Source organism: Novimethylophilus kurashikiensis, assembly GCF_003112435.1.
Classification (GTDB): Bacteria; Pseudomonadota; Gammaproteobacteria; order Burkholderiales; family Methylophilaceae; genus Novimethylophilus; species Novimethylophilus kurashikiensis.
The window spans coordinates 1-57,671 of record NZ_BDOQ01000001.1; the positions used below are offsets into that span (position 1 = coordinate 1).

Annotated in this window: 51 protein-coding genes and 1 riboswitch (1 of these 52 running past the window's edge); of the genes, 28 read left to right on the top strand and 23 right to left on the bottom strand. The window is 58.2% G+C overall.

Translation table 11 applies throughout. The features are described 5' to 3' along the window. The 4 genes from NMK_RS18930 to NMK_RS00020 all read left to right on the top strand — a co-directional run. The coding region (locus tag NMK_RS18930) for a VCBS domain-containing protein (RefSeq protein WP_146187104.1) at positions 1–1,892 on the top strand (1,892 nt) is incomplete at its 5' end. A gap of 258 nt (positions 1,893–2,150) precedes the next feature. After that, the gene (locus NMK_RS00010; RefSeq protein ID WP_109013711.1) at positions 2,151–3,596 is read left to right on the top strand and encodes a TolC family outer membrane protein; all 1,446 of its coding nucleotides are present in this window, start codon (positions 2,151–2,153) and stop codon (positions 3,594–3,596) included. Between the two features lie 170 nt (positions 3,597–3,766). Then, positions 3,767–4,432: a transglutaminase-like cysteine peptidase gene (locus NMK_RS00015; RefSeq protein ID WP_109013712.1), complete on the top strand. Its 666-nt coding sequence runs from the start codon at positions 3,767–3,769 to the stop codon at positions 4,430–4,432. A gap of 25 nt (positions 4,433–4,457) precedes the next feature. Further along, on the top strand, positions 4,458–6,413 hold the full coding sequence (locus NMK_RS00020; RefSeq protein ID WP_109013713.1) for a bifunctional diguanylate cyclase/phosphodiesterase: 1,956 nt from the start codon (positions 4,458–4,460) through the stop codon (positions 6,411–6,413). Between the two features lie 428 nt (positions 6,414–6,841). Here NMK_RS00020 and xseA read toward each other — a convergent pair whose 3' ends face one another. After that, positions 6,842–8,131: an exodeoxyribonuclease VII large subunit gene (gene xseA / locus NMK_RS00025; protein WP_181376120.1), complete on the bottom strand. Its 1,290-nt coding sequence runs from the start codon at positions 8,129–8,131 to the stop codon at positions 6,842–6,844. 76 nt (positions 8,132–8,207) lie between these two features. Here xseA and ybiB point away from each other — a divergent pair, with 76 nt between their 5' ends. Beyond that, entirely contained in the window at positions 8,208–9,167 is a 960-nt protein-coding gene (gene ybiB, locus NMK_RS00030) for a DNA-binding protein YbiB (protein ID WP_109013714.1), read from the top strand. A 35-nt stretch (positions 9,168–9,202) separates the two neighbouring features. Here the strand turns inward: ybiB and mfd are convergent, their stop codons facing one another. Continuing rightward, positions 9,203–12,604, bottom strand: a complete 3,402-nt coding sequence (gene mfd / locus NMK_RS00035; protein WP_109013715.1) for a transcription-repair coupling factor — start codon at positions 12,602–12,604, stop codon at positions 9,203–9,205. A 303-nt stretch (positions 12,605–12,907) separates the two neighbouring features. Here mfd and NMK_RS00040 point away from each other — a divergent pair, with 303 nt between their 5' ends. Further along, a complete protein-coding gene (locus NMK_RS00040; RefSeq protein ID WP_109013716.1) occupies positions 12,908–13,111 on the top strand; it encodes a cold-shock protein in 204 nt (67 codons plus the stop codon). Positions 13,112–13,243: 132 nt separating this feature from the next. On the opposite strand, the gene ahpF is transcribed toward NMK_RS00040, so the two are convergent. Beyond that, the gene (gene ahpF / locus NMK_RS00045) at positions 13,244–14,788 is read right to left on the bottom strand and encodes an alkyl hydroperoxide reductase subunit F (protein ID WP_109013717.1); all 1,545 of its coding nucleotides are present in this window, start codon (positions 14,786–14,788) and stop codon (positions 13,244–13,246) included. A 182-nt stretch (positions 14,789–14,970) separates the two neighbouring features. Further along, positions 14,971–15,540 (bottom strand): alkyl hydroperoxide reductase subunit C, encoded by a 570-nt coding sequence (gene ahpC, locus NMK_RS00050; protein ID WP_109013718.1) that lies wholly within the window; start codon positions 15,538–15,540, stop codon positions 14,971–14,973. A 288-nt stretch (positions 15,541–15,828) separates the two neighbouring features. Between ahpC and NMK_RS00055 the strand changes: the two genes are divergently transcribed. Then, a complete protein-coding gene (locus NMK_RS00055; RefSeq protein ID WP_109013719.1) occupies positions 15,829–16,029 on the top strand; it encodes a hypothetical protein in 201 nt (66 codons plus the stop codon). A 15-nt stretch (positions 16,030–16,044) separates the two neighbouring features. Here NMK_RS00055 and NMK_RS00060 read toward each other — a convergent pair whose 3' ends face one another. From NMK_RS00060 to NMK_RS00075, 4 genes are all read right to left on the bottom strand, one after another. Further along, on the bottom strand, positions 16,045–18,759 hold the full coding sequence (locus tag NMK_RS00060; protein WP_109013720.1) for a DUF2339 domain-containing protein: 2,715 nt from the start codon (positions 18,757–18,759) through the stop codon (positions 16,045–16,047). A gap of 123 nt (positions 18,760–18,882) precedes the next feature. Continuing rightward, the gene (gene lplT, locus NMK_RS00065; RefSeq protein ID WP_109013721.1) at positions 18,883–20,064 is read right to left on the bottom strand and encodes a lysophospholipid transporter LplT; all 1,182 of its coding nucleotides are present in this window, start codon (positions 20,062–20,064) and stop codon (positions 18,883–18,885) included. A 46-nt stretch (positions 20,065–20,110) separates the two neighbouring features. Then, on the bottom strand, positions 20,111–22,231 hold the full coding sequence (gene aas, locus NMK_RS00070; protein WP_109013722.1) for a bifunctional acyl-ACP--phospholipid O-acyltransferase/long-chain-fatty-acid--ACP ligase: 2,121 nt from the start codon (positions 22,229–22,231) through the stop codon (positions 20,111–20,113). Between the two features lie 51 nt (positions 22,232–22,282). After that, the gene (locus tag NMK_RS00075) at positions 22,283–22,594 is read right to left on the bottom strand and encodes an ArsR/SmtB family transcription factor (protein WP_109013723.1); all 312 of its coding nucleotides are present in this window, start codon (positions 22,592–22,594) and stop codon (positions 22,283–22,285) included. Between the two features lie 179 nt (positions 22,595–22,773). Here NMK_RS00075 and NMK_RS00080 point away from each other — a divergent pair, with 179 nt between their 5' ends. After that, positions 22,774–23,973: a BaiN/RdsA family NAD(P)/FAD-dependent oxidoreductase gene (locus NMK_RS00080; protein ID WP_109013724.1), complete on the top strand. Its 1,200-nt coding sequence runs from the start codon at positions 22,774–22,776 to the stop codon at positions 23,971–23,973. Positions 23,974–23,975: 2 nt separating this feature from the next. Here the strand turns inward: NMK_RS00080 and NMK_RS00085 are convergent, their stop codons facing one another. After that, positions 23,976–24,866, bottom strand: coding sequence for an SDR family oxidoreductase (locus NMK_RS00085; protein ID WP_109013725.1), 891 nt, complete (start codon positions 24,864–24,866; stop codon positions 23,976–23,978). Between the two features lie 137 nt (positions 24,867–25,003). Between NMK_RS00085 and NMK_RS00090 the strand changes: the two genes are divergently transcribed. From NMK_RS00090 to NMK_RS00145, 12 genes are all read left to right on the top strand, one after another. Further along, on the top strand, positions 25,004–25,534 hold the full coding sequence (locus tag NMK_RS00090; protein WP_109013726.1) for a hypothetical protein: 531 nt from the start codon (positions 25,004–25,006) through the stop codon (positions 25,532–25,534). 203 nt (positions 25,535–25,737) lie between these two features. Next, positions 25,738–25,920 carry a hemin uptake protein HemP gene (gene hemP, locus NMK_RS00095; RefSeq protein WP_109013727.1) on the top strand — a complete coding sequence of 61 codons (183 nt, stop codon included), beginning with the start codon at positions 25,738–25,740 and terminating at the stop codon, positions 25,918–25,920. A gap of 104 nt (positions 25,921–26,024) precedes the next feature. Beyond that, a complete protein-coding gene (locus NMK_RS00100; RefSeq protein WP_146187105.1) occupies positions 26,025–26,264 on the top strand; it encodes a hypothetical protein in 240 nt (79 codons plus the stop codon). Continuing rightward, positions 26,254–26,970 (top strand): energy transducer TonB, encoded by a 717-nt coding sequence (locus NMK_RS00105; RefSeq protein ID WP_227871272.1) that lies wholly within the window; start codon positions 26,254–26,256, stop codon positions 26,968–26,970. The genes NMK_RS00100 and NMK_RS00105 overlap by 11 nt, the downstream gene beginning before the upstream one ends. 4 nt (positions 26,971–26,974) lie before the next feature. Next, a complete protein-coding gene (locus NMK_RS00110) occupies positions 26,975–27,685 on the top strand; it encodes a MotA/TolQ/ExbB proton channel family protein (RefSeq protein WP_109013729.1) in 711 nt (236 codons plus the stop codon). Beyond that, on the top strand, positions 27,682–28,101 hold the full coding sequence (locus NMK_RS00115; protein WP_109013730.1) for an ExbD/TolR family protein: 420 nt from the start codon (positions 27,682–27,684) through the stop codon (positions 28,099–28,101). The genes NMK_RS00110 and NMK_RS00115 overlap by 4 nt, the downstream gene beginning before the upstream one ends. Positions 28,102–28,179: 78 nt before the next feature. Further along, the gene (locus NMK_RS00120) at positions 28,180–30,321 is read left to right on the top strand and encodes a TonB-dependent receptor (RefSeq protein WP_109013731.1); all 2,142 of its coding nucleotides are present in this window, start codon (positions 28,180–28,182) and stop codon (positions 30,319–30,321) included. Between the two features lie 62 nt (positions 30,322–30,383). Then, positions 30,384–31,025, top strand: coding sequence for a hypothetical protein (locus NMK_RS00125; protein WP_109013732.1), 642 nt, complete (start codon positions 30,384–30,386; stop codon positions 31,023–31,025). Then, on the top strand, positions 31,022–31,654 hold the full coding sequence (locus NMK_RS00130) for a PepSY-associated TM helix domain-containing protein (RefSeq protein WP_109013733.1): 633 nt from the start codon (positions 31,022–31,024) through the stop codon (positions 31,652–31,654). The genes NMK_RS00125 and NMK_RS00130 overlap by 4 nt, the downstream gene beginning before the upstream one ends. A 71-nt stretch (positions 31,655–31,725) precedes the next feature. Next, entirely contained in the window at positions 31,726–32,211 is a 486-nt protein-coding gene (gene bfr, locus NMK_RS00135; RefSeq protein WP_109013734.1) for a bacterioferritin, read from the top strand. A gap of 15 nt (positions 32,212–32,226) precedes the next feature. Next, positions 32,227–32,709, top strand: a complete 483-nt coding sequence (gene bfr / locus NMK_RS00140; protein WP_109013735.1) for a bacterioferritin — start codon at positions 32,227–32,229, stop codon at positions 32,707–32,709. 208 nt (positions 32,710–32,917) lie between these two features. Beyond that, complete coding sequence (locus tag NMK_RS00145; RefSeq protein ID WP_109013736.1) at positions 32,918–33,109, top strand: hypothetical protein; 192 nt, start codon at positions 32,918–32,920, stop codon at positions 33,107–33,109. 15 nt (positions 33,110–33,124) lie between these two features. Here NMK_RS00145 and NMK_RS00150 read toward each other — a convergent pair whose 3' ends face one another. After that, positions 33,125–34,204 carry a substrate-binding domain-containing protein gene (locus NMK_RS00150; RefSeq protein WP_109013737.1) on the bottom strand — a complete coding sequence of 360 codons (1,080 nt, stop codon included), beginning with the start codon at positions 34,202–34,204 and terminating at the stop codon, positions 33,125–33,127. A gap of 173 nt (positions 34,205–34,377) precedes the next feature. Here NMK_RS00150 and NMK_RS00155 point away from each other — a divergent pair, with 173 nt between their 5' ends. The 3 genes from NMK_RS00155 (at position 34,378) to NMK_RS18645 (ending at position 37,814) form a co-directional block, all read left to right on the top strand. After that, a complete protein-coding gene (locus NMK_RS00155) occupies positions 34,378–36,726 on the top strand; it encodes an FdhF/YdeP family oxidoreductase (RefSeq protein ID WP_109013738.1) in 2,349 nt (782 codons plus the stop codon). Beyond that, complete coding sequence (locus tag NMK_RS00160; RefSeq protein ID WP_109013739.1) at positions 36,726–37,145, top strand: hypothetical protein; 420 nt, start codon at positions 36,726–36,728, stop codon at positions 37,143–37,145. The genes NMK_RS00155 and NMK_RS00160 overlap by 1 nt, the downstream gene beginning before the upstream one ends. A 117-nt stretch (positions 37,146–37,262) precedes the next feature. Next, entirely contained in the window at positions 37,263–37,814 is a 552-nt protein-coding gene (locus NMK_RS18645) for a hypothetical protein (RefSeq protein ID WP_227871274.1), read from the top strand. A 34-nt stretch (positions 37,815–37,848) separates the two neighbouring features. Here NMK_RS18645 and NMK_RS00170 read toward each other — a convergent pair whose 3' ends face one another. From NMK_RS00170 to NMK_RS00195, 6 genes are read right to left on the bottom strand one after another with little or no spacing between them, the layout of a single operon-like run. Beyond that, the gene (locus NMK_RS00170; RefSeq protein ID WP_109013740.1) at positions 37,849–38,307 is read right to left on the bottom strand and encodes a type IV pilin protein; all 459 of its coding nucleotides are present in this window, start codon (positions 38,305–38,307) and stop codon (positions 37,849–37,851) included. Beyond that, complete coding sequence (locus NMK_RS00175) at positions 38,304–41,783, bottom strand: pilus assembly protein (protein WP_146187106.1); 3,480 nt, start codon at positions 41,781–41,783, stop codon at positions 38,304–38,306. The genes NMK_RS00170 and NMK_RS00175 overlap by 4 nt, the downstream gene beginning before the upstream one ends. Before the next feature lie 8 nt (positions 41,784–41,791). Further along, a complete protein-coding gene (locus tag NMK_RS00180; RefSeq protein WP_109013742.1) occupies positions 41,792–42,277 on the bottom strand; it encodes a pilus assembly PilX family protein in 486 nt (161 codons plus the stop codon). Beyond that, positions 42,274–43,371: a PilW family protein gene (locus NMK_RS00185; RefSeq protein ID WP_109013743.1), complete on the bottom strand. Its 1,098-nt coding sequence runs from the start codon at positions 43,369–43,371 to the stop codon at positions 42,274–42,276. Before NMK_RS00185 ends, NMK_RS00180 begins: the two co-directional genes overlap by 4 nt. 7 nt (positions 43,372–43,378) lie before the next feature. After that, the gene (gene pilV / locus NMK_RS00190) at positions 43,379–43,801 is read right to left on the bottom strand and encodes a type IV pilus modification protein PilV (protein ID WP_181376121.1); all 423 of its coding nucleotides are present in this window, start codon (positions 43,799–43,801) and stop codon (positions 43,379–43,381) included. Continuing rightward, complete coding sequence (locus NMK_RS00195) at positions 43,801–44,337, bottom strand: GspH/FimT family pseudopilin (protein ID WP_181376122.1); 537 nt, start codon at positions 44,335–44,337, stop codon at positions 43,801–43,803. The genes pilV and NMK_RS00195 overlap by 1 nt, the downstream gene beginning before the upstream one ends. A gap of 171 nt (positions 44,338–44,508) precedes the next feature. Continuing rightward, positions 44,509–44,593, bottom strand: a riboswitch (cyclic di-GMP riboswitch). Between the two features lie 219 nt (positions 44,594–44,812). Here NMK_RS00195 and NMK_RS00200 point away from each other — a divergent pair. Next, positions 44,813–45,010 carry a (2Fe-2S)-binding protein gene (locus tag NMK_RS00200; RefSeq protein WP_109013746.1) on the top strand — a complete coding sequence of 66 codons (198 nt, stop codon included), beginning with the start codon at positions 44,813–44,815 and terminating at the stop codon, positions 45,008–45,010. A gap of 109 nt (positions 45,011–45,119) precedes the next feature. Next, the gene (locus NMK_RS00205) at positions 45,120–45,920 is read left to right on the top strand and encodes a GGDEF domain-containing protein (protein WP_109013747.1); all 801 of its coding nucleotides are present in this window, start codon (positions 45,120–45,122) and stop codon (positions 45,918–45,920) included. A gap of 9 nt (positions 45,921–45,929) precedes the next feature. Here NMK_RS00205 and mdoH read toward each other — a convergent pair whose 3' ends face one another. The 7 genes from mdoH to NMK_RS00240 all read right to left on the bottom strand — a co-directional run bounded on the left by mdoH (position 45,930) and on the right by NMK_RS00240 (position 54,803). Next, the gene (gene mdoH / locus NMK_RS00210; RefSeq protein ID WP_109013748.1) at positions 45,930–48,425 is read right to left on the bottom strand and encodes a glucans biosynthesis glucosyltransferase MdoH; all 2,496 of its coding nucleotides are present in this window, start codon (positions 48,423–48,425) and stop codon (positions 45,930–45,932) included. Beyond that, positions 48,398–49,924, bottom strand: coding sequence for a glucan biosynthesis protein G (locus NMK_RS00215; protein ID WP_109013749.1), 1,527 nt, complete (start codon positions 49,922–49,924; stop codon positions 48,398–48,400). Before NMK_RS00215 ends, mdoH begins: the two co-directional genes overlap by 28 nt. 144 nt (positions 49,925–50,068) lie before the next feature. Continuing rightward, entirely contained in the window at positions 50,069–51,193 is a 1,125-nt protein-coding gene (locus tag NMK_RS00220) for a hypothetical protein (RefSeq protein WP_181376123.1), read from the bottom strand. A 231-nt stretch (positions 51,194–51,424) separates the two neighbouring features. Next, positions 51,425–52,498: an acyltransferase family protein gene (locus tag NMK_RS00225; protein WP_227871276.1), complete on the bottom strand. Its 1,074-nt coding sequence runs from the start codon at positions 52,496–52,498 to the stop codon at positions 51,425–51,427. A 129-nt stretch (positions 52,499–52,627) separates the two neighbouring features. Then, positions 52,628–53,371, bottom strand: coding sequence for a fused MFS/spermidine synthase (locus NMK_RS00230; RefSeq protein WP_109013752.1), 744 nt, complete (start codon positions 53,369–53,371; stop codon positions 52,628–52,630). Positions 53,372–53,385: 14 nt separating this feature from the next. Further along, entirely contained in the window at positions 53,386–54,387 is a 1,002-nt protein-coding gene (locus tag NMK_RS00235; protein WP_109013753.1) for an AI-2E family transporter, read from the bottom strand. Continuing rightward, positions 54,384–54,803 (bottom strand): hypothetical protein, encoded by a 420-nt coding sequence (locus NMK_RS00240; protein ID WP_227871278.1) that lies wholly within the window; start codon positions 54,801–54,803, stop codon positions 54,384–54,386. Before NMK_RS00240 ends, NMK_RS00235 begins: the two co-directional genes overlap by 4 nt. A 72-nt stretch (positions 54,804–54,875) precedes the next feature. On the opposite strand from NMK_RS00240, the gene NMK_RS00245 reads away from it, so the two are divergent. The 3 genes from NMK_RS00245 to NMK_RS00260 form a co-directional block, all read left to right on the top strand. Beyond that, a complete protein-coding gene (locus NMK_RS00245; protein ID WP_109013947.1) occupies positions 54,876–55,721 on the top strand; it encodes a 23S rRNA (adenine(2030)-N(6))-methyltransferase RlmJ in 846 nt (281 codons plus the stop codon). A gap of 864 nt (positions 55,722–56,585) precedes the next feature. Then, positions 56,586–57,299 carry a response regulator gene (locus NMK_RS00255; protein ID WP_109013755.1) on the top strand — a complete coding sequence of 238 codons (714 nt, stop codon included), beginning with the start codon at positions 56,586–56,588 and terminating at the stop codon, positions 57,297–57,299. Between the two features lie 15 nt (positions 57,300–57,314). Beyond that, a protein-coding gene (locus NMK_RS00260; RefSeq protein ID WP_227871280.1) for an ATP-binding protein crosses the window boundary here: on the top strand, positions 57,315–57,671 show its start. Its footprint extends 999 nt past the window's final position; only the first 357 of its 1,356 coding nucleotides appear in the window; the start codon lies at positions 57,315–57,317; its stop codon lies beyond the right edge, outside the window.

Here is a 57,671-nt window from a genome sequence, read left to right on the forward strand (position 1 = left end):
TGTGGACCTACAACCTGGACAACACCAAGACCGCGACCAATGCCTTGGCAGAAGGTCAGACTGCGACCGAGAAGTTCACGGTAACGGTGACGGACGACAAGGGCGCCACCTCCACGCAGGACGTGACGATCACGATCACGGGTGCCAACGACAGCCCGGTGATCAGCTTTGCGACAGGCAATGCTGCCGGCAGTGTGAAGGAAGACGCAACCTTGTCGACCACGGGTCAACTGACTTCGGCCGATCCGGATACGGGTGCTACGGCGACCTGGAGTGTGAGCCCGAACAGCCCGACTACGAGCAGTTCGTACGGTACCTTCAGCGTAGATGCCACTGGCAAGTGGACCTACACGCTGAACAACTCCAGTGCTGCCGTGCAATCGCTGGCACAAGGTCAGACGGTGACGGAGACCTACACGGTTCGTGTGACGGACGACAAGGGTGCGTGGGATGACCAACAGGTCACGGTTACCATCAACGGTACCAACGATGTTCCTGTGATTTCTCAGAACACCCATGTTTGGACGCCAGACTCGTTGACAGAAATGGCAGCCAGCGCTTTCCCCAATGGCTATCTGTTGCGGATTGCTGCGCCTACCGATGTGGATACAACTGATGTTCTTACCATCAAGGTCACTAACATCCCGACGGCTGGTACTGTTGGCTACTACGACAGTTCAAATGTCTTCCATGCGGTAGCGGTTGGTGACGTATTGACTTCGCTGCAGCTGACAACGTTGGTTTATAAGCCTAATGGAGTGGCTACGTTTGATAGTTCCGGTAACGTGATTACTGGTAATGACGATGGTTACTTCAAGTACTCTGTCACTGATTCGGCAAATGCAACAGTCAATGGCCAGGTGGAAATTTCTACCCTGGCTGGCACTGGGGCGCATACCACGACAGTTACTATTGGCGATGGCTCGCATCCTCTTAATTCCGGTTCGAGTCAGACCACCAACTATATTGTAGATAGCAATATTTCTAATGATTCAAACTACAATACAGGTGCCATCGTTCTCAAAACGGACTTCCAGGTCGCTCCATTCCAGACACCTATTTCTGGTTCTGAAATTGCTCAAGCCACTAGTGCCGTAGAAGCCCAAGTCTCGGTATCCATCAATATCGCTGGCCATGTATTTAATGTGGTCCAAGCAAATGATGGAGTTGCCAACTGGACTTTGGTGAACAGTGGAAATGTGACATTCTCTTCCAGTGTGTCCTTCACCAATATCAAGGATTCGAATGGATTGTCGCTGGCCGACTTCCTCACCTCGCATCCTCCGACCACCGGTGATTCTTGGACTGTCACCTATATGGATAACACTGGCGGCAATGAGCAAGCTCGCTACCTGAGTGTTGGATTCGTGGATGATGTAAATGGTAGTACCAAGATGGTTGCGACTGGTGACGGTACCATTGACATCATGTACGGCAGCACTCAGAACGATACGCTGACCGGTAATGGCGGGAACGACATTCTGGTTGGTGGAAAAGGTGATGACGTCATGTTTGGTGGAGCTGGCAGTGATATCTTCGAATATCACACAGGTGATCTGACGGGCGTAGTGAAGGGAGACACGATCTCTGACTTTACTGTGGCAAATCCGAGTGCAGGTGGTGACGTGCTGGATATCAGTGCATTGTTGACCGGCACACATGCAGCTAACGGCTCAGATTTGGTCAGCGGTGGCTATCTGCGATTCGATGCTGTAACCCACAACTCCGACGGCACGACTACAGTCAAATTGAGTGTGGATGCGGATGGCTCTGCTGGTAGTGGTTCGGCTTTCGTGCCGTTAGCAACCATCACGATGTCTGGGCTGAGTGCTACAGCAACTCAGGCCGATATCCTGAATGCGTTGGTTAATAATCACGAAATCAAAGCCTAATAAGTAGTTTAGGTCGCAACAACACAGGCGCCTTCGGGCGCCTGTTTTTCTTTGTAGTTTCTCCAAATTTAAGCTAAGAAAATTCCTACAAACCTAACTCAACCCCAACTATTTTGGTGTATCATTTCTGCAACGTCTTTTGCAGGACTGAATCAACTTGTAAGAAAGTCCTTGCAATGAAGAGTTTAAGGACTTAATTTTACTTAAGACCTGACGTATCTCGAATAGCCATCGGGCCATCATAAATTAGGGGGCAGTATGAATAAGAAGGTGATCTCCGCAGCGGTTTCGTTCGCTTGCGCCATTGGTTTTACCCATGCGGCTTTTTCCGCTACTTTGACGGAAGCCGTCGATCAGACAATCAAGACCAACCCGGATATCCTCATTGACGCTAACCAGCGTCTCTCCACTGACGAAGCAGTAAAGCAAGCCAAGGGCGGCTACTATCCCAAGGTTGATTTAAACCTGGGTTATGGTCGTGAATGGAGCGAAAATATTTCCACGCAAAACCGTCCTGGCAAGGATGCAACGCTCTGGCGTGGCGAGTCCGGATTGACGCTTTCCCAAATGATTTATGATGGTTCGGGTACGACCAGCGAAGTGAATCGCCAAAAGTCCCGTCAAAACTCTGCAGCTCACAAGGTTATGGGTACTTCCGAGCAGATCGCACTGAAGGCCATCGAAACCTACCTCGACGTGCTGCGTCGCGAAGAATTGTTGAAGCTCGCTCAAGAAAACCTGGCCGCGCACGATCGCACGTTCAGCCAGATCAAGTTGCGTGCCGATTCAGGTATCGGCCGCAAGGCAGACTTGGAGCAGGCACAAGCCCGTTTGTCCTTGTCCCAGGCCAACGTCGCTTCTGCCGAAGCCAACCTGCGCGAGGCTAACATCGCCTACAACAAGGTCATCGGTTCCATGCCGAGCAATTTGACCAAGCCGACAGCCATCGATGGCATCCCGGCAAGCGTGGACGATGCGTTGAAGGTAGGTTTGGATAACCACCCCATTTTGCGTTCTGCACTGGCAGATATCGAAGCGACTCGCGCTCAACAAGGCGCTGCAGAAGCACTGATGAAGCCCCGTGTGGATTTGGAGTTGGGTACTAACTTCAACCATAACCTGGACGGCGTGCAGTACAAGAGCAACGATTGGTACGCCATGCTGCGCCTGCGTTACAACCTGTTCCATGGTGGCGCAGATAAGGCCCGCATCTCTGAAGCCAGCGTGCAGACACAAGCGGCGATTGAGACCATGCACCGCACCCAGCGCCAGGTGGAAGAGAGCCTGCGTCTTTCCTGGAACTCCATGATCACCGCGCAAGACCGTATCCCTAAACTGCAAGCGACGGTCGAGGCTGCTGAGCGCACCCGCGATGCCTATACCAAGCAGTTCAGCATCGGCCAACGTACGCTGCTCGACTTGCTGGATTCTGAAAACGAACTGTATACCGACCGTTCCAACCTGGTCGAAGCCCAGTACATCGATATCTTCGCTCGTTACCGCTTGATGGCCGATATGGGCCGCTTGCTGGAAACGCTGGGCGTCGCCCCGCGTGAAGAAGCCAAGATCGGTGAGGCTACGATGGGCGGCTATGCCAAGGATGTGGCCAAGGCAAGCAACGAGCCGGCGCCCACAGCTGAGCCGGCACCGGCAGCCGAACCTGCGGCAGCGCCCGCTGAGGAAGCGGCTCCTGCAGCGCAATAAGCGGCGAGCTTGATCAGTGATGATCTTCAATAACAAACCGGCGTTCAGCCGGTTTGTTGTTTGTACGATCCGTAAATTGTCGTCAACAGAAACAAATACTTAACTTGAACTGCAAGCCGATGCGTTCATCCATAAGCCTAACCAGAGCCGTAAGCCAATGGGCACCCAGCATGCGCTGGTTGCTTGGCGCGCTGTTGTTCAGCGTTTCGTTGCTTTTGGCTGCGGCGGCTGGCGATGGCTTCACGGTTTCGATCTCCGATAAACAACTCTCGGCAATCGAGGCCAGATTCACGGCGGCAGGGCGCAAGCGGATCGTCGATTGGGTACAACTGATTTCGTCCAACCAGGGCAAGTCGGTCCAGGAGAAGCTTGCACTGGTTAATAACTATTTCAATCAAAACGTGCTGTGGGTTTCCGACATGGATCATTACGGCGTGCCCGATTACTGGGCGACGCCGGTCGAAACCCTGGCTTCCGGCGGTGGCGACTGTGAAGACTACGCCATTGGCAAATATTTCACCCTATTAGCACTTAGGGTACCGATGGATGCTTTGAAGATCACCTACGTCAAGGCTAATATTCCGCCCCCGAACAACTCGCACATGGTCTTGACCTACTATGCGACGCCGGCAGCCATGCCATTGGTTCTGGATAATCTCAATCCGGAAATCAAGCCTGCATCCGAGCGTCCCGACCTGGCACCTGTTTACAGCTTTAACGGTGAAGGCCTCTGGTTGGCAAAGGAACGTGCCTCGGGCAAGAGCGTAGCGGGCGGTTCCAGCGGTATCAGCATGTGGCGCGACATGATGACGCGCATGGGCAAAGAATTCGAATAGCAGGATTTAAGGTAAAGGAATCGAAATGACTCTCCTCAAGCAACTATTGGCGATGATCGTGTTGCTGTTCGTGATGCTCTTTGCCGGTAACTTTACGCTCAGCGTCCAGAACACGCGCAGCTACCTCAACAACCAGTTGAAGACTATTTCCCAGGACACGGCGACCTCGCTCGGCATGACGTTATCGCCGCATGTCAGCGCCAAGGATTTCGTCATGGTGGAACGCATGGTTAGTGCGGTTTCGGACAGTGGCTATTATCGCGAGGTGAAGGTTTCAGACGTCGAGGGCAAGCCTATCGTCGACAAAGTCCAGCAAGTCAACTTGAACGAAGTCCCCAAGTGGTTCATCGAACGCTTCCCGCTTGAAACTCCGACGGGCGAGGCGCTCATCATGAATGGCTGGCAGCAGGCCGGGGTGGTCAAGGTGCTAGTGAACCCGGGCTATGCCTACATGGCCTTGTGGACGAGCGCGATGCAATCCTTCTGGTGGTTTGCCGGAATGTCGGTGCTGGCTTCGGTGCTGGGCGTTCTTGCGCTGCACATCATCCTGCGTCCGTTGCGCGCAGTCGAGGCTCAGGCCCGTGCCATTTGCGACCGCGAATATCCGGTGCAGACCAAGCTGCCCTGGACGATTGAACTGCGCAGCGTGGTCGAGGCCATGAACCGCATGACCGGCAAGGTGAAGGAGATGTTCGAAGAACAGGCATCCTCCATCGAGCGGCTGCGTTCCGAAAACTACCGCGATCCGCTGACCGGCCTCGCCAATCGCCGTTATTTCGAGATGCAGTTAAAGCAACTCATCGACACTGCCAAACACGGTGCGGTGTTGCTGTTCGAACTCAAGGATTTCAAGGAATACAACAACAAGCGCGGCTACCAGGCTGGCGACGAATTGCTGCGCAATACGGCAGGCTTCCTCGAGGCTATTTGCAAGGCACAGCCTAATCCGGAATTCTTTACCGTACACCTTTCCGGCGCCAGTTTCGCCATCGTGATCTATAACGTGGACGAGCAGGAGGCCCGCGACCTTGGCGACCAGATCGTCCGTGCCTTGCCGCGCTACAAGGAACGCGGCCTGGTCGACGGGGAAGAAGTCGGTCATCTCGGTATTGCGTTGTTCGGCAACAACACCTACGGCGAAGTCATGTCCGCAGCCGACCTGGCCTTGCGCACGGCCCAGCAGGAAGGTCCGAACACCATGCACCTGATCAACCCGGCTCAGTCGGGTGCCAGCACGGTGAATACCTCGACCCGTTGGGGCGAAATTCTCAAGGATGCCTTGAACAGCAACCGTATCACGTTGTTGCTGCAGCCAGTGAAGGATGCCATCGATCCGGATCGCAACACTATCTTGCACTACGAATCGTTGATGCGCCTGACCGACGAAAAAGGCGAGGTCATCCCCGCCGTGGTCTACACGCCGATGGCCAAGCGCCACGGATTGACCACCGCATTCGACAAGGCCATGATCACCGAGGTGATGTCTCGCCTCGCGAGCAAGCGCTACGGCGATACGCCCATCGCCGTCAACCTGTTCCCTGCCAGCGTGCAGAACAAGGAGTTCGTCGATTGGCTGTGCGGCGAATTGGCCAAGAATCCGGATGCGGCTTCGCGTCTTCTCATCGAACTGTCGGAATACGGTGTCATCGAGAACATCGATGCATTGGCCGAATTCATCGGCAGGTTGTTCATGTACCGCACCCGCGTCGGCCTCGACCACTTCGGTCGCGGCTTCTCGTCGTTCGGCTACCTCAGCAAGCTCAAGTTGGACTACATCAAGGTGGATGGCAGTTACGTCCGAGGCATTATCGACAACAAGGACAACCAGTTCTTCGTCGAATCTGTCACCAAGGTGGCGCATGGTCTCGACGTCAAGGTGTATGCCGTCTCGGTGGAGAACGACGAGGAATGGAACTTGTTGGTCAGCCTGCGTCTCGACGGCGTACAAGGCTACGGTGTGGGACGTCCGGCGGATATTTAAGCTGGGAGGGAGTGCGGTTTTTACATAGCTTGCGTAAAGACCGCACCACTAGCCGTCAATGCCGGCGAAGGCTGGGATTCGTGGTTGTGATAAAAAGCCGAGGTTTCCTCGGCTTTTTTGTTTTTGTGCCGGGGTAGCCCGGCGGCTAGTTACTATCGTTTGCTCGCCCAAACGAAAGTAACCAAAGGAAATGGCGCCCTCTGTCGCGGTCCTTCGGATTCCCTTGCGCTGCGCGCCAAACCGGGCAGCTGCGGAACTCGGGCTTTCAGCCCTCAGACAGTCCTCGCCGACTACTCCCGACTTGGCTGTGCTGCTCAGCGCGGCAGAAGGGGAATGGGACTGGTGGCAAGCTAGAAACTTAGACGGGCTTGAACTTTAGCGCAGGCGGCCTCGCCTGTAATCGAACAATGCAGGCGAGGCCGCCTACGCTACAAGTCTCTGCCCGGCTCGGTTTTTTCGACTTTGACCTGACTATTCCCGACTGCAAACGTCACTTTCAGCGTTTCGCCTATCCTCAAATCTCCGCTGTTGCGCACGACGAGGCCTTCTTCGGTTTGTACCAGACTGTAGCCGCGTTCGAGCACGTTGGTGGGGTTGAGGTGTTGCAGGCTTTGGGCGAGACGTTCCAATCGCAGTTTGCGAATTTCGAAGCTGCGCAGCCCGGCCATTTGCATGCGCTGGGGCATGGGGGCGAATCCGGTTTGGGCTTTTTGCAAACTGCGTTGCATGCCGTGGTGAAGGCGCATGCGTACTTGCGCCAGCAGTTCGCTTTGTTGCCGGATTTTCTCGCCGGGATGGACGAGGCAGCGGCTTAGGTAATCGACTTTTTGCATGCGTTCGGCCAGTGCATGGCTCATCTGTCGCATCAAACGGCGTCCTAGCTGATTGAGCTGCGCAACGAGGATGCTGCGGTCCTGGCTCACCATTTCAGCGGCGGCCGTTGGGGTGGGCGCGCGTACGTCGGCGACGAAATCGGCAATGCTGAAATCCGTCTCGTGACCCACGCCGCTGACGACAGGCATTGGACAATCCGCGATGGCTCGGGCGACGATTTCCTCGTTGAACTGCCACAAATCCTCGATGCTGCCGCCGCCCCGGCACACGATGAGCACGTCGCATTCATTGCGTTCGCTGGCAGTGCGAATCGCTCGCGCAATTAACTCTGCGGCGCCTTTGCCCTGTACCGGCGTGGGGTAGAGTACGACCGGCAGGCCGGGCATGCGGCGGCGCAGGGTAGTGATGACATCGCGCAGCGCGGCGGCGTCTGGCGAGGTGACGATGCCGATTTGACGTGGGTGTTCGGGCAGCAGGCGCTTGCGTGTCGCATCGAACAAGCCCTCCTGCTGTAGCTTGGCCTTGAGCCGCTCATAAGCTTCGAACAGCGCTCCCAGCCCGGCACGGCGTAGTGCCTCGATAGTGAGCTGGAATTCTCCGCGGGCTTCGTACAGCGAAACCAATGCCCGGGCTTCCACCTGGTCGCCTTCCTTGGGCTGCCAGTCGAGGTAGGCGTTGCGGCTGCGGAACATCACGCATCGCACTTGCGCTTTGGAATCCTTAAGCGAGAAATACCAGTGGCCGGAGGCGGCGCGCGTGAGGTTGGAGATTTCGCCACCGACCCACATGAGCGGGATGCTGCCTTCCAGCAACTCGCGCACGGAGCGGTTGAGGTCGGAAACGGAGAGAACAGTCGGGCGGGCGGAAAACAGGTCTTGGCTCATGGCGCGATGATACTAAATGTTGCCGTCGCCGCGACAGGAAATCCTGACGCGACGGCAACACGGGTAAAATGGCGGTATGAACTACACGCAAATCATCAAGGAAGTCGGTCGCGGCGTAAAAGGTGCGACCGATCTCGACGAAGAGACCGCCTACGAACTCTACGGCAACATCCTTGACCACAAGGTGCCGCCCCTGGAGTTGGGCGCGATTCTGGTGGCCTTCCGCATCAAAGGCGAATCCGAGGCCGAAATGCTGGGCTTTCACCGTGCCCTGGCGAAGCGCATCAACCGCATGCAGCGTCCAGCTGGCAAGCCGTATCCCGTGGTGCTGCCGGCCTACAACGGGGCGCGCAAGATGGCTAACCTGCTGCCGTTGCTCGCGTTGTTGCTGCAACGCCACGGCGTGCCGGTGCTGATCCACGGAGTCACCCGCGATCCCAAGCGCGTCACTGCGGCAGAAACGTTGTCGGCAATGGGGGTGACGATTTGTAATAACGTGGCTGAAGCGCAGGCCGATCTGGACCAGAACGGCTTGGCGTTCATTACCGCCCGCGGCCTTTCCGAGCCGATGGACGATCAACTGGAACTGCGCTGGCGCCTGGGGGTGCGAGGCAGTACGCACACGCTTGCCAAGCTGGTTGACCCGTTTGCAGGGGAATCGGTGCGGGTGGTGAGTGTCACGCATCCTCCGTATATGGTCCGGATGGCTTCATTTATGCAGGCCGCCAATACCCGAGGTTTGCTCATGCGCGGTGCAGAAGGCGAGCCCTACGCCAATCCCAAGCGTTGCCCGCGTATCGAATTCTTCCATGACGGCACAGGCGAAGAAGTCATGCCGCAAGACGAGGGCGATGTGGAAATTCCGCAGCTGGCGGACGATTTCGATGTGGAAACGACCGTGCGCTGGACGCAGCAGGCGCTAGCAGGAGAAATCCCGATTCCAAAACCTATTATCAAGCAATTGGCCTGCTGCCTTTATGCCAGCGGCGCCGTGCCTGACATGGCGGCTGCATTGGCAGCGGTCAAACTTGCTTGACCTGTAGCGCAGGCAAGGCAGCCTGCGCTACAGAGTTAAGCTCCCTGCAACGACTTCAACACACCCTCCACAAAATCCGCCCGGCGGCGGACGTCTTCCTGCTTGACGGCGATGCGAAGCTTATCCGGACCGTTCATGCGATAGGCCGGGCTCTTCTGCAGGAGCTTGAGGATAATCAGCGGGTCCACCGTCGTATCCTGGGCAAAATGCAGTTGCACGGCTTCGCTGCTCGCATCGATCTTGATGATGCTGAGCGGCTTGGCAAGGATGCGCAGGCGATGGCATTCCATGAGCGCTTGCGTCTGGTCAGGCAGCAGGCCGAAACGGTCGATCAGCTCTTCCTTCATGTCCTGCAATTCTTCCAGCTGCGTGCAGCTTGCCAGGCGCTTGTAGAGCACCAGTCGCTCATGCACGTCGCCGCAATAGTCATCAGGCAGCAGGGCGGGCGTGTGCAGGTTGATTTCCGTCGTCACGCCAAGCGGTGCGGAAAGGTCCGGCTCCTTGCCGGCCTTGAGCTGCTTGACCGCGTGGTTGAGCATGTCGGCATATAGGGTAAATCCGATTTCCTGCATCTCGCCGGATTGATTGTCGCCCAGCAATTCGCCCGCACCGCGGATTTCCAGGTCGTGCATCGCCAGGTGGAAACCGGCACCCAGGTCTTCCAGCAGCTGAATCGCCTCCAGACGTTTTTCTGCCTGCGCTTTAAGTTTGATGTTGGGGTCAGTCAGCAAATAGGCATAAGCCTGATGGTGCGAACGACCAACGCGACCGCGCAGTTGATGCAGCTGTGCTAGGCCGAAGTTGTCGGCGCGATTGATGATGATGGTGTTGGCTGAGGGAATGTCGATACCGGTCTCGATGATGGTCGTACACAGCAGCATGTTGAATCGCTGCTGATAGAAATCGCGCATCACATGCTCCAGCTCGCGCTCGCGCAACTGGCCGTGGGCGATGCCGATTCGGGCTTCGGGAAGCATCTTCTCCAGCTTCTCGCGCATGCTGTAGATGGTGTCGACCTCGTTGTGCAGGAAATACATCTGCCCGCCGCGCTTGAGTTCGCGCAGGACGGCTTCGCGGATGATGCCTTCCGACCAGGGCGAGACGAAGGTCTTGATGGAGAGCCGCTTCTGCGGCGGGGTGGCGATGACTGAGAACTCGCGCAGGCCTTCCATCGCCATCGACAATGTCCGCGGAATCGGCGTGGCCGTCAGCGTTAGCACGTCCACCTCGGCGCGCAGCGCCTTGAGCTGTTCCTTCTGGCGCACGCCAAAACGGTGTTCCTCGTCGATGATGATGAGGCCCAGGTTCTTGAACTTGACGTCCTTTTGAATCAGCCGGTGCGTGCCGATGATGATGTCGATCTCACCCTTGGCCAACCCTTCCAGCGCAGCGCTTTGTTCCTTGGCGGTACGGAAGCGGGAGATTTCGGCGATCTTGACCGGCCACTCGGCAAAGCGGTCGGAGAAGTTGTTGAAATGCTGCTCGGCCAATAGCGTGGTGGGCACGAGTACCGCCACCTGACGGCCGCCCATCACTGCCACGAAGGCCGCGCGCAAGGCGACCTCTGTCTTGCCAAAACCGACGTCGCCGCAAACCAGGCGATCCATGGGCTTGCCGGATTGCATGTCTCGAATGACGGCTTCGATGGCGGCTTCCTGGTCCGGCGTTTCTTCGAAGGGGAAGCCGTCGGCGAAGGCGTCGTAATCCTGCAAGCTGAGCTTGAAGGCGTGGCCTTGGCGTGCGGCCCGCATGGCATAAAGATTGAGTAGCTCGGCGGCAGTATCGCGAATCTGCTTAAGCGCCTTTTTCTTGGCCTTGTCCCACTGTCCGCTGCCCAGTTTATGCAACGGTGCGGATTCTGCTGGGCCGCCCGAGTAGCGCGAGATCAGGAACAGCTGCGATACCGGCACATAGAGCTTGTCGTCGCCCGCGTATTCCAACAGCAGGAATTCCGTCGCACCCTCGCCGAAATCGAGATTGACCAGTCCTCGGTAGCGGCCTACGCCGTGCTGCTCGTGCACCACGGGATCGTGCTCGCGCAACTCGGCCAGATCCTTGAGCATGCCTTCGGCGTTGCGCGTTTTTTCCTTTTCGCGGCGGCGTTCCTGGCGCACCTGGCTGGGGTACAACTCACCTTCGGTGATGATGGCGAGGTTCTCGCTGATAAACCCGGTGTGGACCGGCGCGACCCCCAGCATGAACTTGCCGTTGCCGCCAACAAATTCGTTCCAGTCGCTGCTGGCTTGAGTCTTGATGCCGTGCTCGACCAGCATGTGCGACAGGGTTTCACGGCGACCCAGGCTTTCGGCAGCCAGCAGCACGCGGCCGGAAAAATTGTCGGCGAATCGCTTCAACCGCGCGACTGGCGCTTCGGCGCGCCGGTCGATGCCGATATCCGGGATAGGCAGCGCTTCGCCGTTACCTTCGCCGAAGCTGATACGGGCAAATTGGTGGGTGTGCGTGAAGAAATCCTCGCTCGTCATCATCAGCCGGTCGGGCGGCAAGATAGGCCGCTCGCGGTCGTAATCGAGCAAGCGGTGGCGCGAACGGGTCTCCGCCAGGAATGCTTCGGCGGCACGGTTAGGATCACCGTGCAAACATAGCAGGGTGTCGGACGACAGGTAATCGAACAGCGTGGCGGTGCTTTCGAAGAACAGCGGCAGATACCATTCCGCCCCGCCCGGCGCCAAGCCGTTGCTCACGTCCTTATAGATGCGGCTCTTGGAGGGATCGCCCTCGAAGGTCTCGCGGAAGCTCTGGCGGAACTGGTTGATGCCGGCCTCGTCCAGCGGAAACTCGCGTGCCGGCAGCAGGCGGATTTCGCTGACAGGGTAGAGGCTGCGCTGGTTGTCGACATCGAAGGTGCGTATGGTTTCGATCTCGTCGTCGAACAGGTCGATACGATAGGGCAGGGCGCTGCCCGTGGGGAACAGATCGACAAGTCCGCCGCGAACGCTGAATTCACCTGGTGACACCACCTGGTTGACGTGTTGGTAGCCCGCTTTTGCACATTGGGCACGCAATGCCTCCAGATCGAGCTTTTCGCCTTTTTTCAGCAAAAAGCTGTGCGCAGCGAGGTATTGCTGCGGAGGCAATCGCATGAGCGCGGTGCTGATCGGCAGCACGGCGATATCGCATGCGTTGTTGCCGATTTGATACAGTGTGGCGAGGCGTTCCGAAACGAGATCGGGATGTGGCGAAAAATGATCGTAGGGCAGCGTTTCCCAGTCCGGCAGCAAATGCGTGGAAAACTGAGGCGCGAAGTATTTGATTTCTTCCACCAATCGCTGTGCATCGGCCGGGGTTTCGGTAACGATGACGATGGATTGCGGTGTCGCGGCTTTAAGCTGTGCAAAATATAAACTATCCGCCGAACCGTATTGGCGGGGTTGACGCAGCAGGGCGCCGGGCTTGGGCAGGGAAATGCGGAAAGACATGGAAGACGTGACGACGATACTCAGGAAATGCCGATATTATAAACTTTGCGGCGGCGCTGGCATGCGCCTAAATGTGCGGTTTCGCACGGTTTTTTAGCTAAAATACGGCTGTGTTCGGCCCCGGCGGCGGATGTCGTGCATTTTTTTATAGAAAATGTTTGCACAGATGTAAATTGTATGTATGATGCCTCCATCTGTAGGATTCAAGTTGTAGAATTGCGGCATCGCTAGTTGACCAATATTTCCCTTGATTTCGTACAGTACGGACATATCGTCCAATTTAAATTTGTTAAGGAAGATAGCATGGCAACAGGTACCGTTAAGTGGTTCAACGACGCTAAGGGTTTTGGTTTCATTACTCCGGACGGCGGCGGCGAAGACCTCTTCGCACATTTCTCCGCGATCAAGAGCGAAGGTTTCAAGACCTTGCGCGAAAATCAGCGCGTGACCTACGACGAAGCTACTGGCCCCAAGGGCAAGCAAGCTGCGAACATCATTCCTGAGTAATTTCTCGGGAATACTAAAAACCCCGATTATCGGGGTTTTTTTATGCCCGTCGTTTGCGTAAATGCTGTCGACGGGAGCTAAAAAAAGGCCTCGAAGCATTGGTTTCGAGGCCTTTTGCATGGGCAGCCGATGTTAGTGGCGAATCAGATGGTCGAACGTCCCGAGTGCCGCCTTCGCGCCGTCGCCCATCGCCGTGATGATCTGCTTGTACGGCACTGTCGTCACATCTCCTGCTGCGAATACGCCTGGGATGGAGGTCTGGCCGCGCGCATCGACTTCGATCTCGCCGTACTTGCTTAATTCCACCGTGCCCTTCAGCCAGTCAGTGTTGGGCACGAGGCCGATTTGGATGAATACGCCTTCCAATTCCAGGCGATGACGTACTCCGCTCGTCCTATCGATGTATTCCATCCCGTTCACGCGCTGACCGTCGCCTGTGATGTCCATAGTCTGTGCGTTGGTGAGAATGGTGACATTCGGCAGGCTGGCGAGTTTTTTCTGCAATACCGCATCCGCACGCAGTTTATCGGCAAATTCAAGCAGCGTGACGTGACCTACGATACCCGCCAAGTCGATAGCCGCCTCCACGCCCGAGTTGCCGCCTCCCACCACCGCCACACGCTTGCCCTTGAACAACGGCCCGTCGCAGTGCGGGCAGTAGGCCACGCCCTTGCCGCGATATTCCTTTTCGCCGGGCACGTTGAGTTCGCGCCAGCGGGCGCCGGTCGCCACGATCACGGTTTTGCTCTTCAATACGGCGCCGCTGGTCAGGCGGATTTCCATGAGTTCGCCGGGAATCAAGGCTGCGGCGCGCTGCACGTTCATCACGTCGATGTCGTAGCTTTTGACGTGCTCTTCGAGCGCGGCGACCAGCTTGGGCCCTTCGGTTTCCTTCACCGAGATGAAGTTTTCGATGCCCAGCGTATCCATCACCTGGCCGCCGAAACGCTCTGCCACGATACCGGTGCGTACTCCCTTGCGGGCCGTGTAGATCGCCGCCGCCGCGCCAGCGGGGCCGCCGCCGACGATGAGGACATCGTACGGGTCTTTGGCGGATAACTTTTCGGCATCCCGGGATGCCGCGCCGGTGTCGATACGTGCCAATATCTGCGCCAACTCCATGCGTCCCTGGCCGAAGTGCTCGCCGTTAAGGAATATCGCCGGCACCGCCATGATGTTGCGCGCCTCGACCTCCCGCTGGAACACGCCGCCGTCGATCATCACATGGCTAACGTTGGGATTAAGTACCGCCAACAAATTAAGCGCCTGAACCACTTCCGGGCAGTTGTGGCAAGAGAGCGAAATAAAGGTCTCGAAGCGGAACGTACCCTCCAGGTTGCGAATCTGCTCGATCACTTCTTCGCTCACCTTGGGCGGATGGCCGCCGACTTGCAGCAGGGCCAGCACGAGCGAGGTGAATTCGTGCCCCATGGGAATCCCGGCGAAGCGCAGGTCGATATGGCCGCCAGGGCGGTTGAGCGAGAACGACGGTGTGCGCTCATCGGCGTCGCGTCGTTGCTCGAGCGAAATCCTGCCGGACAGCCCGGCAATGTCTTCGAGCAAGTCCAGCATTTCGCGCGATTTGGCACTGTCGTCCACATAAGCGACGATTTCGATGTCGTTGTTCAACTTGTCGAAATGGGCCGTCAGTTGGGCTTTGATGTTGGTGTCCAGCATGATTTCACTCTCATTGATTAAAAACCGCTGCGGAAAATCGTCTGCTGCGTTGCGCGGTACTCGCTTCCTCGCCGTACTCATGTACTGTCTCGGTCGCTGCGTTCCGGGCGCCTTGCATCCAATATTCCTCGCTGGTTTTTAGTTTTTAATAGTTGCCCGGGGCTAAGCCCGGGCTGAATGCATTAGATCTTGCCGACCAGGTCGAGCGACGGTGCCAGCGTGGCGTCGCCTTCCTTCCACTTGGCCGGGCAGACTTCGCCTGGGTGGTTGGCGACGTATTGCGCGGCCTTGATCTTGCGCAACAGCTCGGAAGCGTCGCGGCCGATACCGCCGGCGTTGATCTCGATGATCTGGATCTTGCCTTGCGGGTCGATCACGAACGTGCCGCGTTCTGCCAGGCCGGCTTCCTCGATCATCACGCCGAAGTTGCGGGAGATCACCCCGGTTGGGTCGCCCACCATCGGGAAGTCGATCTTCTTGATGGTGTCCGAGGTGTCGTGCCAGGCCTTGTGGGTGAAGTGCGTGTCGGTGGAGACCGAATAGACTTCCACACCCATTTTCTTCAGCTCGGCGTAATGATCGGCCAGGTCGCCCAGTTCGGTCGGGCAGACGAAGGTGAAGTCGGCCGGGTAGAAAAACACGACGGACCATTTGCCTTGCAGGTCGGCTTCAGTCACCTGGACGAAGTCGCCGTTGTGGTAAGCGGTGGCCTTGAAGGGCAGGACGTTGGTGTTGATGAGAGATGCAGCCATGTTTCGCTCCTTGTTCAATTGGTTGATTGAGACTACGGAGTGAATTCTAGGGATGGCTTATTGATATTTCCAATTGATTGTTTAGATATTGATGATTTGAAAAAATTATCGATAGAGTGAGCTCATCATCAATTGAGTAAAGCTGAATACGCAGCCTGTTCTCTTCGCTATGGAGGTTGGAGGATTTAATCGCTCCAAACGTTAGTGCCACGATTCGTTGGCTAGCCCACTGAAAATTCAGGCGGTTTCCGGAGACCATGAACATTCAAGCCCAACAGGAGATTAGCCATGAAATGGACCGGTTTGTTTTTCCTGGGTTATGCCTTATTCATCATCGGCGTTCTGGCCGCCTTGTGGAAGCTGGGTGTGCTCGCCGACATCGGCACGACCTGGACTTTGATCGGCCTGGTGATCGCGATCGGTATCGGCGTCATGGTCGCGGTCTCGAGCAGCGGCATCAAGGAGAATATCCAGATCGACCGCAAGTAAGCGACTGCAGGAATCTTATGAACGATCCGTTGCGCCTTCTTTCGGAGGGATCGGCGAAAAGTAGCTCGCCAGTATGGTCAGCAACGCAATGCCGAGCAGAGACAAGGTCCAGGTCACCGTCCCGCGGTTCGCCATGTCGATCATCAACAGTTTCACGCAGACCGTCCCTAGCAGGCCGAAACCGCCGAACCACAGCATGCGCTGGCCCTTGCGCGTAGCGGTCAGCATCAGGGTAATCGCCAGCAAGGTCCAGATGAACGACAGGGTTTGCTGGAATGCCGCCGACGACAGCATGTCGCCGAGCGTGAACGGCACCCCGCCCCAGTGATGCACCAGGCGTGCTGCCAGGCTGCTCACCCAGATAAACCCCGAAATGCCCGCCAGCGCATAGGCCGCCGTGTCGTTGCGGTTGTCGCGAGATAAATGGCGTCCCCACAAGAGCAGGCTGGCCATGCCCGCAAACAGCGCGATATCGAAAAAGCTCAGCAACGGCAGGTATGGCAGGCCCGATCCGCCTCCCGCATGGCTGAGGCAGGCATGCACTGTCCAGACGCCGACGAAAAAGGCGATGGGGGCATTACCCAGGCCCTGGTAATCGGCGAGTGGAGAGGAGAACGGCCAGCGCTTACCCAACCCTCCCAGATTAGGTAGGAGCAGCCCCGCGGCCAGTGCGATTTCCCAGCCCAACAGCTGCCACAGGGTATTGCCCGGTACCAGGTGCTGGCCCAAGTGGGCAAGTTCACGTCCGGCGAGGCCTGTCAGCAGCCAATAAGCCGCGAGGTGGCGCAGCATGAGCAGCCAGTCCTGGCCGTCCTGTTCTTGGCGGTGCAGCACCTGGTAATAGCTGAACACAGACAGCGGGAAGACGATGATCAGCGTATCGTGCAGCACGTGGCCTTGTTCCAGAAGGGCTAGCAGGGCGATGAAAAACACGCCGGCGTCCTGGAGCAAGGCGGCCAATCTTAGTTGCACCCAATCCAGGTGTCGGCCCCAACGTTCGGCAGCGGCACCTGTCGCCATGCACAGCAGGAGCCAGGCGGCATGTTGATGCGGCCCTGGCACATGGCGATCGATTTCCGCCCAGCTTGCCCCCATCCACCACAGCAACCCCCAAATCAGCATCAGGGTGGAGTAGGGCAGCAGCGCCGGTGTGCGCAGCTGTCGGGCGCTTATGAGTCCGGTGGCGGCGATCAGCAGGGCGCTGATGTAACTGGCATTGAGCACCGGAATGTCGATATCGAAACGTTGGCCGTGCGCCAGCAGGTACAGCCCGGCATAGACTTGCAATGCCGCCCCACCCAGGCGCAATAGCCAACGATTTTGCGCTACGCCCAGCCACAGCGCCGCAGCACCTTCCAACGCCCACAAGGCCACCGTCAACTGCACGTCGAATGCCAGCGGTACGGCGAGCGTCAGGAAAACCAGCGCCATGCCCAGGTAACTGTTTTCCATCACCATCAAACGGTCGTCTTCGCGGCGCCGCACCAGCCACCACAAGCCGAGGTAATACACGCTGGCGCCTAGCGACCACCAAGCCAGTGCAATATCGTTGCCATCCAGCAGGCGTCGTTGCAGTGCGGCCGTGACCAGCGGCACGCCAAAGAGGACTGCGCCTTCCAGCCAGCCTTGCGTGCCTGGGGCCTTTAATACGGCATAGGCGGTAGGAACGAGGGTGTACATCAGGAAAAACAGCAGCAGGAAAAACTGCGTGGTGCCGTAAAACTCAGGCCGGTAGGAGAGCGACGCCCATTCCAGGCCGATGACGAAGGTGAACGCGACACCCGCGAAGTTGAGCGAACGCCAGGCCTTTGACCAGTTCACCCACAGGATGAAAGTGTTGAGCAGCGCGAAGTAGCTGAACAGCGCCACATGGTTGCCCTCGTCGCCCGCCGCCATCACCGGCGCGAGAAAGGCGCCCGAAATGCCCAGCACGGCGAGAGAAGCCGCATTCTGTGCCGCGGCGAGCGAAATGCAGACGACACCCAAGGCTGCGAACAAGCCGAATGCCGGCGCATGACCGATGAACTGGTAGCGCGCCAGCATGAAATACACGATGAGGTACAGGATGCCGAAACCGCCGCCCTGCGCCGCAAAACCGAACATGCGGTGCACTTCCTCGCGCGCCTTGGTATGGCCGAGTACGATCAGCGCAATACCGGCCACCGCCGAAAGCAGCAATCGCATCTGGATCGGCAAGAGACCGTATTCGGCCATCAGCTTGAGCGCCGATCCCACGGCGAAAAACAGCAGCACCACGCCCAACTTGGCGAGAATGTTCCCGCCGAACAGCCAGTGCCAGAGTTGGGAAGGGGCTTTGATGGAAGCAGGCGATGGAGATGGAAATTCTGGAGCCGATTTTTGTGGTTGCTCTGGCTCCAACGGTGTTGCACTCATGGATGGAATGGCTTTTTCCTCCATATCTACCGCTGTCATCGATGCTGCGAGGGCCGCTTCCTGGGCTATCGATGATTCGACATCGGAGCTGGAAGGGGCGAGCTCTACGGAAGTCGCGGCAATAGGAGTAGTCGGGGCTGCCAGGCGCTCCTTGAGTTCCGCGACTTCAAGTTCCAGCGCCCTTAAGCGACGGGATAAATCTTTCGTATCCTCGCCGCGCTTGCTGTCGATGAATAAGCCGAACACGGCGCCTAGCACCGCGCCCGGCAGTAGTCCCACCCCACCGCCAATCGATCCGCCGATCACAGTTCCGATAATCAAGCCCAGCAGCCACATGCTTCCCCCTAGGTGCAAGTCATTGCAGTTTGGTATATCCCCGATGTGCCTTTCAGGCTATTTTCGACGATTTTAGGCTTGGCTATATCTATCGCCTATAAGGGCGGTGCCGGATGCAAGCCGCTACTTTTTCATGAGGCGCAGCATCGCCAATAATCCGATGGTCAGCGTCACCACAGCCCCGAATACGGTGGCCGATTGCACGACCGGCATGCCGGATTTATCCATGAGGGTATAGAGGCCCACCAAGCCTAGCATGGCAATATTCTCAACAAAATTCTGCACGGCTACTGCATGGCCTGCGCCGACCGATTCGTGACCGCGTTCCTGCAACAGTGCATTGAGCGGTACGACATAAAAGCCGCCGCAAGCCCCGACTAATAGCAGCAGCGCGATGGCCGGATATAAATGCGTGAGATGGGCGAAGACGATGATAATCAGGCCGATCAGGATGCCCGCCGGCAATACGCGGTTAACTTTGTCCAGGCCCACGAAACTTGCCGCCGCTGCTGCGCCTAGTGCAATGCCCACGGCTACGCCGCCGCTCATGTTGGCCGGCATGCTCAAGTCTGCAATGCCCAACGCCACCGGGACCCAAGCGACTAATAATAGGCGCAGTGTCGAACCGGCACCCCAGAAAATACTGGTGCCCAGCATGGAGAAGCGGGCATCTGGGTTGCGTATCAAGGTGGTCAGGGCGGAGAAAAAGTCGCGTATCAATGCGATGGGAGAAATATGTGGAAGCGCATGCGCCACCGGCAGCCGCGGGATCAAAGTATTGGCACCCGCAGCCAGCAGGTAGCAGCCGCAGATGCTGACCAAGGCCGTCACCACCGAAATATCCGCGAGCTTGCCGCCCACCACGGCACCCAACAGGATGGCGACGATGGTCGAGCCTTCCATCAGGCCGTTGGCCTTGACCAGCTTATCCTTGCCGACCAGCTCGGACAAAATGCCGTACTTGGCCGGCGAATACGCCGCTGCGCCTATCCCCACCAGGTTGTAGGCGATCAAGGGATGCAGCCCCAGCAGCATGGCGGCAGCGCCGACGAACTTCATTGCATTTGCTACCAGCATCACCCGCCCTTTGGGCCACGCATCAGCGAACGGCCCCACGAAAGGCGCGAGGAAAATAAACGCGACGACGAAGGCTTCCTGCAGCATTGGGGTCTGCCAACTCGGCGCGGCGTGCGCTTTCAACTCGGCAATGGCCGCAAACAGCAAGGCATTGTCGGCCAGCGCCGAGAGGAATTGCGCGGCGAGGACGGCGATCATGCCGCGTGAGAGGAGGTTATTACTTGTCATGGATTTTCCTTGGATGCAGTCTGCGCTACAAGTTGAACTGACGATTTCATGCCGTTTCCGCCATCTGTTTCAGCGTCACATAATCCGTCTTGCCCGTTCCCAGCAGCGGTAGTTCCTTCACCGGCACGATCTTGCGCGGAACGGCGAGTTCCGGGCTGCCGAGTTCTCGGGCGGCGGTGGATAGGGCATCGCGGGTGAGGGCGGTATCGGTGGTAAACAGCACGATGTTTTCGCCGCGCTGCGGGTCGATTTGCGTAGTGGCGGCGTGCTGATATTCCGACGAGGCGCGATGGGCAATCTGTTCGACGGTTTCGAGCGAGACCATTTCGCCGGCGATCTTGGCGAAACGTTTGACGCGACCTTTGATGCTCACGAAACCGTCGGCGTCGATCTCGACGATATCGCCGGTGCTGTACCAACCGTTTTCGGGTGCTTTCAATACGCCAGGGGTATCGAAGAGGTAATAGCCCAGCATGACGTTGGGGCCGCGCACGCTGAGGAGGCCGCCGGTCTCGATGCCGGGCACGGCTTCCAGCTTGGGTTCCAGGCCGGGCAATAATGGACCGACAGTGCCGTTGCGGCAGGCCATGGGGGTGTTGACGGCGAGCACGGGGGCGCATTCGGTGGCGCCGTAGCCTTCGAGGATGCGGATGCCGAATTTTTCCATCCAGGTCTTGCGCACTTCTTCGTTGAGTTTTTCTGCGCCGGCGACCACGTAGCGCAGTTTGTAGAAGTCGTAGGGATGGGCGAACTTGGCGTAGTTGCCGAGGAAGGTGCTGGTGCCGAAGAGGACGGTGCAGCCGCGGTCGTAGATGATTTCCGGGATGATGCGGTAGTGCAGCGGCGAGGGGTAAAGGAAGATTTTCGAGCCGGTGACGAGCGGCATGACGGCGCCGCAGGTAAAGCCGAAGGCATGGAACAGCGGTAGTGCGATCATGAATTTGTCGGACGGCGAGAAATCGATCACCGCGCGAATCTGGGCGATGTTGGCGAGAATGCCGCGATGGCTGTGCACCACGCCCTTGGGCTTGCCTTCAGAACCAGAGGTAAACAGCACGACCGCAGACTCGTCTGGGTGAACTTCATGCGCCGCGGCCTTGGGAAACCAGCGCGCAAATCCCAGCAGCCAGAGCTTGTCCCACAGCGTGAAGGTCGAACGTAAGTCTTCGAGGTATACCAGTTGGACGCCCTGCATGGCGTTGACGGTCTCGCCCAGCTTGGCGGCTTCCAGGAACTGGCGCGATGTGATGATGGTACGGATATTCGCCGCGATGCAGGCGTTTTGCATGCCCGCTGTCCCTGCTGTGTAGTTAAGCATTGCCGGAACGCGATTGACCGCACTCATGCCGAAGATCAGGCAGACGGTGTTGGAGACATTGGGCATGAGTACGCCGACGGTTTCCTTGGGCGCAGAGATTTTTTCGACCATGCGGCCGAGCGCCAAGGAGCGCGTCAGCAGTTCGCCATAGCTTTCCTCGACCTGCTTCATGTCTTCCAATAGCCGTGTGCTGCGACCATGGATGTCGACGGCATCGACCAGCGCGCTGAACAGGGTCTGCACCGGCTGCGACTTGAACAGCATTTCCTGCATCACGCGGCGCATGGCTTCGCCTGCCATGCGGCGGCGCAGTTTGGCCGTCGGTGCCGTCGGCATGTCGATGCGGGTGGTGGCGAGAAAGGTCAGGCTTATTCTGGGGAAGAGACTGCGCGGGTAGTTGCCCGAGAGCCGACTGAAATAGGAGCGGGCGGCGCCGTCGAGGCGCACGGGGAGGATGGTCGCGCCGGTCTTGGCAGCGACAAAACCCGGGCCGTCGTAGACCTTCATGAGGCTGCCGGTGAGCGTGATGCGGCCTTCGGGGAAGATCACGACGGATTCGCCGGCTTCCAGCAGCTTGATGACTTTTTTCATGGCCAGCGGGCTGGTGGGGTCCACGGCCAGATGCGGCACCTGGGAGAGAATCAGGCGGAACCAGACGTTGTGCAGCACCGTGGTGTGCACGACGAAGGTAGCGCGCACCGGCAGGAACAGCCCCAGCAGCAAGCCGTCGAGGAAGGATTCGTGGTTAGCGACGACGAGCAGCGGGCCTTGTTTGGCTTCGGGTGAATCGCCATGGAGACGTACCCGGAACAGGATGCGGAAGAACATCTGCAAGATTGTTTTTATCATCAGTTACCCCTTGAATTTCGTCGTAGCAGGCGAGACCGCCTGCGCTAAAGTTCATGTCTGCGTTTTGACGTATTCCAGTACGCGTTCCAGCAAAGCGACGATGTTGCCTTTGGCAATCCAGAAATACACTTCCTTGCCGATCTTCTCGCTATCCAGCGCGCCGGCTTGGCGCAGCACTTTCAAATGGTGCGAAACCGCCGTACGGCTTAATTGCGAGACTGAGACGATCTGGGTCACATTCAGTCGCTCTCCCGGCTCGAAGGTGAGCAGGATGCGTTGCCGCTGCTCGTCGCCCAGCGCAACGAACAGGTCGGAAACATCGCGCCATTCGTCCGGCAGATTTTGAATGCGTTCGCTTAACATGACTATATGTTTAAACTCTTAGTTATGTGTGTCAAGCCCTCATTTGTAGCGCAGGCGGCCTGGCCTGCATTTACAGGGATTGACGATACAAATAGCTGATGCAGGTGAGGACGCCTGCGCTACAGTTTCGTCGTCCCCCTTCATCCCGCATAATGCCGCCTCAATCTAATGGATAAACCATGAACTTCGATGTGATCGTGATAGGGGCGGGGGCCGCCGGCATGATGTGCGCCGCACAGGCGGGACTGCGCGGGCGGCGTGTGCTGCTGGTCGATCACGCGGTCAAGATCGGCGAGCGCATTCGCATCTCGGGCGGAGGCCGATGCAATTTCACCAATCGCAATGTCAGTGCAGACAACTATCTCTCGCAAAACCGTCATTTCAGCCGGTCTGCCTTGTCGCAGTTCACGCAACACGATTTCCTCGCCATAGTGAACGCTCGCGGCATTCGTTATCACGAGCGCGATCACGGACAACTCTTCTGCGACGACAGTGCGCGCGACATCATCGATATGCTGAAAGACGCTTGCGACGATGCACAAGTGCAATTGGTGCATCCCTGCAAGGTGTTGGGCGTGCAAAAAGGGGAGGAATTCGATCGGCGATTTGTCGTGGATACCGAGCAAGGTGCCTTCCGCTGCGAATCGCTGGTGATCGCGACCGGAGGCCTTGCGGCGCCCGCCATCGGCGCAACGCCGTTCGGCTACAAGCTGGCGGAGCAGTTCGGCATTCCTGTGATAGCGCCGAAGCCCGCGCTGGTGCCGCTGGCGCTGGCGCCGGAAACGCTGGAGAAACTGAAACCTTTAGCCGGGAATACGCTGGATGCTCGTACGGAATTCGGTAGCGCTGCATTCCGTGAAAATGTGCTGCTCACCCATCGCGGGCTCTCCGGCCCGGCCATCCTGCAAATCTCAAGCTATTGGCAAATGCAGGAATACGAAGGGGGAAAGAAACATCCGGTAGACATCGATCTATTACCAGACCTGAATGCTGCCGATTGGCTGGCCGAGCATCGTCGCAGCAAGCAGGCGCTGCCGATGCTGCTGGCCGAGAAACTCCCAAAGAAGTTTGCGCAGGAGTGGTGTGCGCTCATGGGTTGGGAAAAACCCGTCAACGAATTCTCCAACCGCGATATCGAAAACATCGCCGCAGCGCTTCAGGCCTGGCCCATCATGCCCAGCGGGACCTTGGGATACAACAAGGCCGAAGTGACGCTGGGCGGCGTGGATACCGGCGCCTTGTCTTCCAAGACCATGGAAGCCAAGGCGGTGCCCGGCCTGTTTTTTGTGGGCGAAGTGATGGATGTTACCGGCTGGCTGGGCGGGTACAACTTTCAATGGGCGTGGTCCTCGGGGTGGGTGGCAGGGCAGTACGCCTAGTCTTAATGCACCTGGCCGTAGACTTGTCCTGCATGGCCGGGTTTATAGAGCGTGCCTTGCGGGTCCATCGGCGGCGCGGCGATCTGCTGACGCCTGGCCTGCTTTGCCGCGAACTTGTCGGCGAGCGACGGCGTGATCTTGAACGCCGCCGTGTTAATCGCTGCCATGGCACCGACCGTGACATCGCGTCCGCCTTCCGTCGCGGCCTTGAGGATGGCTTCGGCCACTTGCTGCGGATCGATGAGCGGCGAAGGCAGCTTGGGCTCTTGCGTCATGTAGTTGCGTGCATGTTGGGGAAAGGGCGTATCGACCGCGGTGGGCTGAATCAGGGTGATCGAAACCGGGGCGTTGTCGAGTTGCTCGATCTCGATGCGCAACGCATCGGTAAAGCCTTTAACTGCGTGCTTGGAGGCGGAATACATGCCTTGCAGCGGCACCACGGCATCGGAGACTTCGCTGCCCAGGTTGACTAGGGCGCCGCCATGGGTGCGAAGATGCGGCAGCGCAGCGAGCGGACCCTTGACTACCCCCCAGAAATTGATGTCGAACAGGCGGCGGCTGTCTTCCTCGCTGACTGCATCCAACCGCCCGTAGATCGATAACCCGGCGTTGTTGATCCAGGTATCGATGCGGCCGAAACGATCGACAGCAGTCTGCGCAGCCTTGTCCATTTCTACTCGGACGCTGACGTCGGCCACCATAGGTATCGCTGCCAGACCTTCCGCATCCAGATCGGCCGTGAGTTTTTCCAGGACGTCTGCACTGCGTGCGATCAATACCAGGCGCGCTCCGGCACGAGCCGCCATCAACGCCGTGCAGAGGCCGATGCCACTCGATGCGCCGGTGAGCACGATCACTTGCTGGTCCAGCGGCTTCAATGCGCTATTCGTCATGATGCACCTCCGATTTCAAAAACCGCCAATCTATTCAGGCAGGCGAGGCGGGTCTGTGCGGCGTCACGTCTAGGAGGCAGAAAAAAGGGAGCCGAAGCTCCCTGGGGATCTTGCACAAGCCTGATTAGTACTGGCTGTTGGGCGTCGAGGTGCCGCTGCCGGACGAACCGGGATTGCTCGTGCTGCTGCCGGAACTGGTAGAGCCGGAATCGCTGCCGCCGGTCGAGCCTGGGGTGTTCATGTTGGACGCGCCGGAACCAGAATCGGAAGATCCGGAGCTGGTCGAGCCGGAACGAGAAGAGCCTGTATCGGACGAGCCGGAACTGGATGAGCCTGAGCGCGATGAACCTGAGCCGTTGGAGTTGTTCATGTTCATATCGGTCGATGAGCCCGATCCGGAGCTGCCGGAATTGTTCATGTCGGACGTCCCGGAGCTGCTCGAGCCGCTTGAACCACTGGATTTGTCGGAGCTGCCGGAACTGCTCGATCCGCTATGTTTACGATGGTGCTTGCCCTTCTTGTGCTGCATGTTGTTCATGTCGTTGTGCGTACCCTTGCCGCTGGAGTCCGGATTGGCTTGCGACTTGGTGGTCGCACTGCCTTCGCCGGGGGTGGCGGCAGTGTTGTCGCCCTGGTTGGTTGCGCCGGCCATGGCTGCCGGCACATAAATAGCAAACGCCGCAACTGCGGCACACTTCCATAAGTCTTGAATTCGCATGGTTAATCTCCTTAATGACATTGAGTTAGGAGATGCCAAAGTAATGAATAAATTAGGAAAGCTCAGTGGTTTGGGGTACATAGCAGAGTTTATTTGCAATTGGAAAATCTTCGTGGGGCTTGACTTAAAGATGAGAATGGTTATCATTAACGAATGGGCGATCTCAATAAAAAACAGGTCATCGTTTCGGAGCCGAATGAGCGAAATACACCTGCACGCTCGCGGGTCAGCAGCGAGGCGCTGCTCAACGGCCGGAAGGAACTCGTGATCGAGCATGCCGGCGACGAATACCGCTTGCGCCTGACGAGTCAGGGCAAGCTGATACTGACCAAATAACCGTACCAATCGGCACCACTCGGTGCCTTCAGCCAGCCAGCGGCATCCCCCGCAAGCCAGCCCGTAAAGTCGCACAAGCGACGTTGTTAACTTGCGAGGATGGCATGAATACAACCAAACAATGCAGACGTGTCTTATTGGCAGGCAGCGAAGGCTGCCAAGTCGTATATTGCCCAGATTGCGAAATCGCCGAGCTGGAAATCGGTGCGATGAATATTCGCCTGGAAGAATCGGTATTTCGCACAGTGGTGAATATGCTGAACACCGCCACCAAAAAGCTGGAAGGTATTCAGGGCGTATTAGTGGGCTACCCGCATATGCTGGGACGCGGCCGTGTTCATTGAGGCTCGCCGCAGAAAATCGTTACACGGCGCTGCCGTGGTTGCGCTGGTGTTCGGCGGGCATGCCGCAGTGTTCGCTGCGATGGCGTCCAAGTCTGCTTCTGAGCTGCCGGCTGAGCCGGAGCCCATGATGGTCAGCCTGGTAGCCGACAGCGAGCCGCTGAAGGCCGAATTACAGGCCAAGCCGCAACCTGTGCAATCAAAGCCGCGCATGGTCGAGCCTGTGATCAAACGCCAACCTCAACCAACGGTACAGCCTAAGTCTGAACCAACGCCTGTGCCGGTTACGGCCGAAGCCGCGCCGCGCTTGCAGGCCCAATCCGAGTCCACTTCAACGCACCAGGAAATGATCGCGGAAGCGGCACCGACGCCGGAACCGGCTGCACCCGCAACCAAGGAAGTCGTATCCGAACCCGAACCGGTCTATCAACCACCGCGCTTCGGCGTTGCTTACCTGCGCAATCCTAGCCCCGAATATCCGCCCCTTTCGCGGCGTTTGAAAGAACAGGGCAAGGTCATGTTGCGGGTGATGGTGACAGCCTCAGGCGAGCCGGCTTTCATCGAATTGGATAAAAGCTCGGGCTTCGAGCGCCTGGACCAGGCTGCTATGGAAGCCGTCAAACAATGGCGATTTGTGCCGGCCAAACGAGGTGAACAGGCCGTTAGCGCCTGGGTGGTCGTGCCGCTCAGTTTTTCAGTGAAGGGATAAATGTATGGAAGAGTTCAACGCAATTACTTTCCTGACCCAGGGTGGTCCGGTTTCGATGTCGGTAGCGCTTGCCCTGCTGGCGATGTCGGTGGCGAGTTGGTCATTGCTGATCACAAAACTTTGGCAGGATTTGAAAACCGCGCGCAATGGCGCAGCTTTCGTTTTTCACTTCCATACGCATCGCTCGCTGGAAGCCGCCGAGCATGCGGTACAGGAAGATAGCGAGTACAAACAGCTGACGCGTCTGGGTATGGCAGCCGCTACCCATCATCAAAGCCTGACCGTCGAAGGCTGCTCACGCGATGAGTTCACAGCAAGGGCTTTGCAACGTGGATTGCAGGAAGTGCAAGGCCGTATGGAATCGGGGCTGACAGTGCTCGCTTCAGTGGGAAGCGTGGCCCCTTTCGTCGGCCTGTTCGGCACGGTATGGGGCATCTACCACGCGCTTGCCAGCATCAGTGCTTCCGGACAAGCCACACTGGACAAGGTCGCAGGACCGGTAGGCGAATCGCTCATCATGACGGCCTTCGGTCTCGCGGTAGCGATCCCCGCCGTGCTGGCCTACAACGCGCTGGTGCGTCGCAACCGCAAGGCCATGGCCAGGATCGAAGCCTTCGCCTACCACCTGCATGTCTACCTTGTCACCGGCCGCATGTTGCCCGCAGCGAAAGCCGAATTCAGCGCAACGACTGAATTGAAGGCGGCTACGGCATGATGACGCACGGCGGAGTCGGCAACGACCAATCGCACAGCGCGCCGATGTCGGAAATCAATACCACGCCGCTGGTGGACGTGATGCTGGTGCTCTTGGTGATCTTCATCATCACGGCGCCCTTGCTCACCCACGCGGTCAAGATCGACCTGCCGCAGGCCAGCAGCAAGGCTGTGACGCAAAAGCCGGATATCGTGACGCTGTCCATCGATGCCAACGGCCAGTGGTACTGGAACGACCAGGCGTTGGACCAGGCATCCATTGCTGATCGTTTCAAAGCCGAAGCCGCACGCGATCCACAGCCGGACGTGCATATCCGGGCCGATGAATCCACACGCTACCAAGTGCTGGCGGAAGTCATGGCTGAGGCGCAGAACGCGGGGATCAAGCATCTGGGGTTTGTCAGCGAGCCCAAGTAAAACATCGCTTTTCATTTCAGCCAGCCAGGGCGTTGCTCGCCGGTAGCCAGCTATTTCGACTACTCAGGGGAGCAACACATGCAATACCAACTCAAGCGCATGCGCCCGGCAATATTGCTGGCGCTGGCCGCATTGCCGTTGCAGGCGGCCGCAGAAGATACCAAGGCGGAACAAACTGAAACCTTGCCGGAAGTGCAGGTAAGCGGCCAGCAGGACCGTTCGTTGAATTATCAGGTCGAGACGACCACGACCGGCAGCAAAACCGATACCCCGGCGCGTGATGTACCTGCCAGTATCGTCGTTGTGCCCAAAGCCGTTCTCGAGGATCAGGGCGCCATGGGTATGAACGAGGCCATGCGCAACGTCAGCGGCGTGAGCCAGAACTACGCGGGCGGCTATGGTTTTGCCGATAACTTCAACATTCGCGGTCTCAACATGCGTTGGCTGCGCGATGGGAACGTCGACGGCAGCACGCAGAACGGCTATTACCGCACCATGACCGATGTGGAACGCATCGAAGTGCTCAAGGGGCCGGGCTCCGCGTTGTACGGTTCCAGCCAGCCCGGCGGCAGCGTCAATGTCGTGACTAAGCTGCCGACCGACAAGACCGTGGCCGAGTTCGAAGTCGGCGTTGGCAGCTACGATACGCAGCGCGTCGGTTTGGATTTGGGCGGTGCGGTCAATGGCGTGGCCACTCGGCTCAATGTGGGCTATGAAAAAAGCGACGATTTCCGCGGGCTGGGTCGAGAAATCACCGAAATCTTGCCCTCGCTACGCTTCAACCTCACCGATACGCAAACGCTGACGCTCGATTACGACTATCGCGACATCAAGCTCACGCCGGATAACTACGGTATCGTCTTCGGCGCCGATCGCAAACTGGTCACGGCTTCCGGCCGCAATGCACGCTATTACAGCCCGATGGATTATGCGAACCAGGAAATCAATCGTCTCGCGACCATCCACGAATGGAAACCGAGCGATGCGTTCAGCCTGAAAACTTCTCTGGTTTATGATCATCGCGACATCGACATGCTGCGCAATGCCGGTTCGAATGTGGCGAACGCTTCCGGCGTCATTACCGGCCGCACCATACGCAGCCAGCAGGACGATGCCGATTACCTGGATTTCACCAGCGAGGCGACCTGGAAGTTCAAAACGGGCAGCGTCAGCCACACTTTGCTGGCAGGCGTGGAATGGCAGGATACGGACATCGATACGGTACGCGTCGGCTATAACCTGTCGAATATCGCCAACGCCAGCAATCCTGTGGTTCCGGAAACCTCGCTAAACGGCCTGACCGCGGTGGCATCTCAAGGATTCAACCGCCATGTCGAAGCCACCACCAAGAGCGTCTATGCTCAAGATCAGGTCGAGCTGACGGAACAGGTCAAGCTGCGCGGTGGCTTGCGCCACGACAACGTGGATTTCAGCGATGAAGGTTCCCAAGGCACGACGGCGTTCCGCCGCATCGCAGACGAGCAAGGACTCAACAGCAGCCAGTTTGGCGCCGTGTACCAGCCGATTCCGCAGTTGTCGCTTTATGCAGGCATTGCGCGCGGCGCTTTCATCAACATTGCCACGGAATCCACCGCGCTTTCGCCTGAGCCTGAAAAATCGTTCAGCAAGGAAGTCGGGGCCAAGGCCATGCTGCTCGACGGGCGTCTGGACCTTAACGTCGCACTGTTTCGAGCCAAGCGCGACCACTATTACGTGACGCTGACCCCTGGGGTTTCTACACCTGATGGGAAGGACAAGACCTCCGGTATCGAGGTCGATGCGGTCGGATCGCTGACCCGCGAGGTCAAGCTGCTGGCGAGCTATAGCCATATCAATCCAAAATCGATTTCTGATGCGCTCTCCAGTAATACGACCTTGGGCGTCGGCAACACCAGTATCTACGGCAACATGCCCACTGGCGTCGCCAAGGATAACGCGCGGGTTTGGCTGACCTGGGAGCCGAGCATGTTGCATGGCTTCGGCGCTGGTATCGGTGCGACCTACAAGGGTAAATCCTACGCCGACGCGCTCAACCTACTCGAAGTGCCTTCCTACACCGTCTATGACGCCGCCGTTTACTGGCGCCAGAAGACGTACGAAATCGCCGTCAATTTCAAGAACCTCACCGACAAGACCTATTACACCGTGCCGACCTTCATCGGCGCCTTGCCGGGCGATCCGCGCAGCGTGATGGCAACGGTGCGGTTCGACTTTAATTGACCCCTCCGGGCGGTACGGCCAGTGCCACCCGGTCGAGCTCCCAAGTTATCAAAGGAAATGTCATGAAGCTGATCAGAACCCTGCTGGCTGCTGCGGCCCTTGCCATGGCGCACCCCGTCCAGGCTCACTATCTGTGGCTGGAACCCGTCGATGGGCAGATGCACTTGTGCTTCGGCGAATATGAAAACGCCTTGCGTGAAAAAAGCGGCGGCAGGCTGGATACTATTGCGGCCCCCGAAGCCTCCGCCGCAGGCAAACAGGTCGATCTGCAACGATCCGACGACCATTTTTCCGTCTTGCCGGCTGGCGTCCAGCCGTTGGTAGCTCAAGATCTGACCATGAAGGTCAAGGACTTGCGCCAGCATCGCATGGGAATCGTCAAACCCATGTATTACTCGCGCTTTGCTGTTGCAGAGCGCGAAAACGCATCGAACCTCGACCTCGACATCCAGCCGATGGGCGCCGGGAAACTGCGCGTCTCGCTGCACGGCAAACCGCTCGCCAAGGCCAAGCTGTCGCTCTATGCCCCCAATCGCTGGATGCGCGAATACGAGACGGACGCGTCAGGGGAGATTGCCATCCACACGCCCTGGCCGGGGCTCTACGTCGCGGAGGTCGCCTTTATCGAAGACGGGCGCGGCGAATACCAGGGTGCGGCCTACGAAGGCATCCGCCATGTGAGCACCTTGAGCTTTATCCCATGACCGTTCGCACCGTCGACAAAGGCGCTTTCTTAAGGCGCTTGCGCAAACTCCATGGCTGGCTCGGGCTGTGGGGTGCTGCTTTGGGGCTGCTGTTCGGCATCACCGGCTTTTTGCTCAACCACCGCCAGGTGATGAAGATTCCCGCCATGCAAATGCACGAAAGCCAGTTCCAGTTGGCGATACAGCAGCCGGTGCTTCCAGACCCACAGGCGTTCGGCCGTTGGGCGCAGCAAGGGCTGCATCTGCGGCATGCGCCCTATAAAGCGGGAGTGGAGTCGCCTAAGCCCGTGATATGGCAGGGCGTCACCGTTCCGCAACCCGTTCGATTGAAGGCCGAATTCCATCTACCGCAAGTTTCCTACACAACCGAGTATGTGATGGGCAACAGCTTTGTCAGCGTCCGGCAGCAGGAGGTCAATACGCTAGGCCTGCTCATGCGCTTACATAAAGGGGTGGGCATGAATACCGGATGGGTGCTGCTCATCGACTCGTTGGCAGGGGCGATGGTGACCTTGTCGATTACCGGTATTTTGCTGTGGACGCGGATGCGCCGTTCGCGCTTGACGCTTGCTGGTCTGGGACTCGGGTCGATGGGATTGGCGGTGTTCTTCGCACTGCAATCGATGTGACTTGGAGCGCCGTCACGCGGCGATAAATTGGAGTAATATTTTTGCATCTTATGTCATCCGAGGAGTGCGCCATGCAAGGCGATAAAACTATCATCGACATCCTCAACGACCTGCTGGCGGGCGAGTTGGCGGCCGTAGACCAATACTTGATCCACGGCGAGATGTACGCCAATTTCGGTTTCCCGCATCTCGCCGACAAGGCGCTGCACGAATCCGAGCACGAACGCCATCACGCGCGGCTGTTGATCCAGCGCATCCTGTTCCTGGAAGGCGTGCCCAATATGGTGAAGCGCAACGCGCTCAATATCGGCACCCATGTGCAGGAGATGCTGCAAGCCGACCTTGCGGTGGAATACCACGTTGTGGGCGAACTCAAGAAAGCCATTGCCGCCTGCGAAAGCTCTCGCGATTATGTCACCCGCGACATGCTGGTGCAGCAACTCGAAGACACTGAAATGGACCACGCCTACTGGCTGGAGCAGCAAATCCGACTTATCGGCTTGGTGGGCTTGCAGAACTACCAGCAAAGCCAGATGAAGCCCGGCGCCCCGGAATAAGAAAGGAGAACCGCGATGCAAGGCGACAAGGAAGTCATCCTCACCCTCAATAAAGTGCTCAAGAACGAGCTTACCGCGATCAACCAGTATTTCCTCCATGCCCGCATGTTCCGCAACTGGGGCCTGGAAAAGCTCAACGACTACCAGTACAAGCAATCCATCCGCGTGATGAAGGAAGCCGACGAACTCATCGAACGCATTCTCTTTTTGGAAGGCCTGCCCAACCTGCAAAACCTCGGCAAGCTATTGATCGGAGAACATGTGGTGGAATGCCTTCACGGCGACCTCACCTACGAACGCGACATCCAGCGTCCGCTGCTGGTAGAGGCCATCGCGTTATGTGAGCGTGTACAGGATTACGTCAGCCGGGATCTACTGGAAGAACTGCTGGAACACTGCGAAGAAGCCATTGATTGGCTGGAAACCCAGCAAACGCTGATCAAGGACGTGACGCTTCCCAACTACCTGCAATCGCACATGGAGCCGGGCGAAGATTAAGCCGGGCTCGCATATAACCACCGGTAAGGCGGCTATGCATAACAATTCTTTCACTTGTGGGGCCGGCTTGAGGATAATGGCTGACAGTTTCACCGCCGATTTAAGACCACTTGCGGGGCGGGTTATCAAGTACTGCTAAAGCGTCGCCTGGCTGAAGGCACCGGACGGGCAACGCAATCTTGCGGTGCCTTTATTCAGGAGAATCAACATGCATCACGTTCAATTGCCGCAATGGCTTTCCCAACTGGTTTCCGACAATGCCGCCCGATTGCGCGGTCGCGATGCTCGGAGCCTCAATCTCAATCCCACTGAAATCGGCGGATTCGGTTTTCCCCACTATGCCGAGCTAAGCAGCAGTGAAATCTTTAGCGCCGGTAAGAATCCCTTGAGCGTGCTGTAAGGCGTTGCACCGGGCTTAGCTAATGCCGCGCAGGTAGACTGTGCGGCTTTCTTCGACTTCGCCGGAACGCGGGGCCGAATAGCCGGGGATGGCGATGATGGCGCGCTTGAAGGCGTCGCCGCTCAGGAGCTGTAACAGGCTTTGCATGGCGGGGCGTTGCAGCGTGTCCTTGTGGCAGATCAGGTAATACTGTTCGGCTGCCAGCGGGATGAAATCCAGCCCGAATTCTCGTGCCGCGGCCTCCACGCCCAGGCCGGCATCCGCCATACCGCTCGCAATCAAGGCGCCCACGGCGTTGTGGGTCAGTTCCTCGCGACGGTAGCCGTGGATGGCGGCGGAAACGATATCGGCCTGGTGCAGCATCATGTCGAATAACAGTCGCGTGCCCGAGTTCGCTTCGCGATTCACAAAACGCACGTCGGTTTTGACGAGATCGCCGATGCCGGTAATTTGCAGCGGATTGCCCTTGGCGAGGATCAGTCCCTGCGTGCGGCGCACAAAATGGATGAGTCGGTGCTCGTCCGTATTCATCCATTTCTCGTATCTCAGTAGCGCCTCTTTTTCGAGCGCGCCTTCGGGGATATGAAACCCGGCGATATCGCAATCGCCGCGTGTCAGGCCGTTGAGCGCATCGACGCTGCCGCGGTATTGCAGGTCGAGCTGAATATTAGTGCTGTTGTGCACCAGGTCGCGGAACTCCGCAACGGCATAGCCGTGGCTGGCATGCAGTCGCACGATCTGCTTGGTGTCGTGGATAGCGCGGTTGAGTTCGACCTGCATTTCTGATGCGAGATTGCTGAGTTGGGCCGTCAACCGGGCATTCACGCGCTTTTCCGCCCACAGCAGAGCCTCGCCCAACGGGGTGAGCGTGATGCCGTGCCCCTGGCGTTTTTCCACCAGGGGACTATCGAAATATTCCCCCCACTGATCGAGCAACTGCCAGGCGTGGCGATAGGAGATATCGGCGTCGCGCGCGGCTTGCGTGAGCTTGCCCGAGGCGGCGATGCCGTGCAGCAGGGCGAAGATGTTGATCTCGCGCTGCGGCTTGCCGAACGCGCCGATCAACCACTGGGCTTTGAGGTCGATAGAAATCATATGCGATTTATAGCATAAGTTTTATTGGGCTGCGCTTCATATTTTCATGCGGGTTGACGGGGAATAGAATGCGCCAATCTCAATTTATTCCCTTCCTGAATGCCCAACCTTGATTGACCATATGTTTTTTAATGCATATGTCATGGGCGGGTATCGGAGCCAAGCAAATACCTATGGGCAAAAAAGCCAAAGTAAAGGATTACGGCGGTCCGGCCGGCGGCTGGGGCGCATTGGCGAGCACAGCCAAGCATCTGATGTTCCAGGGCATTCCCATCAAGGGGCCGATGACCTTGATGCGCAACAACCAGAAACACGGCTTCGACTGCCCGGGCTGCGCCTGGCCGGACCCGCGCCATGCTTCCTCGTTCGAGTTCTGCGAAAACGGGGTGAAGGCGGTGGCGGCGGAAGCCACTTCCAAGCGCGTTCCGCCCGAGTTTTTCACCAAGCATTCGGTTTCATGGCTGCTCCAGCAGGACGATTTCTGGCTCGAAAACCAGGGCCGGTTGACCCATCCCATGGCCTACAATCCCGAGACCGACCATTACGAAGCCATTGGCTGGGATGAAGCGTTTGCTCGTATCGGGGCGGGTCTTCAGGCGCTCGATCATCCCGACCAGGCCGCGTTTTATACCTCCGGCCGCGCCAGTAACGAAGCTGCTTTTCTCTACCAGTTGTTCGTGCGCGAATTCGGCACCAACAATTTCCCCGATTGCTCCAACATGTGTCACGAGGCGAGCGGGTATGCGTTGATCGAGAGCATCGGCATCGGCAAGGGCACGGTCAAGCTGGAAGACTTCCACCACGCCGACGCGATTTTCATCTTCGGCCAGAACCCCGGCACCAATCATCCGCGCATGCTGGGCGAGCTGCGCCTGGCGGCCAAGAGGGGCGCCAAGATTGTTTCCATCAATCCGCTCAAGGAGCGCGGGCTGGAGAAATTCGCGTTTCCGCAAAGCCCGGTGGAAATGCTCACGGGCGGCAGCACATCGATCAGCTCGCTTTACCTGCAACCCAAGATCGGCGGCGACCTGGCCGTGATCAAGGGCATGCTGAAGCACATCGTCGCAAAGAATGAGGAAGCGCTGGTGCAGGGTAAACCGCCGATCGTCGATCAGGCGTTCATCGACCGCCATACCCACGGTTTCGAGCGTTTTCTCGCCGACATCCGGGCGGAAAGTTGGGAATTGATCGTGCAGGAATCCGGCCTGAATCGGGACGAGATCGAAGCGGCCGCTGAAATCTACCTGGCCTCGCCGAAGGTCATCTGTACCTGGGGCATGGGCCTCACGCAGCACAAGCATTCTGTCTTGACCATCCAGCAGGTGGTCAACCTGCTGTTGATCGGCGGGCATTTCGGCCGTCCCGGCGCGGGCGCTTGCCCGGTGCGCGGACACAGCAACGTGCAGGGCAACCGCACCGTGGGCATCACCGAGAAGCCTTCGGCAGAATTCCTCGACCGTTTGCAGCAGGTGTTCGGTTTCGAGCCGCCACGCGAGAATGGCTATGACGTGGTCGCCACTATCGAAGCCATGCAGCGCAGCGACGTGCGCGTGTTCGTCGCGCTGGGCGGTAATTTTGCCGCGGCCACGCCGGATACGCCGCGTACCGAGGCGGCATTAAGACTATGCGACATGGTGGTCAACATCAGCACCAAGCTGAACCGCAGCCATCTGGTGACTGGCAAGCAGGCACTGATCTTACCCTGCCTAGGCCGTACTGAAATCGACCAGCAGGCCATGGGTGCGCAGATGGTGACGGTGGAAGATTCCATGAGCATGGTGCACGGCTCCGGCGGCATCAATAAACCGGCCTCGCCACAGTTACTCTCTGAGCCTGCCATCGTGGCCCGGATGGCGCATGCCGTGTTGCCGCACTCCAAGATTGATTGGCTTGGATTGATCCAAGACTACGACCGCATCCGAGACTTGATCGAGGCGACGCTGGATGATTTCCACGACTACAACCAGCGCGTGCGCCAACCGGGCGGTTTTTACCTGCCTAACAGCGCGGCCGACCTGGAATGGCGCACCGCGACCGGCAAGGCCAATTTCGTAACCGCAGCCATTCCGACCGACCTGCCCATGCACCGTGCAGAGCAGAATACGGCAGCCCCAGTGTTCAACCTCATGACCACGCGTTCGCACGACCAGTACAACACGACGATTTACGGTCTCGACGACCGGTATCGCGGCGTGTTCGGGCAGCGCCGTGTGCTGTTCATCAGCCGTGATGACCTGGAAATACTCGGCATGCAGGCTGGCCAATGGGTAGATGTTGCGACGGTATCCGACGACGGCATCGAGCGACGGGCCAACCGCTTCAAACTAGTGGAATACGACATTCCGGCGGGCTGCATTGCCGGGTATTACCCTGAAACCAATCCGCTGGTGCCGCTCAATGCGCTGGGCGACCACAGCCGCACGCCGACCTCCAAGTCCATCCCGGTCGTATTGATGCCGAGCGAAACGGCTAACGATGCCTCGGCTGGGAAAAAGACTCGGAAAGTATTGGAAGCCGCTTGATGGAGACGTTGGACACCGTAATGTATGGCACTGATGAAGATTTCGTCAGTGCCATGTTGCCTGTCGCGGCTGCGCTGGATGTCGATGCGTGGCGCACTTTTCTAGCAGTGTGCGAAGAAGAGGGCATTTCCTTGCAAAAACTGGGGCGGAAGACAGGTTTGAGCCAAAGCGCGCTTATCCGTGCGACTTCCGTCCTGGAAAGTTGGCCGGATGACGGCATGGCAGAGACCGGTCTGCTGCGAACCGCTACGGATACGGAAAGATACTTTCGTCGCAATTCGTTCCTCACACCGTCGGGGGTTCATTTGCACGAGCTGTTACTGCGGCGCCTGGGAAGCGAGCGCTATGTCGAGCAGGCGCTTGATGTTCATCGATATTTTCAACACATCATCGACGAATACAGCAAGGTTGCGGCTTAAGGATGAGTGCATAGAAAAAACCGGTGAATATCGCTGGGCTTGTCGTTAGAATGTGGAAATAACAAAAATTACAGCGAGGTTTATGTTCCCATGACAACTTAAAACAGGCAGATAACAATGCACCGAATTGGCGACGAGGAAGCGCTACTCAAGTATGTCGAACTGATTGCCATCAGTTTTCCCAATATCGCTCTGAAACTTAATCAATTGAAGGATCAGGGCGACGAAATCATCCCCTATATCGAAAGCCTGCTGCAAGACACCTACAAACGCGGCAATCAGAGCTTAAGCCTCGAAGTAGTCGAGGCGCTGATGAACATCCGCGCGATTTACGAGGCCAATGCACCAACTCCCGAGGTTGTTGTTTCCCAACCCACTGTAGCGGACGATCAGCTCGCGTTCGATCTTCACGATTCTCCCTATTTCATCAAGCTTATCCAGCGTTTTCCCCATATCGGCCAAAAAGTGGAAGAAAGCTGGGGCACGCAAGCGCTCAGAACCTACATCTGGGATTTGTTCCAGGATTCTCGCGGCGGGACGCGCCAGGGTTTTCCGCCTGAATATGCATCTGCCTTGTTTCGATTGCTGGACGCGCACGACCAGCAATATCCGGAACTGGTCGATACCACTTCGGACATTTGGACGGTCAATAAATTCGGTTTGATATAGCGGCCTGATGCCGTCTTGGACGAAGTGAGTCGATTTATCGGTCCCAGCACTGCGTTGCCCGGTTGTCGGTGATTTCCGTCCCGCCCACCGCAATTTTCTTTTGCCCGAGCTGGTTGTAGATAAGCGAGCCGCAACGATCCCCATCCATCACGGTATCGGCCACCGGTGCCGCGCTCAGCGTGTAGGACGTTTGCGAGACGGTGAGCACGACGGAATATGAGGCATCGCCGGTACGCGGCGATTGCGTCAACGGTAAGGCTACATCATTGCCGGCGGTATTCTTGTCGTAGCGGTTAGCCTCGGTAAAGTTTTTTTCCAGGAACTGCGCATCTTCCAGCAGGACCGCCTTGGCATCGGCCCGATGCGCCCGCCGCACATGCTCTCGGTAAGAGGGCAGGATGGTCGCGGCGAGGATGCCGATGATGACCACCACCACCATCAATTCGATCAGGTTGAAACCGCTTTGCAGGCGGAGTTTTTTTTGATTTTTCATTGGATTTGCTGCCAGAAAATGCGTTTTACGGTACCCATGGTCGGCGGTCTTCTATTCTTGATCGTGCTGATGCTGCCGCTGGTACCTGAAAACTCCTTGTAATCGGAATTGCCGCTGCCGTTAAGCCAGGTGGGCGTGCCGAAAATACCCACCGTGGATTTAACGCCGCTGGCGACGTTGCCGTTCGACAGGTTGTCGCCGGTGTCGTACTGGCCATCGTTATTGAGATCGTACGCACTCACGGCAAGTCGTCCGCCTGTCGTCACGTTAAGTTCCATCAACCAGCTGAAGCCGCCGGGGAGGCAGGCATCCGTGGAAGGTACGACGGTCGAGAAGATCACGCGGTCGTATTTCAACAAGGCACGCGAAATGATGCGTTCGCCGCCGGGACCCGCGGAAGTGGTCGGCGGAACGACGAGATCCATGTACCAGCCGCGCTTTCCTCCCGCCCAATCAACTCCATTGTCGCTGGTTTCCCGTAACAGTGCATTGAATTGCGCGGTCTCCGAGAGGATGCTCTGAATTTGCAATTGGCTTCTCGATACGGTGCCGCTCGTGCCGTTATCCCAGACGGCATAAAAGGATTGCACGTCGGTATTGCCAGGGTCGGTTGTCGTCAGGTAGCGGCCAGTACCGAAGTAGATGAGCAACCCACCGCTGGGGTGGGCGCCTAGGGTCGGCTGTGCGGTAATCGGCTGCGCCTGCCCCTGGGTATTGAGGGCCGTGAATAACGGTTGTGCGCCGTTTGCCAGCGCCCAGGTTGCGGCGTTGGTGCTGGATAAATCGAACTTCCACAGGTTGCCCAGCAAGTCGCCGGCATAAGCGGTATCCATGATGCCGTCGCCGTTGGTGTCATACATCATCGGCGTCGAAAGACCGTTGCCCGAGCTGTTGCCGGCGGGGATTTTCTTGATCAGGGTGCCGTCGCTCAATCTCACGATATACAAGAATGCCTTGTCCGAAGTGCTGTTGTAACCGTTGCCGAAGACGGCAGCCCATTCCCCGGTGTTGAGTCGGACGATTTGCGGTTGGCTGAAGGTGTTGCCCAGGCCGGTGGCATCGCTGTACTCCCACAGCACATTGGCGGCGGAGAAACTATCCGGGTTGCTGATATCCAGCGCATAGACCGATTTGCCGCCGGCGCCCAGGCCGCCGACCAATACGCTTTTCCACGAACCGCCCCAGTAGGCGTCGCCGCTGCTGGGGGCACCATCGACGTAGTAGGTATGGCTGTAGCCGGGATCGGTCAGTTGGCTAAGCTTGGGGTAAACGCCGGCTGGGACGTAGGCGAATATTTCCTTGCCTGAATCGGCGTTGCCGGCGTCGGCCCGGAATGCGTGCAGCATGCCGTCGTTGCTGCCCACGTAAACCATCGGGCTGCGCGTATTCTTGCCGGCGACAAAAGCCGCATAAGAGGATTTTTCCGTCATGCCGGACGCAGTGGCGTAACCGAAATTATCGGTCTGCACGAAAATCGGGTCGGAATGAATGATGTCGCCCAAGGTGGATATCTTCCGATCGCGGAAAGCGCCGCCGTTGCGTGCTTCCTTCGAATTATCCCCGCGGAGCCAAGCCAGGCGGTCGCTGCACAGATTGTCTACGGTGCCATGGCTATCGGTATCCAGCGCGAGTTTTTCGGTGGCATTCAGGTTGCCGCAGCTGGAAAAGGCCTTTCCTGTGGTTCCGTCGAAGGTGAATATGCTCCTTGATGCAGCGGCAGGCATGCGCGTCGAGGCATCCCATTGCGCATTGCCGATGGTGCCGTTGGTGTTGACGCTATAGGCTATCAGTTGACCGTGCCAGTCGGCGCTCGAAAACGTTGCCTGGTACACCATGGTGCCGGTCTGGATACTGGTGGAGTTGGCGGTGAGGGCCGCGGCGGAAGACGATGCGTTGAGGATGGAATTGAACACCGACTTGAATGCCTGGCCGGCGGCGGCAGGATTATCGGCACTGAAAAACTGCCCGCGGCTGTTGATGGCCGCATGCCATAAGTCGTAGACGTGGCCGACCGGCTCGCTACCCGGCGTAGGCGCTTCATTGATCGCAGGCCAGCTTTTCGTGCCTGCAGAGAGGGCGGCGAAGTCGCCGGCATAGGTGCTGCCGCCCCAGGCTGGGTCGAGCAGGACGCTGCTCAGCCCCAGGCCGATGGTGAAGTTGTCCATGTGCTGCCAGGTAGCAGGATCGTTGCGCGGGTTCCAGTATTGGGCGGTATCCGTGCCGGAGCGATCGACGACATAAGCGGGCACGTTATCGGCCAAGTCCGTGCGCAAATCGGTGTACCAGTATTTGAAGGCGATGTCGGCGAGGCTGTTGCTATTGGTGTCCTTGTACGGGTTGGTCGCCGAATAGCCCTTGCCGTCTGGCAGCGTGTGGGAAGTGCCGTCGGTGTTGCCGCCGAAGTCCACGTTGTTGTCCTGGTTCCACAAGCCGTCGGTAATCAGCAGGTTGAAATTTTTGCGGCAGGATAGCTCGGTCCCTTTGTCGACGTAGGGGTTGGCAGCGTAGGGGCTGTTGACGCCGGAAGTGGTGTAGTACTGGCCCGCCCGATTCAAGGCGCTACGCAGCGGCGTGTAGGCGCCGACCTGTAGCCGGGCGATCCAATCGTAGAAATCCGTGCGGTGGGTTTTAGTCGCATCGCCTGATTTCGGCGCATCCAGGCTGCGCATGCGGTTTTCGTGCGTGGCGCTGTCGTAGCCCTTGCAAGTGGTGCCGAACTGGTCGCAGTTGGGGTTGAATCCCGAAGCGACCGATTGCCAGGCGAGCCGAACCTGGTCGGTATCGATGGTCGTCACCGCACCCATGGCGGCAGAGATGGCGGCCAGCGCACGCGTCCGGTAGAACGAATACCAGTTGGCGAAATTCTGCTGCTTTTGTGCCGCCGTGCCGGCGGCAATATCTGCTGCGGAACCGACGACGACCTTGATATAACAGTTTTCATCCTCACGAGGATTGCTGTTGGAACAACCCGAAGGCTTGCTCGCTCCCGTCAGGTCGCTGTAGAAACGGTGATAGAAGGCGGCTTGCGTGGGGTAGGCGGTCGTGGTGGTGAAGTTGCACGATGACGTGACGGAACTGGGCTTGCACTGGGTGTTCAGCTTGTAGTTCTTGCTCAAATCGACCTTGGCGGTCGTCGCATCGAAGCCGCTGTTGTAGGCCGCCGTGAAACTGGTGCCGTAGCTCACGCCGTCGCGCCGCGTGGGAATGGTATAGGTGGTCAGCGGGTCGTAATACTGCCCGTTCCAGGGATAGGAGCTGAAGCGCTTAATGTTGGTCTTGTTGCCGGTGCTCAGTGCCTTGCTGTCCGGCATGTAGGCGCTATCCATGCTGCCGGAGTCGTCGATGGTGATGATGACGTTGGGCGCGACGTTGACGCTGAGAAAGAGTGGGACGTCGCTGATACCGATTTGCGCAATGGCTGGCACCGTCACGCCTAACAGGCCCCATGCCAAGCTACGTCTGATGGTTATTTTCATGTTCTTCCTCATGGCGCGTAGGTGATGATGCTTTGCAAGATGACCGTGCTGCTGCTCTCGCCGCCGACGCCCTTGGCGGTAATGCGGTAATACTCCACGGTGCCGACGCTGGGCATTTTCTCGATCATGTAATAGGGCTGCACCGCGACTTGATTGACGGTGCCGGCCGGAACTTGCAGTGCATTGGTCCAGTGGGTGACGTCTCGCCAGTAGGCGGCGTCGTTGGCAAGCGTGGCGTCATAGGTCAGCAGCCCTTTGGCGGTGCCGTCGAAAACGCTCGTGCGCCAGGTGGCGGTGGTGTTCTCCGCATACTTGAGCGCGGCTTCGGCTGACTGAAGGGCGAGATCGCGGTTGCGGCTGTTGCCTGCCATGCGTTCCTGCAGGCTGTTGTTGGTGGCCGACCACAGTCCGATCATGGAAAGCATGAGCAGGAAGATCAGCGACATCACCAGGGTGACGCCTTGCTGGCGGCGGAAACACGGATGGGCGTTCATATCCGGTTCCTGATCGCGATCGTGGTGTTGAATACTTTGTACAAGCGTCGGTCGCTGGCGACGCTGGACGTGCCGTTGAAGGTGTAGGTCTGCGGCTCCGTGGCGATTTGTTCGTCGTTGCGCGTTGCCATCAACAAGCTGATGTTCACGCTGATGACGCGGGCCCAGTGCTCGGATTCTGTCGCTCCCGGCGTGACCGTGCTCACCTGTTCGGCGGAGACATAGCTGTTGACTGCGCCGTCCGGCGTGGCATCGGTATCGACGCCATAAGTGATTTTCATGTTCTCGACGCCCTCGACCACTTCTTCGGCGGTCAAGGTAGCGTTGGGGGACGCATAGCCCAACTTTTGACGATAGAGCGCCGGCTCTCCGCTGGCATTGTTCTGGATGTAATAGGCCGATGCGCTCACCCGGTAGAGCCGCGAACCGGGGACAAAGGTGTAGGCTGTGCCGGTGGGGTTGGCACAATCCACCGGAATGCCGAACCCCTTGGTGCAATTGCCGGGCGACCCTGTGCCGGTATTGTGATTGACCGTCTTGATCGTATTGTTGTTATTGACGTTGGTCATCTGGAACACCGCCGCATGGCTGCAATCCGTGGCCAGCAGGATTTCTCCCTGCTTGAGATCGTGGTTGGCTGTGAGCTGGAATTGCGCCGATGCCGGGTTGTGGCTGGCGATGATGTATTCCTTGCTGTTGTCGGCGAGCAGTGCAATCAGGACATCGCCTCGCAGCATTTGCCCGGCAACCTGAGCGGGAATACCCAGGCTGCCTTCCTGAAATCCGACGAGCGGCATGCCGAACAGGTTGTTTTGCCAATCGCTGGAATTATTCAACACGTTGGCCGTGGTGGTGTAAGAACAGCCGGCGAACCCGGTCATGCGCAGGTCGCGTCCGATGCGCTCCATCACGTAGCGGGCACTTTCCTGCAAGCGCGAAGTGGCTTCCAATTCGCGGAAAACACGACTGCCCCCGACGTAGATGTAGCCGATCGCCAGCATGAGGATCATGCCGATGGCGAGCGAGATCATCAGCTCGATGAGCGAGAATCCGCGCGGCAGGGGAGAGGTTGTTTTTGAATGGATAGCGGACATGGCGGCCTCAGATGGTCGTTTGCGTGACGAAAGAGGTCGCAACACCGTCACCGTCGTCGTCCCACTGCAGGGTAATGGTCGTCTTGCCGTCGCCCATGACGCTCACCGCGCCGTCTCCTTGCGGCAACGATTGCAATACTTCGTTTTTCCATTTGATGAGGTCGAGCTGCGCCACGCTGCTGCCCACCGGCGTCGAGCCGATGCCGATGGTGTAGCTGCCGCTCAGGGCCGCCTGCCTGTTGACCCGCATGCGCTCGGTGATGTCGTAGCTCAGCATGGTGGCCTGGCTGCGCATGTAGGCGATGCGGTTATCCTTGACCGACTTGGCCATCATGGCGGCAAACCCGAGCAAGCCGAAAGCCACTACCATGATGGAGACCAGGGTTTCCATCATGGTGAAGCCCTGCTGTTTGCGATGGTGGATGTTCATCAGCAATGTCCTGTATCGATGCGCACACGGCCCGTGGTGTTGACGGAGATCGTACGCTTGAGGCCGGCGAGGCATAAATCCAGCGCGCCGCTGTTGTTGCCGCTACTGCCGACACTGGTGCCGGTGGGTAGATAGGTGAGGTAATCGGCGAAGCTGGTACCGCCGGAAATGGCAATCCCGTCGGTGGTGGGACGACCGATCTTGAGGCGGGTGTCGCCGCCATTGAACGTGCCGTTCTGGTCGGCATCCACGAAAGCCAGCCAACCGTCTTTCCAGCCGGCCGACGTGCTGCAGGTGGGCGCAGCGGTTTCTACATTGGCTGATTTGCAGACAGTTACCGGCCAGCCGCGCTTGACGGCTTCAGAACGCGAGTAATTGAAAATGGAAACGAGGTCGTCGGCTGCGCTGCGGACTTGGGTGTTTCGAATAAAGGTCTGGAAGCTGGGCGCCGCGAGCGACAGCATGATGCCGGCGATGGTCAAGGTGATCATCAATTCGACCAGGGTGAAGCCATGGCATGAGTAAGTGCCGCGCATCGCAAATCTCGACGGTCGCATGGCTCAGCGACGTGAGTATGGATGGCTGGTGGGAGTGTGAAACTTGGTATAAACGCTGCGATAGATCATGCCGGCCCCTTGTTCTGTTTATTTTGAATGACGGGCAATAACGACACGATCGGCCAAAATTATAGCCGTAACGAATTCGCGCCTCGCAGCCCCACTGTCATCGGATTCCCCTACAGACTGGTAGCTTTGCGTCCCTGCCTTTCGGTCAGGTTTGCCCTTATACGCGTTATTTAGTAATGGCGAATATTCCTACAGTAATATGCAGGGTCAACGGTTTTTGCGATAAGCGGTCAGATTTTACTGACAACCGGTAGCCCTGCGTCGTCAATAAAACCAGTCTAAATTTTCCATCTTTTCTGCCGAATCTCTTGACAATGACATCACATTTAGATGAGAATGGTTCTCATTTTATGATGTTCAGTATCGGTTTCAGGAGAAGTCGTTCATGTACGTGTGCGTTTGCCTGGCAGTCACCGAACGCCAGATTCATCAAGCCGCTCAAGAAGGTGCCACTACCCTCAAGGATTTGCGTCGCGAACTCGGCGTGACTTCCGAATGCGGCCGTTGCGCCACTTGCGCCCGCCAATGCCTGCGGGATGCCCACGGCTTGAGCCTGGACGAAGCTTCCTCCGCCCTAGCCTGATTTTTAATAGCACTTTTGTCGTCTTAATTCTTCCAACAAACGCCAATGCCTGAGGAAAACCCTACCCCAGGCTGGACGTTTGCCTCATTCTCAACCCTATAATGGGCGCATGAACACTCCCGTCATCGTCATGCTGGTGCTGGCCATCCTGATGCAAGCGGGGGCTGCCTGGGCTGCGTTTCGTGAGTTGCCGTCAGTGGGGCGCTACCGATACGCCTGGGTCAGTATTTCGGCAGCATTGATGCTTATGATCGAGCGGCGGGCGGAGTCGTTATGGCATTTGCTGCACGGCGACCAGGTCAGTACTCCCAATGAAATCGTCGGCGTGCTGATTTCCTTCCTCATGTTGAGCGGCGTGCTGGGCCTGCGCCGCCTGTTTCTTCACCTGCATCGGCAGGAAGCCAAACTCAAGCAGCAAGCCAACGTCGATTATCTAACGCACGCCTACAACCGCCGCCATTTCACCGAGCAGGGCCACCTCAACCTGGCCCGCGCACATCGCTACGGCACACCGCTCTCGCTCATCATGCTCGACATCGATTTCTTCAAACGCGTCAACGATACCTACGGGCATGATCAGGGCGACCAGGTGCTCATCAAGTTGTGCCAGCTTTGCAAGAAGGAATTACGCGAGGTCGATATCCTGGGACGCATCGGCGGGGAGGAATTTGCTGTGTTGCTGCCGGAAACGGGGCTGGAACAAGCGCATGAAGTCGCCGAACGCCTGCGAACCGTGGTGGCGGAATCCGAATTACCGCTCGCCAACGATCAAACGCTACGTTTCACCATCTCCCTCGGCGTCGCTAAGTTAAATCCAAATGACACCCTGGATAGCTTGCTCATCACAGCCGACCGCGCGCTGTATGAAGCCAAGCAAGCAGGGCGAAACAAGGTCTGCCTTGCGGCCTAATCGTTAAGGTCATAGTGTTGACGGCTTGACGAGCACCGGTCGCAAATGCCGTCGTCGCAGCCATTGCGGATGAGCATCGGGCGATACCCATACGAGGAAGTGCAATAGCGAAAGCGCAGCAGCGTTACCCAGCAGCGCCATCCTTTGCTGCGTGCTCAATGCACGCGGCCCATGTTTCACGGCGAGATCCACCAGATGCAGTCGGTATTTGCTCAGTTCGCGCCGCAGCCGCCGCTGGCTGAAAACGCAGGTGAGTGCATTGATAGCTGGGTCGCTCACGGCGTCGATGAAGCTATGCGGGACTTTCTTGTGCTCCATGTAGTGGCCGAGTTGGCGGAGTTCGACCGGCGGTTCCGATTCTTCCGGAATCATGAAGAACCCCAGCCGCTGGATGACGCGGCCGATGTCCGCCCGACTCGACAATACCGAAATCGGGACGGAGAGGATGAACGCACCGATGATCGGCATCAGCCACCACAGGTACGAAGGGTTGAGCCAATACACCACGCCCGTCCACACCAAGCCGAGCAGCGTATGCCAGCCGTGGCGGCGCAGAGCTTCGTGCCAGGTCGTCGCCGCATCTTCGCGGGGCGGCGATTGCCATTGCGATTTCCAACCGGTCAGCGCGGCAGCGACGAACTGAGTGTGAAAAAGCATGCGGATGGGCGCCAGCAGCATGGAAAATACCCATTCCCACAGCATCGAAAGCGTCATGCGGATGACCCCGCCGAACCGCCTGGCCCCTTGTTTTCGGGCCAGCATGATGCTCAATATCTTGGGCAAGAACAGCCAAGTCGTGGTGGCGCCGAATAACGCTATTGCGCGTTCCGGGTGCCATTCCGGCCACACCGGGAACAGCTGCTTGGGGGCGGTGAAATATTCCGGTTCAACCAACGTGTGTTGCGCCAGGAGCCAAGTGGAAATCAGCAGGAACATGAACCACAGCGGCGCCGAAACGTAGGCGATGGCGCCCGTCACGAATACCGCCCGATGCACGGGGTTGAGCCCTGGCGCCATGAACAAGCGGAAATTGATGAGGTTGCCATGGCACCAACGTTTGTCTCGCTTGAGCTCGTCCACCAGGTTGGGCGGCATTTCCTCATAGCTGCCGGGCAGGTCGTAGGCGATCCACACCGCCCAGCCCGCACGTCGCATCAGCGCCGCCTCCACAAAATCATGCGACAGGATTTCGCCCGACAGCGAGCCCTTGCCGGGCAATCGCCCCAACGCGCAGTGCTTCATGAAAGGCGCCACGCGAATAATCGCGTTGTGTCCCCAATAGTGCGATTCGCCGAGCTGCCAATAGTGCAGGCCAGCGACGAACAACGGGCCGTAGACCCGGTTGGCGAACTGCTGCAAGCGGGCGTACAAGGTCTGGCGGCCCGCCGCGTGCGGCGAGGTTTGAATGATGCCGGCACTGGGATTGGCCTCCATCAGGCGCACCAGTTGGGCGAGGCAGTCCCCGCTCATGACGCTGTCCGCGTCCAGGATCACCATGTAACGATAGTGCTTGCCCCAGCGCCGGCAAAAATCGGCGATATTCCCGCTCTTGCGTTTGATGCGATGCTGCCGCCAGCGATAGAAGATGCGGCTGAAACCATTCACATTGCGGCACAAATCCACCCACGCCTCGTTCTCGGCCACCCGCGTATCGGCGTCGCTGCTGTCGCTCAGCACGAAGAAATCAAAACGGTCGAGATGCGGCGTCTTCGCCAGTGATTCGTAGGTGGCACGCAGCCCGGCGAATACTCTCTGCACATGTTCGTTGCAAATCGGCATGACGATGGCGGTGCGCGCTTCTTCGGTGATAGGCTCGCTACCGGCCGAGGTGGCGGAAATCGCGTAAGCGTCGTGCTTGAACCGCAGCACCAGGTAACCCATCATCGCCGTCCAGAATCCGGCCGACACCCAGGCGCACAGGATGGCGAACAGCGACAACAGCACCACTTCCGCCGGCTGGTGGCCGTGATAGGGCAACACGGCGCGCATGAAATGGGTTGCGGCAATGGTTTGCGCCAAGATCAGCCCCAGCAGCACAAAGCGCCGCACGTTGCCGACATGGTGCCAATGCCCGCGCGGATCGGGCGAATCGGGCTTGAGCGGCTTGGCGGCCCGGCGATTGCGAACGCGATCGCCCAGATCGAACTGGTTTTTCAGGCGAGCGATCCAGGCGCGGAAGGGATGCGGCGGCCAATTGGCCGGAGCCATCGGGCTGCGGTCGAGGCGCGGCGAGGGCATGCCTGTCTCTTCCAGCCCTAGTCCATAGGACAGCCGCAGCCGGGCATCGATGGAGGTGGCAGCGGGGTTAGCCGGATCGATCTCGGTTTCCGCCAGTAACTGGTGCAAGATGGCCATGGCCTCGATGGCGTCGGCGGGTTCACAGGCCGCGATGCGCCGCAGCATGCGGTCGCGGGCTTCCTGGCTCAACGGCAGGCGGTCGAGATAGCGTTCGCAGATGTCGGGGACGAGTCCCCGGTTCAATCGGGAGGAAGAATGTAGCTCCATGTCTCGGATACTGCGTTGTTGCCGCTGCGTAAAAAGCTGCGTAATTCGATGGATTTGTCGTTGTCGTTCCGGCGGACCCGGATCGACTGCCGCCAATGGCCGGTGACAGTGTTGCGGTACAGCGTGTTTTCCAGCAACTGCCCATTACTATCGACCGTCACAACGCCCTCAAGTTTTGCGTCCGGGGCAAGTTTTCTTACGGCCGGTCCGTCGTAGTCGATGATGAGGCCGATGCTGCCGTCCGGTTGCTTGGTAAACCCGCGGCCGCGCCGGGTTTGCACCACCCACGATAGTGGCGGACGGGTTTCAGCGTCCTTCTGCCAGTACATGCGGTATTCCAGCTGGTAGGGCGTATGCGGTTTGGGCTGCACGTCGGGCGTCCAGAACGCGACGATGTTGTCGTTGGTCTCGTCGGGTGCGGGAATTTGTACCAGTTCCACCTTGCCCGGCCCCCATTGGCCCTTGGGCTCGATCCAGACGCTGGGGCGCAAATCGTAGCGGGCTTCCAGGTCTTCGTAATGGCCGAAGTCCCGATCGCGCTGCATCAGTCCGAAGCCCAAAGGATTAGGCGTGGCGAACGAGGTCACCAACAGCCGCTTGGGATTGAGCAGCGGACGCCAAATCCACTCGTCGTTGGCGGTATGGACGGACAAACCGTCCGAATCGTGCACCTCGGGTCGATAGTCGTCGCCAGTGTAATGCTGGTTTTCGCCGAAGAACATCATGCTGGTGAGCGGCGCAATGCCGAGCTTGCCGACTGCGTCGCGCAGGTAAAGGCGTGAGGTGACGTCCACGGCAGTGGAAACATCCGGCTTGATGACGAAGCGATACGCACCGGCCACGCGCGGCGAATCCAGCAGGGCGTAGATCACCAGTTGATTGGCGTTGGGGGCAGGACGTTCCAGCCAGAATTCGACAAAGCGCGGAAATTCCTCGCCAGTACTGAGCGCTGTATCCACCGCCAATCCACGCGCCGAGAGACCGTAGAGCTGGTTCTTGCCCAGCGCGCGGAAATAGCTTGCACCGAGAAAGGCGACGATCTCGTCCTTGTGCTGGTTGTTGTTAATCGGGTAGTGCACGCGAAAACCGGCATAACCCAGGCCGCGCAGCTGGTTGAGATCGAGCTTGTTGGCGCCGTAGTCGAACTGCTCGGGCTGGAACTTGATCTCGTGTACGTCCTGCGGCGTGATCTCATTGATCTTCACCGGTTGGCGGTAATACAGACCCTGGTGAAAGAACGCGACCTCGAACGGCAAGTTGGCGCTACGCCAGAGAAACTTGTCCGGCCGGTAGCGAATGTCGCGGTACTGGTCGTAGCTCAGCCCTTCCATGCTCTTGGGCAGGTTGTCGTTCGGTTTTTTATACGGCGCAGCAGCCAGTTGTTCGGCGCGTGCCGCCACATCGTTGAAATCGAACGCGCTTGCCGTTGGCACCCACAGCACCAGGAAAATGGAGAGACTGAAGCCACTCAGGCCGTATTTGATTTTTGTGAACAGCACAACTACCTCGTATCAGGATAGCCGGTCGATGCCGGCCAGGAAAACCATAAAGAAGTTCTGAGCAAGCGAGTGAGCAGGGTGAATTTCAAGGCAACGATTTGCCGGCTTTAACACTGGATCAACAATAGCTGGCCCAGCGCATCATCAATGGCGCAATGGAGTGCCCTGCTTGGCCTTGCATCGCGATGCCGGCCGGCTGCGCCGCTTAACCAGGGTTTGCAGCGCCAGCAGTCCGCCCATCAGGAGCGCGCCTTCGGATGGCTCCGGTACGGGCGAGAGAAAGAACGCTCGCTGCTGGCCGTCGATGAAACCGGTGCCGGCGATCTGACCGTGGTCGTTGATGCCCGCAACAGTGAGCCCGCTCCAGCCAGACTTGACGATGTCATCCAGGGTTTCCAGGTCAGTCATGGATTGGCCGTTAGGGCCGGTGACAAAGGCATGCAAATCGCCCGAAGCAGTCTTGGAAAGCCCCACCACCTGGCCCAGGTTGTTGATGCCCAGTGGCTCGCAAAAGTCACCGCCCAGCGTACCCAGCATGGTCACCGAGCCGCCATTGGGTGACGTGATGTAGCCAGTGCCGCCGATGCGGCCGACCACTTGTCCGAGGTCGTTGATGTCCACAGCGGTGCTGAAATCGGCGTCCGGTGCCAGCATGCGCGGCCCATCGGTCTCGCTCCAGATGTAGCCGTGGTTATCCAGCCCGTTGTAAACCACCTGGCCGACGTCGTTGACCGCATTGACCTGGGCATACGGAAACGTCACTAGCGTGACGCCGTCGGGCCGCGTGAGAAAACTGCTGTTGCCGAGCACGTCGTAGCCGGCGACTTGTCCGGAATTGCTGATGGCGCGAGCAGACAGGAACGAGGCGCCGTTCAGGCTGCCCTGGTAGGGCGGGTCGTAGGGGCCGTTGGGAAGCGTCTTACCGTTGGGGCCCGTCACCAATGCGACAGCGAGCGAACCGCCCAGCATGGTTTGCCCCACCACTTGCCCCGCATCGTTTACTCCTGCGGCACGGCTCACATCGTCGATGCCCGGACCTAAATCCGTCAGCTGGCCGCCATGCGGAGCACTGATAAAGGCGTGCTCGAAGCTTACCATGTCGATGTTTTCATGCAGATGTGGCGGATTTTGCGAATAACCGACCACCTGGCCCTGGTTGTTGATCCCAGTCGCTACGCTGTAAGAGCCGCCCAAGGTGCCCAGGTTGGAGATGGTCCAGGCATAGGCTGTTGCCGGCACGGAGGCCAGCACCAGGGTTGCACTGGACAAAGTCGATATCAGACACGTTCTGAACCTGGGGGATGCGACGGTCGCCAACATACACAGCTCTCCAAATACCGGGCTGCCGACCGCGGATGCGGCGATGAAGCGAGGCGACCGATAGGTGGGTCAATGCCGCTTCATTGGCAGAAACACAAGTATTTATCCGTGAGGGGCGAAAGTAGGTCTGTGCTTAACCGCACATTGAAAACAGGGGTGTCACACCTTTTGCGTGAGGGATTAGATGGCGCTGCTGAGAGCGGCGAAATAGCTGCTGGCAAAAAAACCGGCCGGCACCCACAGGCGCATCTTGTCGGAAAGTGGCTGCGATTCCACCCAGCGGTAGAACAAGGCACCGCCAGCTAGGCTACAGGCAATGGCAATGCCGAGACCGAACAGATTGGCCAGCGGATCGAGGGAGATGAAACGGAAGAACACCGTGTTGACGATCAGGCAGATGGGGAAGTGCACCAGGAACACGGAATAAGACATCTGGCCGAGTTTTGCGATCGGCTGCGGTACCAGCATGCGCTCCAGCCAGCCGGTATGGCGGCCCAGGCCGAGTAGCAGCATCACGGCAACGGCAATGGCGATGCGCAGGCGGAAATCCAGCAGTAATGCTGTGCCTACGATGATCGTCAGCAATAGCAGCCAGGTCTTGCCGTCGCGACGGGGCGACAGCCAGTAGGCCAAGGCGCCCAATCCGTAGGAACCGTAGAAATACAGCGCTGTTACGTCCAGCGTTGCAAACCGATTGAACACGAACAACGAGGCCAGCATCATGCCGGCGACGAATACCGGCCCGAGGTAAGCCTTGCCCAGCCGCGCGGCGAGCCAGAACAAGCCTACGGTCAGCGCGAACAGCTGGAAATCGATGGCGACATACCAGACGCCTGCGGATAGCGCGTCCTGCTTGAACAAATCCTGTACCAGGAACACATGCGCTAGCATCTGGGGAATCTCGGGCAGGTCGGGGATCGATGCGTGCTCCATCCACTCGCGGGCGAACGCCGAAGCGGTGATTGCCAGCGTCAGCGCAGCAAGATAGGGAATCGCCAGGCGGAAATAGCGTTTACGGATTGCTGCCAGCGGATCGGGAACATGGGGCATCCCGGCAGGTGCCAGGCTGCGCGCCGTCAGAAATCCGCCGATGACCAGGAACGCCTGTACTGCCATGCGACCATATTCGTACAGCCCGTCGATGAGGCCGTGGATCAGCGGATAGGCGATGTCGGACATCGGACCGTAGACCGAAAGATGATGTGCAACGATCAACAGGCAAGCAACGGCCTTGATCGCGTCAATCAACGGCATTCTCGAAACTGCGTGACTCATGGGTAACAACTGTTGGCCTTGCGGCCCAGAACGGAGTTAACTGCGAGGAAGCAAAAATAATACCACGGAAACTTATTTCAGGCTACCAGAATATGGCTGGGATCGGCCTCAGACGCGGGATTTGAGGATGTTTCCGAGGGGTTGGCGCAGCGGCAACTGATGATGGCGGCTGAGCGTTTTCGCCCTATCTTCGAGCATATCTGCCGGCAATTGGTACGCCACCCCTTTGATGGCGAAGATGATGCGGTTGTCGCAATCCTCAGATTTTGATACTGCCACCTGCCCTTTGAAACTGTGGCGGATGCGATCGAGATAAACATCGAAATTGCGGTCGGCACCGAGTACGTTCACTACCATCACGCCGTCGGCATCTAGGCTGTCGTAGGCCGCGTCATAAAAGGCTTGTGTGCACAATTGCGGGACTTGGCCACCGGCATCGAAGCCGTCTACTAGCAGCACATCGAGCGTACCCAGCTGCTGTGCTACGAAGGCAGAGCCGTCACCGCAGATAACCTGGAAACGCTCGCCGTCCGGCGGGATATAAAAGCGATCTCGCAACGCAATCACTGCGGGGTCGATCTCTACTGCAGTAATGCGAACATCCTGCAATTGCCGATAGCAATGCTTGGGGATGGAGCCGCCGCCGAGGCCGATCATGGCGATATGGCGCGGTGCAGGCTGAAACAGCAAAAAGCCCATCATAGTGCGCGTGTAACCGAGTTCGAGCCGGTAGGGCTTGCTCTTGCGCATCAGGCTTTGTACGTTGCCGTCGTCGAGCAGCAGCGAGACAAATCCGGCCTGGTTAAAGGCTATCGGTTGGTTGCGGCGCGGAAGATCGCTGAGGTCGGACATGAAAACCTAAAACGCTAAACTAGATTGGCCTGCGCCAGCTCCGCCTTGAGATACGCGTAGATGATGGGCGCCGCCAGCAGGCCTGGCACGCCGAACATGGTTTCCATCACCAGCATGGCCAGCAGCAGTTCCCAGGCCGCGGCATGAACGCGGCCGCCGACGATACGGGCATTAATGAAGTATTCCAGCTTATGCACGCCCACCAGGAAACCCAGCGAGGCCACGGCCACATTGAACGACAGCCCCAGGCTCACCAGCACGATGAGCGTGTTGGAAATGAGGTTGCCGATGATGGGGATGAGGCCGGTGAAAAAGGTGGCGATGACCAGCGTTTTGGCATAGGGCAACTCCACGCCGGACAAGGGCAGCACGCCCAGAAGATAGATGCCCGTGAGCACGGTATTGATGGCAGAGATGCGCGCCTGGGCGAACACCACGTTTTCGAACACCTGGGCCAGGAGCGATAACCGTTCGCGGATAGCCCGCGCCAGCGGCTTGCTGTTTTCCGCATCCTTGAAGCGATGCAGCGTGAGGATGGCGGCGATGGCGATGGCGATGAGAATATGCGCCAGCGCGTGCAGGCCTTCCTTGCCTATAGCCGTTAGTTCGGCGCCGTGCACCTTGAGGGCATAGGCGAAATTCTGCTTGAGATCGAGCAGAGTCTCTGGCACGTAGGGCAGCAGCGGTTTCGGCACCTTGCTGCGGACGTCGATCAGAATATCCCCAAGTTTTTCCGCCAGCCCGGCAACGGTCTCGTGACTGCCGAAAAAGTGCCCCAGCAGCATGCCGGTAACGACGAAGGTGCCGGCGATGAAAAAGGCGATGAACGATACCGCCAGCAGCCGCGCACGACCTTCGCGCACATGGTTGGCCAGCCATCCCGAGAGCTTGGTAGAAATCAGGTAGACCAGCATAGCGATGAACGCCGCCGGCACCAGGTGCAGGAACAGCGTGCCCAGCAGCAGGGTGACGATGAACGCCATGCTCGCGAGTTGGATTTTGTTTTGGGTATTCATATCAGCTTGCCGAGTATATAGCCGATGACGATGCCCACCAACAAGGCGATGGTAAGTCCGCGGTAGGTCAGGACATCCTTCGAATAACCGCGCCGGATGGCGATGAACGACACCAGGTAGCCGATGGCGTTAAGCAGCCAGATGAAGGGGATCGCCAGGATTTTGAGGATCAGCGGTCCGGCGATGGGCACCAGGCCGATCACGCCCAGCAGCCACGCAAATGCGCTCGACACCAACCCGAACAGCACCATTCCGCCCGCTACCAGCTTTGCGTCCAGCCCGTAATGCAGCCCCAGCCAGCCTAGCCCGATCAGCAGTGCCCATGCCGGCAGCATGATTTTCCAGCTACGCGCCGTAGGGCGGGGGGCGATGTCGGCAACGTGGAAGACTTCTTGTTCGTGGTTTTGTTGTTGCATAAGTCCCAGGCAAAAAATGGAATCGCGCTATCGTATTACAATATCGTCCTGATCTTCCATTCCCTTTCCCGTATGCTGAGCTACCGCCACGCCTTCCACGCCGGCAACCACGCCGACGTCCTCAAGCACTTTTTGCTGCTGCAACTGATGCAATACCTCAACCAGAAGGACAAACCGTATTGGGTGGTCGATACCCATGCCGGTGCCGGCCTGTATGCGTTGGACGAAGGCTATGCCGCCAAGAACGCGGAATATACCGAAGGCATCGCACGCCTGATGGACCGCGACGACCTGCCCCCGGTTTTGGCAGAGTATGTGGAGCTGGTGCGGGGCTTGAATGCGGATGGCGGACTCAAGCTCTACCCCGGCTCGCCTTGGGTGGAAATGCAGGCCCTGCGCGAGGAAGACCGGCTGCGGTTGTTCGAACTGCATCCCACCGATGCCGATATCCTGCACGAAAACTTCAGCAGTGCCGGGCGCCGCGTGAAGATCGAACAAACAGATGGCTTCGCCGGTTTGAAAGCCGTGCTTCCGCCCCCGCCGCGAAGAGGGCTGGTCCTGATTGATCCACCCTACGAAGAAAAACAGGACTACCAACGCGTTCCTGCGGCCTTGCAGGACGCATTGAAACGCTTTGCAACGGGTATCTATGCCGTGTGGTATCCGCTGCTGCAACGACCTGAGCCCGAGCAGATGATAGATAAGCTCAAGCAGCTGCCGGTGAAGAGCTGGTTGAACGTAAGTTTGACGGTGCAAACGCCGGCAGTGGATGGGTTCGGGATGTATGGGAGTGGGATGTTTGTGGTGAATCCGCCTTGGACGATGAAGGGGATGTTGGAGGAGGTGATGCCTCGTTTGGTGGAGATGTTGGGGTTGGATGAGGGGGCGGGGTATACGTTGGAAGGGGAAGATGCATAACTTGCGGTATCTGACCCTATAGCCGTCTGGGCTTGGTTGTTATACTCCCTCGCCCCTTGCGGGAGAGGGTTGGGTGAGGGGTGGTTTTGTCATTCCGGACTTGATCCGGAATCAGGGGTTTTCGATTTAAAACCTTAAAACCGTCGGACTCGCCCGACAGGCGAACCGATTTCTTTTGCTTGTCCAAAAGAAATCGGTGAAAGAAAAAGACATCCCACGCCCCGGTCCTCCGGACTCCCCTGCGCTGTTGGCTACGGCCGCTGCTAAAGCAGCTTAACCTAAAGGTTAGCCTACGCCGCAACAAGCTGCTTCGCAGCGTGTTGTCACCAAGCCGGGCGGCTGCGGAACTCGGGCTTGCAGCTCTCAAACAGTCCTCGCCGAAAGCCCCCGAGTTGGCTGTGCTGCTCGGCGGGGCGTCAGGGGGAAGGGTGGTTAGTCAATCGATTGGGGCTATTGTTGCTTGGGGGTATCGCCAAACATTCCGTAAGCCGGTTTTTGAGCTACTTGAGCAGCTACGTCTTGTAGCGGAGGCGGCCTCGCCTGCATTCGAACAAACAAACCAGCCCTCATCTCGAACTTGTCACCATCTCTTAATCCCCTTCTGCAGCGCAAGGGAGTCCGCAGGACCGCGGTAGGGGGTGCCTTCTTCTTTGGTTACTTTCTTGTGGGCAAGCACAAGAAAGTAACTCGGCAGTCGGACGAGACCGACGGTTTTTAGCCTTAAGTCACCATTCCCTGGATAATCCGAAACAAATCTATATACCGTCCCCATGATACAAACCGTTACAAAATCCCTCTTTCCAGACAAGCATCTATCGATTGAATCTGATTAAATTACCCGAGTTGAAAAGCAGGAAACCTCGCATGAATTCGCAGCCCAACATTCTTATCGTCGACGATGACCCTGACATCCGCATGCTGCTCGCCGAGTATCTGGAGAACAACGGCTGCCTGACGACAACGGCGCCGGACGGGGAGGGGATGTGGCGGGCGTTGGGGGAGCATGCGGTCGATCTGATCGTGCTCGACCTCAATCTGCCGGGCAAGGACGGGTTGACCTTGTGCCGCGAATTGCGGGTGAAGTCGGATATCCCGGTGATCATGCTGACGGCGCGCGATGCGACTTTAGATCGTATCGTGGGGTTGGAGATGGGCGCGGACGATTACCTGGGCAAGCCGTTCGAGCCGCGCGAGTTGCTGTCGCGCATCCGGACTGTGCTGCGGCGGATCCAGGCGCCGCGCGAGCAGCAGGCGGCAGAGCCGGAGCAGTTACGGTTTGCCGGCTGGACGCTGGACCTGACCGCTCGGCATCTGATTAATCCTCAAGGGGTGATCGTGTCGCTATCCAGCGCCGAGTTTCGCTTACTCAAGATTTTCGCCACGCATCCCAATCACGTCCTCAATCGCGACCAGATCCTCAACATGACGCAGGGGCGGGACGCCGATCCTTTCGACCGCTCCATCGATTTGCAGGTGAGCCGCCTGCGGCAAAAACTGGGCGAGGATGCGCGGACGCCGCAGTTGATCAAGACGGTGCGCAACGAAGGCTATGTGCTGGCTGCCCAGGTGAGCCGATAGTAAGTGAGCCGATAGATGATCCCCGCATTTTTCCGATCCATGAGCGGCAGGGTGTTTCTCATCCTGTTTATTGGCGTTATCGCGGCGGCGGCGCTTGTACTGACCCTGGCGGCCTATACCCAGCGCGAGATGATTTCGCAAATTCGTGCCCGCCATGCCGCCGAGCGGGTGGAACAACTGGTGCTGACGCTGGAAGCCAGTCCAGCGGCCTCGCGCGGGGCATTGGCCGAGATCGCCCAGCGGTTCGGTGCACGAGTGGATTTCGCCGACACGCACGATATCCGGGGTTTTGTGCCGGACGAGGAGTTTGCTGCGGTGCTGGCGAAAACGCTGGGGGCGTCGCGCATGATTACGGCTTACGAGCGCGAGGGC

Bases quoted from the DNA above. Each gene is read 5' to 3' on its own strand.
- NMK_RS00125 (WP_109013732.1), top strand. From the start codon at position 30,384: ATGAAGCTGATCAGAACCCTGCTGGCTGCTGCGGCCCTTGCCATGGCG.
- NMK_RS00040 (WP_109013716.1), top strand. From the start codon at position 12,908: ATGGCAACAGGTACCGTTAAGTGGTTCAACGACGCTAAGGGTTTTGGT.
- NMK_RS00205 (WP_109013747.1), top strand. From the start codon at position 45,120: ATGAACACTCCCGTCATCGTCATGCTGGTGCTGGCCATCCTGATGCAA.
- NMK_RS00155 (WP_109013738.1), top strand. From the start codon at position 34,378: ATGGGCAAAAAAGCCAAAGTAAAGGATTACGGCGGTCCGGCCGGCGGC.
- NMK_RS00255 (WP_109013755.1), top strand. From the start codon at position 56,586: ATGAATTCGCAGCCCAACATTCTTATCGTCGACGATGACCCTGACATC.
- NMK_RS00180 (WP_109013742.1), bottom strand. From the start codon at position 42,277: ATGAACGCCCATCCGTGTTTCCGCCGCCAGCAAGGCGTCACCCTGGTG.
- NMK_RS00115 (WP_109013730.1), top strand. From the start codon at position 27,682: ATGATGACGCACGGCGGAGTCGGCAACGACCAATCGCACAGCGCGCCG.
- NMK_RS00010 (WP_109013711.1), top strand. From the start codon at position 2,151: ATGAATAAGAAGGTGATCTCCGCAGCGGTTTCGTTCGCTTGCGCCATT.
- NMK_RS00015 (WP_109013712.1), top strand. From the start codon at position 3,767: ATGCGCTGGTTGCTTGGCGCGCTGTTGTTCAGCGTTTCGTTGCTTTTG.
- lplT (WP_109013721.1), bottom strand. From the start codon at position 20,064: ATGACAAGTAATAACCTCCTCTCACGCGGCATGATCGCCGTCCTCGCC.
- NMK_RS00175 (WP_146187106.1), bottom strand. From the start codon at position 41,783: ATGAAAATAACCATCAGACGTAGCTTGGCATGGGGCCTGTTAGGCGTG.
- NMK_RS00240 (WP_227871278.1), bottom strand. From the start codon at position 54,803: ATGCAACAACAAAACCACGAACAAGAAGTCTTCCACGTTGCCGACATC.
- NMK_RS00085 (WP_109013725.1), bottom strand. From the start codon at position 24,866: ATGACGAATAGCGCATTGAAGCCGCTGGACCAGCAAGTGATCGTGCTC.
- NMK_RS00245 (WP_109013947.1), top strand. From the start codon at position 54,876: ATGCTGAGCTACCGCCACGCCTTCCACGCCGGCAACCACGCCGACGTC.
- NMK_RS00060 (WP_109013720.1), bottom strand. From the start codon at position 18,759: ATGTGGCTGCTGGGCTTGATTATCGGAACTGTGATCGGCGGATCGATT.
- NMK_RS00200 (WP_109013746.1), top strand. From the start codon at position 44,813: ATGTACGTGTGCGTTTGCCTGGCAGTCACCGAACGCCAGATTCATCAA.
- bfr (WP_109013734.1), top strand. From the start codon at position 31,726: ATGCAAGGCGATAAAACTATCATCGACATCCTCAACGACCTGCTGGCG.
- ybiB (WP_109013714.1), top strand. From the start codon at position 8,208: ATGAACTACACGCAAATCATCAAGGAAGTCGGTCGCGGCGTAAAAGGT.
- NMK_RS00080 (WP_109013724.1), top strand. From the start codon at position 22,774: ATGAACTTCGATGTGATCGTGATAGGGGCGGGGGCCGCCGGCATGATG.
- NMK_RS00235 (WP_109013753.1), bottom strand. From the start codon at position 54,387: ATGAATACCCAAAACAAAATCCAACTCGCGAGCATGGCGTTCATCGTC.
- NMK_RS00055 (WP_109013719.1), top strand. From the start codon at position 15,829: ATGAAATGGACCGGTTTGTTTTTCCTGGGTTATGCCTTATTCATCATC.
- bfr (WP_109013735.1), top strand. From the start codon at position 32,227: ATGCAAGGCGACAAGGAAGTCATCCTCACCCTCAATAAAGTGCTCAAG.
- hemP (WP_109013727.1), top strand. From the start codon at position 25,738: ATGGGCGATCTCAATAAAAAACAGGTCATCGTTTCGGAGCCGAATGAG.
- NMK_RS00110 (WP_109013729.1), top strand. From the start codon at position 26,975: ATGGAAGAGTTCAACGCAATTACTTTCCTGACCCAGGGTGGTCCGGTT.
- ahpC (WP_109013718.1), bottom strand. From the start codon at position 15,540: ATGGCTGCATCTCTCATCAACACCAACGTCCTGCCCTTCAAGGCCACC.
- ahpF (WP_109013717.1), bottom strand. From the start codon at position 14,788: ATGCTGGACACCAACATCAAAGCCCAACTGACGGCCCATTTCGACAAG.
- NMK_RS00130 (WP_109013733.1), top strand. From the start codon at position 31,022: ATGACCGTTCGCACCGTCGACAAAGGCGCTTTCTTAAGGCGCTTGCGC.
- NMK_RS00020 (WP_109013713.1), top strand. From the start codon at position 4,458: ATGACTCTCCTCAAGCAACTATTGGCGATGATCGTGTTGCTGTTCGTG.
- NMK_RS00225 (WP_227871276.1), bottom strand. From the start codon at position 52,498: ATGCCGTTGATTGACGCGATCAAGGCCGTTGCTTGCCTGTTGATCGTT.
- NMK_RS00075 (WP_109013723.1), bottom strand. From the start codon at position 22,594: ATGTTAAGCGAACGCATTCAAAATCTGCCGGACGAATGGCGCGATGTT.
- NMK_RS00230 (WP_109013752.1), bottom strand. From the start codon at position 53,371: ATGTCCGACCTCAGCGATCTTCCGCGCCGCAACCAACCGATAGCCTTT.
- NMK_RS00170 (WP_109013740.1), bottom strand. From the start codon at position 38,307: ATGAAAAATCAAAAAAAACTCCGCCTGCAAAGCGGTTTCAACCTGATC.
- NMK_RS18645 (WP_227871274.1), top strand. From the start codon at position 37,263: ATGCACCGAATTGGCGACGAGGAAGCGCTACTCAAGTATGTCGAACTG.
- NMK_RS00160 (WP_109013739.1), top strand. From the start codon at position 36,726: ATGGAGACGTTGGACACCGTAATGTATGGCACTGATGAAGATTTCGTC.
- mdoH (WP_109013748.1), bottom strand. From the start codon at position 48,425: ATGGAGCTACATTCTTCCTCCCGATTGAACCGGGGACTCGTCCCCGAC.
- NMK_RS00195 (WP_181376122.1), bottom strand. From the start codon at position 44,337: ATGCGCGGCACTTACTCATGCCATGGCTTCACCCTGGTCGAATTGATG.
- xseA (WP_181376120.1), bottom strand. From the start codon at position 8,131: ATGAGCCAAGACCTGTTTTCCGCCCGCCCGACTGTTCTCTCCGTTTCC.
- mfd (WP_109013715.1), bottom strand. From the start codon at position 12,604: ATGTCTTTCCGCATTTCCCTGCCCAAGCCCGGCGCCCTGCTGCGTCAA.
- aas (WP_109013722.1), bottom strand. From the start codon at position 22,231: ATGATAAAAACAATCTTGCAGATGTTCTTCCGCATCCTGTTCCGGGTA.
- NMK_RS00145 (WP_109013736.1), top strand. From the start codon at position 32,918: ATGCATCACGTTCAATTGCCGCAATGGCTTTCCCAACTGGTTTCCGAC.
- NMK_RS00185 (WP_109013743.1), bottom strand. From the start codon at position 43,371: ATGTCCGCTATCCATTCAAAAACAACCTCTCCCCTGCCGCGCGGATTC.
- NMK_RS00150 (WP_109013737.1), bottom strand. From the start codon at position 34,204: ATGATTTCTATCGACCTCAAAGCCCAGTGGTTGATCGGCGCGTTCGGC.
- NMK_RS00100 (WP_146187105.1), top strand. From the start codon at position 26,025: ATGAATACAACCAAACAATGCAGACGTGTCTTATTGGCAGGCAGCGAA.
- NMK_RS00120 (WP_109013731.1), top strand. From the start codon at position 28,180: ATGCAATACCAACTCAAGCGCATGCGCCCGGCAATATTGCTGGCGCTG.
- pilV (WP_181376121.1), bottom strand. From the start codon at position 43,801: ATGAACATCCACCATCGCAAACAGCAGGGCTTCACCATGATGGAAACC.